The following is a 54,045-nucleotide window of genomic DNA, read 5'->3' as shown; positions in this document are numbered from 1 at the left end:
CTCCGGGAGGACGCTGTGGGCGTGGACCACGGCTTGTACGCTCGCGTGCTGCCCACGACGCCGACCCGAAACACCGTCTCACCTGCGGCCGCAGGATCCACGGATAGTGTGTAACTAACCTAAATGGTTATACTTGTCAATGAAGCCGCGTGTGAACGAGCGGCTTCAACTGCTCGCGTCCTTAACGGTCTCCATCGCCACAAAGGTCGACGTGCTGGAGACATGGGGGAGGCTGGAGATCTTTTCGCCCAGCACTTCGCGATAGCGCCGGATATCGGCGGTGCGGACCTTGAGCAGGTAGTCGAAGCTGCTGGCGATCATGTGGCATTCCTCCACCTCGGGAATGCGGCGCACCGCCCGGTTGAACTCGGTCAGCGCCACCTCGCGGGTGTCGGACAGCTTCACCTCGGCGAAGGCGACATGATCGAGGCCGAGGCTGGCGGGATCCACCACCGCGCGAAAGCCGCGGATCACCCCGGCTTCCGTCAGCCGTCGCAACCGCACCTGGCACGGAGTCTTGGACATCCCGACGGCTTTGGCGAGATCCGTCACGGTGATGCGGCCGTCGGTGCGCAGAATTGCAATGATCTTACGGTCCAGGTCATCCATTTCGACCGTCTGAGGGCGTTTTGCCATTCAATCTGCCTGATGCATCATGGAAAATAAGTCTAAGCGTATAGCTACATGCGCTTGAAAAGTCGGATCGCCAAGCGTGAATCGGTTACGGCTCGAAACATGACCGCTCCTTTCTCCCAGTTCGCCCCCGCCGTCCGTGCAATGACCCCGCTGCGCCTTGCCATTGCCGATGCGCGCCGCCGGGATGAAGCCGAGTGCCTTGCACCGCTGCTGGACAGGGCCACGCTTGACGAGCCGACCCGCGCGGCGGTGCGCCGGACCGCCACCGCGCTCGTCACGACGCTGCGCGCCAATCACAAGGGAACCGGCGTCGAAGGACTGGTGCAGGAATACGCGCTGTCCAGCCAGGAGGGCGTCGCCCTCATGTGCCTTGCCGAAGCGCTTCTGCGGATCCCCGACGACGCCACCCGTGACGCGCTGATCCGTGACAAGATCGCGGACGGGGACTGGAGCGGGCATCTGGGCGGCGGCAAGTCCCTGTTCGTCAACGCCGCGACCTGGGGCCTCGTGGTTACCGGCAAGCTGGTCGGTTCGGTGGACGACAAGGGCTTGGGCGCGGCGCTCACGCGGCTGATCGCGCGCGCCGGTGAGCCCGTCATCCGGCGCGGCGTCGATCTGGCCATGCGCATGATGGGTGAACAGTTCGTCACCGGCGAAACCATCGACGAAGCCGTGAAGCGCGCCCGCGAGCTGGAGGGCAAGGGCTTCCGCTACAGCTACGACATGCTGGGTGAAGCGGCGACGACGGCGGCGGACGCCCGGCGTTACTACGCGGATTACGAAAACGCCATCCACGCCATCGGCAAGGCTTCGGGCGGCAAAGGCATCTACGAGGGCCCGGGGATTTCCATCAAGCTGTCCGCGCTGCACCCCCGCTACGCCCGCGCTCAGGCCGATCGCGTCATGGGCGAACTGCTCCCCGCCGTGAAGGCGCTGGCGCTGATGGCCAAGGGCTACGACATCGGCTTCAACATCGATGCCGAGGAGGCGGACCGCCTCGAACTTTCGCTTGACCTGCTGGAGAACCTCGCGCTCGATCCGGAACTGGCAGGCTGGGATGGCCTCGGGTTCGTGATCCAGGCCTATGGGAAGCGCTGCCCCTTCGTGATCGACTGGATCGTCGATCTCGCGCGCCGGGCGGGCCGCCGGATCATGGTTCGCCTCGTCAAGGGCGCTTACTGGGACGCCGAGATCAAGCGGGCGCAGGTGGACGGGCTGGCCGACTTCCCGGTCTACACCCGCAAGGTCCACACCGATGTTTCCTACGTGGCCTGCGCCCGCCAGTTGCTGGCCGCGCCGGACGCGGTGTTCCCCCAGTTCGCGACGCACAACGCGCAGACCCTCGCCACGATCTACCACCTTGCCGGTCCGGACTTCGCCGTGGGCAAGTACGAGTTCCAGTGCCTGCATGGCATGGGCGAGGCGCTCTATTCGCAGGTCGTGGGCAAGGACAAGCTGGACCGCCCCTGCCGCATCTACGCGCCGGTCGGCACGCACGAGACGCTGCTGGCGTACCTGGTGCGCCGCCTGCTGGAAAACGGCGCCAACTCGTCGTTCGTGAACCGCATCGCCGATCCGGCGGTGCCGGTGGAATCCATGGTGGCCGACCCGGTCGAGGTGGTGCGCGCGATGCCTCAGCCCGGCGCCCGGCATGACCTCATCGCCCGGCCTGCCGACCTGTACCCCGATCGCCGCAATTCGGACGGCATCGACCTGACGGACGAGATCGCCCTCGCCAGGCTGGCCGACGCGCTCGTCGCGTCCGCCGGTACGGAGTGGCGCGCGGCCCCGGAAAGCGGCGAAGGCCAGCCGCGTCCTGTTCGCAACCCCGCCGATCATGCGGATATCGTCGGCACCGTCATCGAGGCTGCGCCCGAAGCGGCCGCCGCGGCCGTTGCTCGCGCCGCCGTCTCGGACTGGAGCGGGGTGCCGGTGGCGGACCGCGCCGCGTTCCTGGACCGGGCGGCCGATCTCATGCAGGACCGCATGGGGGTGCTGATGGGGCTGGCGATCCGCGAAGCCGGAAAGTCCGCGGCCAACGCCGTTGCCGAAGTGCGCGAGGCGATCGACTTCCTGCGCTACTACGCGCAGCAGGCGCGCGCGACGGTCGGACCTGAGCAGGCGGCGCTGGGGCCGGTGGTCTGCATCAGTCCGTGGAACTTCCCGCTGGCGATCTTCACCGGGCAGGTGGCGGCCGCGCTGGTCGCGGGCAATCCGGTGCTGGCGAAGCCTGCCGAGGAAACCCCGCTGATCGCAGCCGAGGCCGTGCGTATCCTCCACGCCGCCGGCGTCTCCGCCGATGCGCTGCAGTTCATGCCGGGACCCGGCGAGCTTGGCGCTGCGCTCGTCGCCGCGCCGGAGACAGCGGCGGTGATGTTCACCGGCTCCACCGAAGTCGCCCGCCTTATCCAGCGCCAGCTGGCGGCCCGCACGTCGGCGGATGGGCGCCCGATCCCGCTGATCGCCGAGACGGGCGGCCAGAACGCCATGATCGTGGACAGTTCCGCGCTGGCGGAGCAGGTGGTGGCGGACGTCATCGGATCCGCCTTCGACAGCGCGGGCCAGCGCTGCTCGGCTCTGCGCGTGCTGTGCCTGCAGGAGGACGTGGCGGATCGCACGCTTACCATGCTGCGCGGCGCTCTGGCCGAATTGCGCGTGGGCAAGCCCGACCGTCTCAGCGTCGATATCGGTCCCGTCATCACCCAGGAAGCTCGCGACGGCATCATGCGCCACATCGATGCGGTGCGCGCGAAGGGTTGCCGCGTCGAGCAGACCGCGCTTGGAACCGAGACGCAGCACGGCACCTTCGTGGCACCCACGATCATCGAGATCGACGCCATCGACCAGCTGGAGCGTGAGGTCTTCGGCCCCGTGCTTCACGTCGTGCGGTTCCGCCGCAAGGACCTGGACGCGCTGATCGACAGCATCAACGCCACGGGATACGGCCTGACCTTCGGCCTGCACACCCGCCTCGACGAGACGGTCGCGCGCGTGACGGCGGCGGTCAGGGCGGGCAACCTCTACGTCAACCGCAACACCATCGGCGCCATCGTCGGGGTGCAGCCGTTCGGAGGGCGTGGCCTTTCCGGCACCGGGCCCAAGGCGGGCGGCCCGCTCTACCTCGGCCGGCTGATGAAGCAGGCGCCAGTGGTGCTTGCGCCTGCGGAGCATGCGCCTGCGGAATTGACTGCCTACGCGGCGTGGCTTGACGCGCAGGGCGAAACCTCGGCCGCCACCTTCGCGCGCCGATTGGGCCAGGACACCGCGCTGGGCCGCGAAGTGCTGCTGCCGGGGCCGGTGGGTGAGCGCAACGTCTACGCGCTTCATCCCCGTGGGCGCGTTCTGCTCCGCCCCGCTACGCGCGAGGGTCTTCTGGGCCAGATCGCGGCGGTGCTGGCGACAGGCAACACCGCGACCGTCGAGACGGCGGACCTTCCGGCCGGATTGCCACAAGCGGTGGAGGCCCGCCTCCGCCACGCGGACGACGCGCCTTATGCCGCCTGCGTGGTCGAGGGCGACGCACAGGCTGTGCGCCAGGCCTGCGAGGCGGTGGCGCGGCTGCCGGGACCGATCGTGCCGGTTCACCTGTGGGACCGGAATGGTATCGGCCCCAATTGCGCATCCCTGCTCGAAGAGGTTTCCGTCTCCGTCAACACCACGGCGGCGGGTGGTAACGCCAGCCTCATGATGATCGGCTGACGCCGGCTTCCCCCTGCGGCAAGAGTGCCCGCACGCCCCCGCGTCTCCAAACGGCGCGGAGGGCGGCTGTCGCGCTGCGGCAACTGTTTGCCGGAGTTGGGAAACCGCTCCGCAATTCAGGTGTTGGGTCCACTGCAGCCAGATCGAACGCGATTCCAACGGTCGTCGGAGCGAAATCTATGGGCAGACTCATCGTCGACGCAGCATCGAGCCTGGATGGCTTTTGGGCTGATGCGGGTGGCCGGAATGTGCTCTCCACCGCGGACCTCGACGGCAGCGGCCTGTCCGGTCGGCTCGAAATGGCCTGCGGGGCGATCGTGATGAGCCGCCGCTCCTACGAACTTCCGGGCGACGTCGGGTGGATGGCCGAGGCCTATCCGCCCGGGACACCGGTCTTCGTCGTGAGCGAGACGGCCCCTGCTGCCCCGTCGGGGGACAATTTCCGCTTCATGCCGGACTATGCCGCTGCCTTCGCCGCCGCGCAGGACGCGGCGGGCGACAGGCCGGTGCTGGTCGTTGGGGAGGCTGGAGCCATGGGTGCGGCGCTGGGCTCTGGTCAGGCCGATGCCATCTGGCTGCGTGTGCTGTCCCGCACGCTGGGGCGGGGCGCCCCCCTTTTCGAGGAAGGCGCGCCCGTTCAGAACTACTTCGTCGCCGAACTCGAGACGACGCCCGAAGCCGTTCACATGCTGCTGGAACGGCGGCTGCAGGCCTGAACGGTCAGGCCGCGCAGGCGTGCAGCGTCTCGCGCCTGTGAAGCGATAGAGTCACCAGGAAGATCGCCAACCCGCCGAGCGCCAGGCCCGAGCCGATCCAGCCGGTCGAGGTGAGGCCAAACCCCGCCGAGATCGCCATGCCGCCGAGCCAGGGGCCGAGGGCATTGGCAAAGTTGAAGGCGCTGTGGTGGGCAGCGGCGGCAAGCGCCTGCGCATCACCGGCCACGTCCATCAGCCGGGTCTGCAGGATCGTGCCGAGGCCGCCGCCGAAGCCGATCAGCAGAACAACGAGAGAGAGCGTCCAGACGTTGCCCGCCATCACGGAGAAGAGGGCAAGGGAGACGGCGCTGAACAGCAGAGCGCTGATGGCGGCGCGGCTTTGCGCGCGGTCGGCCATCCAGGCCCAGAACAGGTTGCCTGCGGTCATGCCGACGCCGAAGACGGCGAGCACGGCGGGGACAAACTTTTCCGATACGTGCGTGACTTCGATCATGGTCGAGGCGACGTATGTGTAGACGCAGAACAGGCCGCCGAAGCCGATGGCGCCGGTGAGCAGCGTGAGCAGCACCTGCGGACGGCGCAGCGCGCTCAGTTCGCGCAGCGGGCTGGCGTCGGCGTCGGCCGGCTGGTGCGGGGCGAAGAGGGCGACCAGCGCCATCGTGAGGATGGCAAGGCCGGAGACGACGGCGAAACCACTCCGCCAGCCGAGCGCCTGTCCCAGCCAATTGGCGGCGGGAACGCCGATGATGGTCGCCACCGTCAGGCCCGACATGACCATCGCCACCGACTGCGTGCGCTTGTTGCCGGGCACCAGGGAGGCGGCGACCAGCGCGGCGATGCCGAAGTAGGCCCCGTGCGGCAGCCCGCTGATGAAGCGGCACAGCAGCAGCAGCGGGTAACTTGACGCCAGCGCCGAGATGCCGTTGCCCACCGCGAACACCGCCATCAGTCCGATGAGCAGCAGGCGCCGCTCCAGCTTGGCGGCAAGGACCGCGATCACCGGCGCGCCGACAACGACGCCAAGAGCATAGGCGCTGATCGCATGGCCGGCCTCGGGCTCGGTCAGGCCGAGATCACGTGCGAAGAAGGGGACAAGGCTCATCGCCGCGAACTCTGTCGTGCCGATGGCGAAGGCGCCCATGGCGAGCGCAAGGATGACGAGCGCGGGATGCGTCGCGCGGGTGGGGGAGGATTGATTCATGTTGCGGTGCAAAATAGAAACGTTTCGTGACACGCACTACCCGGGCAGCGATGCGTTTCCTGCAACGCCACTGTGAGGAATGTGCACGGATGCGGATCGCGCGCGCCTGCTGGTCGGTCAGAAAACCGGGTCGAAGTCCGGCGGCAACTCGCTTGCGGGACCATTGTCCTTGCCGGGAACGTGAATGCCGCACTCCGTCTTGTCCCAGCCCTTCCAGCGGCCGGACCGGGGATCCTCGCCGGGTGCGACCTTGCTGGTGCAGGGCATGCAGCCGATCGAGGGATAACCTTCCGCCACGAGTGGGTGCGGCGGCAGGTCGTGCTCGGCGATGTAGGCAGCCAGACGCTCGGCCGACCAGTCGATCAGCGGGTTGATCTTGAGCCGTCCCTGCGCGTCGGCCGTGTCGACCTCGAAGCGGGGCAGGCTGGATCGGGTCGCCGCCTGGAACGCCTTGCGGCCGGTGAACGAGGCGTCATAGCCCGCCAGCGCCGTGGCGAGCGGCTTGACCTTGCGGATCTCGCAGCAGCCGTCCGGGTCCCAGGACCAGCGCAGGCCGTTCTCGTCTTTCTTCGTGATCTCAGTCGCGTCCGGCGTGAGGTTCACGAGGTTCGTGAGGCCGAGGCGCTCCACCAGCCGGTCGCGGTAGGCGAGTGTTTCCGGGAAGTGCTTCCCGGTATCGAGGAACAGCACCGGCACGCCCTTGTCGACCCGGCTGACCAGGTGGAGCAGGACGGCGCTTTCCGCACCGAAGCTGGACACGATCGCCACATCCCCCGCCATGCGTTCCTTAAGCAGCGTCTCGAGCATCTCGCTCGTGTCGGTGCCGCGGAAGAGGCGGTTGAGACGCACCGCGTCGGCCTCGGTGAAACGAGGGGACGTGTCGATGCGCTGGATCACCCGAGCAGGGGTGCGGGCTTCATTGTCAGCTTCGGTACGGAACATGGGGCAGGTTCCTTCGCTCCGGGCTCAGGCGGCTGGGTGCCGCTTCGCCCAGATGGCTTGGCGACCGTCTATCGCGGTGGCCTGGTAGACATTTTCCCAGCGCTCGAACGCGGCCTTGGCGTCGGCCTCGTTGAGCGCCTTTTCAGGCGCGAAGGCGTCAAAGCCGCAGCGCTGGAGATGGCGGAGCATGTCGATCACGACATCGCCCACGGCACGCAGTTCGCCGGTGTAGCCGGCTTCGCGCAGGATGCGCGCGGAGGAGTAGCCGCGTCCGTCCGTCCAGGAAGGGAAGTTCACTTCCACCAGCGCCAGGCGATCGAGGTAAGGCAGCAGCTCGCGCGCGTCGTCGCCCGGTTCGATGCGGACGGCCGTGGCGTTCGACTGTTCGCCGATCGAATCCACCGTCACGGCCGGATCGTTCACGGCGTCATCGCTGCGGAAACGGAACTGGACGTCAACCATAGATGGCCTCCTTGAACGGCTCCATGCCGATGCGGCGATAGGTGTCGAGGAAACGCTCCTCGCCCTGCTTGTTGGCGAGGTAGACCTGCGTGGCCTTTTCGATGGCATCGACGACGCCGTCTTCGGTGAAGCCGGGGCCGATGATCCGGGCGAGGGAAGTATCCGCACCTTCGCTGCCGCCGAAGAGAAGCTGGTAGTTTTCCAGACCCTTCTTGTCGACGCCGAGGATGCCGATGTGGCCGGCGTGATGGTGACCGCAGGCGTTGATGCAGCCCGAGATCTTGAGCTTCAGCTCGCCGATTTCCGCCTGCTTCCGCGCCGAGCCGAAGCGTTCGGAGATCTTCTGGGCGACAGGGATCGAGCGGGCATTGGCGAGGCTGCAGTAATCGAGGCCGGGGCAGGCGATGATGTCGCCCACGGTGTCGAGGTTCGCCGTGCCGAGACCCGCCTCGTCCAGCGCCTTCCAGACGGTGTAGAGATCGGACTTCCTGACGTGCGGGAACACGATGTTCTGCGCATGGGTGACGCGCAGTTCGTCGAACGAGTGATCCTTTGCCAGCTTGGCCATCAGCCGGATCTGGTCGGCCGTCGCGTCGCCGGGGATGCCGCCCACGGGCTTCAGCGACACCGTGGCGATGATGTAGCCCGGCTGCTTGTGCGGCGTGGTGTTGCGTTCCACCCAGAGGCGGAAGTCCGGATCGGTGAGGTCCAGCTCGTCCGGCGCGGCGGCGTCGAACGCGGGGTCGACAAAGTGCGCCTTGATCCGCTCCAGCTCGGCGAGCGGGGGCTCGATCGGCTGGGTGAGCAGGTGCGCGAACTCTTCCTCGACCTGGCGCACATACTCGTCGCGGCCCAGTTCGTGGACAAGGATCTTGATGCGCGCCTTGTACTTGTTGTCGCGGCGGCCGTAGCGGTTGTAGACGCGCAGGCACGCCTCGGCATAAGTGATCAGCTGATGGATCGGCACGAATTCGCGGATCAGCGGCGCGATCATCGGGGTGCGGCCCATGCCGCCGCCGGCGTAGAACTGGGCGCCGATCTCTCCGGCGTCATTCTTCACCATCTTGATGCCGATGTCGTGCAGGCGCATCGCGGCGCGGTCCGTTTCGGACGCGATGACGGCGATCTTGAACTTGCGCGGCAGCACCAGGAATTCCGGGTGGAAGCTCGACCACTGGCGCAGCAGTTCCGCGTAAGGGCGCGGGTCCAGCATCTCGTCGGCGGCGGCGCCGGCGAACTGGTCCGAGCTGATGTTGCGGATGCAGTTGCCGCTCGTCTGGATGGCGTGCATCTCCACCTTCGCCAGTTCGGCGAGGATGTCGGGCGTGTCTTCCAGCTTGATCCAGTTGTACTGGATGTTCTGGCGCGTGGTGAAGTGGCCGTAGCCGCGGTCGTACTTGTCCGCGATGTCGCCCAGCAGCGCCATCTGCGTGGAATTGAGCGTGCCGTAGGGCACCGCCACGCGCAGCATGTAGGCGTGCAGCTGGAGGTAGAGGCCGTTCTGCAGGCGCAGCGGCTTGAACTGGTCCTCGGTCAGGTCGCCGGCGATGCGGCGGCGGACCTGGTCGCGAAATTCCGCGACGCGGGTGTCGACCATCTGCTGGTCGTATTCGTCGTACTTGTACATCAGATTACCCAGTTCACGGCTTCGGGGTCGGAGGGCTTGAGCGTCAGGTCAGGCCGCACGGTCGGGCCGAGAGCGCGGATGCGCTCCTTGATGTGCGATGGCCGCACGCCCTCGTCGGTCTTCACGCCATCGACCACGTAAGCGGCGAAGACGTTCTGCGCGCCTTCTTCGCGCGCGATGATGGCGGCGCCATGCTCGCCGACATCGGTGGAATCATTCACGTTGAGCGACCAGCCCACGCCGGTCCACCAGATGACCGCGCCGGTCTTCAGGTCGTTGCCCGTCAGGATCTTCACTGTACTGCCTCCCGCGCCAGGGCGCGTATGGTGTTGTCCGCTGCAGCGGCGACGGAGCCGATAACGATAATCGCGGGGCTTTGCACTCTTTCGCTCTCCACAAGGTGAGCAAGCCCGGCGAGCGGCGCGCGCAGCACGCGCATGTCGGCGCGGGTGGCGTTCTCGATCACGGCGACTGCGGCATCGGGGGCAAGGCCATCCGCGATCAGCTTTTCGGAGATCTGCGCCGCCGTTGCCACGCCCATGAAGATCACCAGCGTTCGGCCGGGACCGGCCAGTCCCGACCAGTCCTGGTCCGACAGGCCCTTGCACTGGCCTGCCACGAAGCTGACGATGGACGCGTGCTCGCGGTGAGTCAGTGGAATCTGCGCGGATGCCGAGGCACCGAGCGCGGACGAGATGCCCGGCACGACCTCCACCGCGATGCCCGCTTCCTTGCAGGCCTGCGCCTCTTCGCCGCCGCGGCCGAAGATGAAGGGGTCACCGCCCTTGAGCCGGACCACGTCATGCCCCGCCAGCGCTTCGCGGACGAGCAGGGCGTTGATGTCCTCCTGCCTCATCGTGTGCCGCGAACGGCTCTTGGCGACGGAGACGAGGCGTGCCGTGGGCCGCACCATGGCAAGGATGGACGGATCGACGAGGCCGTCATGCACGATCAGCGCTGCATTCATGATGATGCGGGCGGCGCGCAGGGTCAGAAGATCGGGGTCGCCAGGGCCGGCACCCACGAGATGGACCTTGCCCTTACGGGCGGTGTCTGCGCGATTCTGTGTCATGGTCTGCCGCAGATGGGCCTGACCATGCGGCGATGCCAGCCATATTGGCTTTGCGGGGGCTAAGGGCAGCTTTAACCCGCAGGACCGTCAAGAAAATGGCGGAAAGCTATACTCCCTTCGAGGGAGAGGGAGGGGATCACTAACTAAATCTTAACCCAACTCGTGGACTTTTGCCGGGCAACGGGAGGCCACAGAATGCCGATAGCGGCACACTTCGAGACGATGGAAGCAGCAGGAAAGCCGCGTGCGGAACGCCGCAGGTTGCTGTTGGAGACGAAGGGCGCGCTGGAGAACGGCGAGGCGGTGCAGGTCATCCTTCATAACTTCTCCGAAACCGGCGTGCTGCTGGAAAGCAAGGTTTCGCTTGAGATCGGGGAAGCGCTCGAGCTGGATCTTCCCGAAGCCCCGCAGACCCGTGCCCGCGTGATCTGGGCGAGCGGCGCGCTCTATGGCTGTGCCTTCGAAGGCCGCATCCCCAGTGCGACGCTGCGCGCCGCGCAGTTGCGCAGCGCCGTCCAGACTGAGCTTGGCCTTGGCGCTGCCCCCACGCCTGCGGGCCCCAGCGCGATCGGCGGAGAGAGCCTCGGCGAGCGGCTCCATCGCCTGCGCAAGCTGCGCGGCCTCACCCAGGGCGAACTGGCCGCGCGGCTCGGCGTCAGCAAGCCGACCGTCTGGGCGTGGGAGCAGGGACGCGCTCGGCCGATCGAGGACCGTCTCGACGCGATCGCGGAAGCTCTCGGCGTGGAGGCGGCGGACCTGCGCTCCAGTCGTGCGGTGCCCGGACTTACGGACCTCATCACCCGTTGCCGCGAACAGATCGCCGCCGCTGTGGAGACGACGCCGGACAAAGTCCGTATCATGATCGAGCTCTGAAGTTCGTTGCGCTCGAACGGCAGCAATCCAGAAACCAATCCCTCCGGTCAAAGTTCTATCATTATGAACTTGCGGTAACGGTTGGTAAAAAATGGACAATTTTACGACTAAGTAAAGTTCGTTAGCTAACGCACTTGGTCTTCAGTCCGATTTCATCCTATTCATGGTTAAGATTGTTAACTTTGTCTGGGAAGTGCTTTACTGCTGGCGCCGAGAGCAGAATCGATTGGTGGGAGGCCGTTGTGGCCGATCGGTATGATCGAAGAACCGAGGCACGGCCGGCATGGGCATGAACTTCACATTCCAGGAAAGCTCCGTACTTTATGGGATGCTGGCCGAGAGTTCGACAGACATCATCTTCAAGACCGATCCGGACGGCGCGATCGTTCATGCGAGCCCCGGCATGGAGCGCCTCGGCCACAAAGCGAGTGACGCTGCGGGCGGAGAAGGCCTTGCGCCGCAGCGCCTGCTCCTCGACCTCGTGGCGCCCGAGGCGCGGCAGCAGGTCGCCAAGGCACACGCCCGCGCCCTCGCCGGTGACGATGTGGACTGGTTCGAATTCCCCGCTCTTGCAGAGGACAGCCGCAAACGCTGGTTCGAATTGCGCCTGCGCGCCCTGCTGCGGGCGGACGGGGCGCCCTATGGCGTGCTGGGGGTCATGCGTAGCGTGGATGAACTGCGCTCCCTGAGCGAACGCCTGTTCACCGCGACGTACACCGATGCACTCACCGGCCTGACGAACCGCGCGGCCTTCGTCTCGATGCTCAGGCACATGCTTGACGCGGGCATGGACGGCTGCCTGGCGCTGTTCAGTATCGATTTCTTCCGTACGATCAACATGCAGTACGGGCAGAGTGCGGGCGATGAGGTCCTCACGGTCTTCGGGGATCTCCTGCGCGAACTGCTGCGCACCGATGATCTCATTTCGCGCATTGGCTCCGAACGATTTGCCGTGATCCTACCGCGCGTGACACCCGTTGAGGCGGAGGGCATCTGCCGCCGCGTGGTGACGACGCTGGCGGACCTCAAGCAGACCGTGGGCGAGGGCACCTTCGCGGTGACGGCCAGCGCCAGCGTGGCGCGAATCGCCACCAGCCTCGATTCGACGATGGGCCGGGCCGAAATGGCGCTGTTCGTCGCGCGCGCCAAAGGGCGCAACCGGCTTGAAATGGAGAAGCCGGTCCGGCTTGCCGCCGGCTGACGGCCGAGGCATCGGCAGCGGCCGGGTGCGCTAGAAGCGAGTGCCGGTTTCCTTGACTTTCACGGCCTGCCGCTCTACTTGGCGCCTTTTCCGATCCCACAGATTCTAATCCGGGAGTGCCCATGGCGCGCGTTACTGTCGAAGATTGCGTCGACAAGATCCCCAACCGCTTCGACCTCGTCCTCCTCGCGGCGCAGCGCGCACGTGAGATTTCGGGCGGCGCGGAACTGACCGTCGATCGCGACCGTGACAAGAACCCGGTCGTCGCCCTGCGCGAAATCGCGGAACAGACCGTCGTTCCCGCGAACCTCAAGGAAACGCTCGTCACGTCGATGCAGCGCGTCCTGCCGGACGACGACGACGAGATGGACGAGATCGGTTCGCTCAGCCAGTCGGCCGAAGCGCTGCGCATCACTGCGTCCGCTCCGACCCGCAACACCTCGCTGGGTGGCGACTACGACGGTTGATGCCGGGCGCCGGTCCGCCGGCGCTTCGTTTCTCGTGATAACGGATGGGGGCCGTCCTTTGGGATGAGCCCCTTTTCTGCGTCCCGGCACCGTAGCGGTTCAGCCTTCCGACGGGGCCGGTGACGACACGATGCCTTTTCATTGCGCCAGCAACAATGTCGCCCTAGTTTCACGCCCCATTCGAGGGGGACGAAATGAGTGGGATCGGCGAGGGTGTAGCGGATCTGGGGCAGGGGGTGCTGACCGCTTCCGCGCTGGAGAAGGAGCAGAGGCTCGTGCAGGACGGGCACACGCACGAAAGCGCGTGCCTGAATTGCGGCACTGCCCTCGTCGGTACGCATTGCCATGCCTGCGGGCAGGCCGCGCATGTCCACCGCACACTGGGCGCGTTCTTCCACGACCTGCTGCACGGCGTCTTTCATTTCGAAGGCAAGACCTGGCGGACTCTTCCGCTTCTTGCCTGGAAGCCCGGCGAACTGACGCGCCAGTACGTCGAGGGGCGGCGTGCGAGCTTCGTGTCGCCGATCGCGCTCTTCCTGTTCAGCGTCTTTCTCATGTTCGCCGTCTTCCACAGCACGCAGGGTGGGGAGAGGCCGGCTGATGTGCGCAGTGACGACCGGGCGCTTTCCCGGCAGGTCGATGAGCTGGAAGGGGAACTTGCGCGGCTACAGGACCGCCGCAAGCTGGCCGCGAGCAAGGGCCAGACGACGCAGGAGCTGGATGAGGAGATAGGGGAGCACCGCGATGCGCTTGCGGCGATCCGCGCAGCGCAGGGCGAGAACGTCGACGTTCAGATCAACGGTACGCGGTTCCCCCGACTGACGAAGGCGGTTCAGAAATTCCGCGCCAACCCCGATCTCGCGATCTACAAGATCCAGACTTATGCCTACAAGTACAGCTGGGCGCTGATACCGATCTCCGTCCCTTTCCTCTGGCTGCTGTTTCCTTTCAGCGGCCGCTTCCACTTGTACGATCACACAGTCTTCGTAACTTATTCGCTTTGCTTCATGACGATGATCGTCATCCTTGCGATGGTCCTTGGTGCGGTGGGAGCAGGGAGCGTGGCGCCGTTTTTGTTCTTCGTGCCTCCCGTCCATATGTATCGTCAGTTGCGGGGGGCTTACGCGTTGAGCCGCAGGGGCGCAGTCTGGCGCACGTTCCTCTTGATCGGCTTTGCCGCAACCGCGCTGGCCTTGTTCTTCGTCCTCATCATGGCCCAGACCAGCTTCTGAGGTGGAGTGCCCGCTCTGCGGCGGGCGGTGCTCTCGAGTGGGCATGCAAAAGGGGCGTCAGACTTGCGTCCAACGCCCCCTCCTGCATTCTCCCAGGGGAGAACTCTAAGGTCGTGGCTTCAGGCGCCCTGCGGTGCGGCGCCGCCGGAGAGGCGCTTTCCGGCTTTGGGGATCGCCGAACCGGATAGCGGACGGGGCGTCGCCGAACCGCGCGGTTCAGACGGACGGTCGATGCGGCCGCTTTCGAGCAGCTGCTTGATCTCGTCGCCCGAAAGCGTCTCGTACTCCAGCATGGCCTGAGCCAGGGTGTGCAGGGCTTCGTTCTGGTCCTGCAGGATCTGCGTGGCGCGGGCATGCGCATTGTCCACCAGCAGGCGGATTTCGCTGTCGATCAGGCGGTTGGTCTCGTCCGACGCCATCGTGCGCTGGGTGCCGCCCATGCCGAGATACCCTTCCTGGGTGTCCTCGTACTGCAGCGGGCCGAGCTTGTCGGACATGCCCCACTTGGTGACCATCGAACGGGCCAGGCTGGTGGCGTACTGGATGTCCGAGGATGCGCCGCTGGACACCTTGTCGTAGCCGAAGATGATCTCTTCCGCCACGCGGCCGCCCATCGCGACCGAGAGGTTCGCAAGCATCTTGTCGCGGTGGTACGAATAGCTGTCACGCTCCGGCAGGCGCATGACCATGCCCAGCGCGCGGCCGCGCGGGATGATGGTGGCCTTGTGGATCGGGTCCGAAGCCGATTCGTTCAGCGAGACGATCGCGTGACCGGCCTCGTGATAGGCGGTCATCTTCTTCTCATCCTCGGTCATGACCATGGAGCGGCGTTCCGCGCCCATCATGACCTTGTCCTTGGCGTCCTCGAACTCCTGCATGGCGACGAGGCGCTTGTTGCGCCGTGCGGCAAGCAGGGCCGCCTCGTTCACAAGGTTGGCAAGGTCCGCGCCCGAGAAGCCCGGGGTGCCGCGTGCGATGACACGCGGGTTCACGTCAGGCGCCAGCGGCACCTTCTTCATGTGGACAGCAAGGATCTTCTCGCGGCCCTCGATGTCGGGCACGGGGACCACGACTTGACGGTCGAAGCGGCCGGGGCGCAGCAATGCGGGGTCGAGCACGTCGGGGCGGTTCGTCGCCGCAATGATGATGATGCCTTCGTTCGCCTCGAAGCCGTCCATCTCCACCAGGAGCTGGTTCAGCGTCTGCTCGCGCTCATCGTTTGAATTGCCAAGACCGTGGCCGCGGTGACGACCCACCGCGTCGATTTCGTCGATGAAGACGATGCATGGCGCGTTCTTCTTGGCCTGTTCGAACATGTCGCGCACGCGGCTGGCGCCGACGCCGACGAACATTTCGACGAAGTCGGAACCCGAGATCGTGAAGAACGGCACGCCCGCCTCACCCGCGATCGCGCGGGCGAGCAGCGTCTTGCCGGTGCCCGGCGAACCGACCAGCAGCGCACCCTTGGGAATCTGGCCGCCCAGCTTGGAGAAGCGGCTGGGATCGCGCAGGAACTCGACGATTTCCTCCAGCTCTTCACGCGCCTCGTCGATGCCGGCGACGTCATCGAATGTGACGCGGCCGGAACGCTCGGTCAGCATCTTGGCTTTGGACTTGCCGAAGCCCATCGCGCCCGAGCCGCCGCCCTTCTGGACCTGGCGCAGCGCGAAGAAGGCGATGCCGACGATCAGCAGGAATGGCAGGGTCTGTGCCAGGATGTAAAGCAGCAGGCTGCCCTGTTCGGCCTCCTTGCCGGAATACTTGACGTCGTTGCGCTGAAGCAGGTCGGTCAGCGTGGTGTCGCCGGGAACGGGCACGGTGCTGAAGCTCTCGCCGTTCTTGAGCTTGCCGTCGATCCGGTCCTCGGAAATCTCGACGGCGGCAACGCTGCCTTCGGCGACCTTGCTGCGGAAGTCGGAATAGGGAATCGCCGGGCCGGTCGTGGCGCGCGATCCGAACATCGACACCACGATCAGGAGCGCGAAGAAGATTCCGCCCCATACGAGCAGGCTCTTTACCCAGGGATTGCCGTTGGGCTGGTCGTCGTTCATTGTGCGGGAAACCGTCCTTTCGCACCCCAATGTAGGCGCATGGAGGGGAATCTCAAGCTGGCGTGACCATCACGGACGATCCTTTTACCGCGTGACGGTGGGTCGCCGTCGCAAGCGGTTGATTGATTGGCTCAACTGCGCACGAGCTGGTAGTCTCCCGCCCTATCGATCTGGGCTTTCCATCCGGGGTAGACGACGATGGTGGTGAACGTTTCCTCGATGATGGCCGGGCTCGTCACCTCCATCCCCGGAGCAAGGTCGCGGCCGATATGGACCGGCACCTGACCGAATCCCCTCCCGAGGTTGGCGCGCCGTTCCTTGGCCGGAACAGGCGCAACGCCGCTCGACACGAAGCCGCCGGATGCCTTGGGTGAGGGGGTGACCACATGGGCGGCGAGGCGGACCCCGGAAATTTCCGGCACCTCGTGTTCGCGCACATGGGCATACTCCGCCATGTGGCGCGCGTTGAACAACGCCACCGCGCGCTCGGCGAAATCCTTCTGGATGAACGACAGATCACCGAGCGGCGCGTCCGCGGCGAAATCGAACGAAAGCGAGAAGTTCTGCCCCGGGTAGCGCATGTTGAGCTGATAGTTCGCCCGCACGTCCCCCGGCACGAAGCCGGCACCCTCGAAATACCGGCGGGCCCGGTCCGACAGTTCCGTCCAAAGCGTTCTGATGCGTTCCACATCGAGGGCGCCCGCCGAGGCGATGTACGATCGCTCCTCATCGATGGTGGGATTGGCGACGAGAGTGCCGAGGGCCGAGAACGTGGGCGAGGCTCGGGGCACCAGAACCCGGGTAATGCCGAGGTCTTCCGCCTGTATGGCGGCGAAAGCGGGGCCGTTGCCGCCATAGGCCAGCATTACCAGGTTCCTGGGATCGATTCCCTTGCCCGCCGTGGTGCGCCGCACGCCCTGGCTCATGTTGGCGTTCACCACGCGCCAGCAGTCGAAGGCGGCCTGCTCCGGGTCGCCGTGGCCCATCTCCTCGGCGATGGCCTGGAAGGCTTCCGCCACGCCATCGCGGGAGAGGGTGAAACTTCCGCCTGCAAAACCTTCATCCGTCGAGAGAAGACCCAGCATGACGAGGGCATCGGTCACGGTCGGCTCGGTCCCGCCGCGACCGTAGCAGATGGGTCCCGGATCCGACCCTGCCGAGCGCGGCCCGACTTGCAAGGCGCCGCCATGGACGTGGCAGATCGAGCCGCCGCCCGCACCCAGCGTCTCCACCTTTACCATCGGAACACCGACCAGATAGCGGTGATGCATGTTCCAGCCCGCTTCCGCTGGCGCCTGCCCGTCTATCACCAGCGACATGTCGTAGCTGGTCCCGCCCATATCGACGCAGAGCAGGTCCGGACACCCCTTGGCTGTGCCGCAATGGGCCGAGCCGATAACGCCGCCGGCCGGCCCTGAGGCGAGAACCCGGACCGGTGCGCCGTCGATGTATGCCTTGGTCATCACACCGCCTGACGCCTGCATGACCATGAGCTGCCGTTCGTACCCACCTTCGACGAGGCGCTGCACCAGCTTCTCGAGATAGCCGGTGACGCGCGGCCCTACATAGGCGTTGACCACCGTGGTCGAAGTGCGGTCGTATTCCGGGGCGCGGGGCAGCACTTCATGGCTGGCGCAGACGTAGGCGTTCTGGATTTCCTGCTGCACGATCTCGCGCGCGCGGCGTTCGTGCGCGGGGTTCACGAAGGAGAACAGGAAGCTGATCGCCACCGCCTCGACGTTCTGCAGACGCAGCTTGCGGCAGGCTTCGCGCAGGGCGTCTTCGTCGAGAGACTTGTGAACGGTGCCGTCATGCAGGACGCGCTCAGGCACGGTAAGGCGGCGGCGGCGCGGCGCGATCGGCCTGGGCGGTTCAAGGCGAACGTCCCAGATGTCCTCCTTGAACCCGCGCCGGTACTCGATCTCGTCGCGGAAGCCTTCGGTCGTGACAAGGCCGGTGACCGCTCCGTTCATCTCGATCAGGGTGTTGTCGGCCACCGTCGTCCCATGGACGATCGCCTCGCAGCGCGAGAGGAATTCCTGCAGGGAAAGGCCTTCCTTGGCGGCGAGGGCGCCAAGCCCCTGCATCACGCCCAGCGAGCGATCCTCGGGGGTGGAGAGATTCTTGTGAAGGATGACCTCGTCATCTTTCAGGAGCGCGAAGTCGGTGAAGGTGCCGCCGATGTCGATGCCGACGCGATAATTCATGTCCCGCCTTTTCTCCCGCGGCGGCTGGCGCGCGCGGGCTCCCCCTGTGGCCCCGCTTCTCGCGAGCGGCCGTCCTGTTCCAATGCCTTATTCGGCGGCTTCCAGAGTTGCGCTCATCCGCGCCCGCAGCGCCTGGGTCGCCGCGTGGTCCACCTCCAGCGAATAGTCTTGGAGGCTGCCCGTGAGCACGACCCCGTACTTCCCGCGAGCGGCGGTGAGGCTGACGTACTCGTCGAGCACGTCCTCCTTCACCGCTTCGGGATCGCGTTGCAGGGGCGGTCCGAAGCCCGCGCCACCGCCGTGCTGGTAGGCGATCACCGCACCTTCCGGCAGCAGATCCTGCGCGGTGTGCGCAATCTGTCGCTCGTTTGGTGAACCCACTTCGAAGCGGTTGCTGTAGGGAATGGCGTTATCCCCGCCGCACATGCCGCTGAGGGGGTGATCCGCCGAAACCATCCAGGCCATCGCCGAAGTGGGCTTCAGTACCTGCTTCACGTTGAGCGATCCCGGCGCGCCGCGCCATTGCCCCGCGCCGCCGCCGTCCGTTGTCATCTCACGGCTGATGTTGAGGATGGGGAAGCGGCTTTCCGCGTCCTCGGCTTCGGACAGGATCAGGCTGCCGAGCGCGTTGGGGCACGAACCCCACCCGTCGAGGCCCTGGACGGCGGAAACGTCCATCGACCGGCAATCGACACCCTGATCCATCCACATCATGCCGTTGTCGTCGAAGCCCACGACCATGTTGGGCATACCGATCTTGTAGAGCTGCGGCTGCGCGCGTTCCGGCGCGACGTTGGAGAGCGCGATGCAGACCGCTTCCGTGATCTCGCAGGCCGGATGAAACGAGCCGAGGGCGGCGGGCTTGTTCGGCGGGGGCTGGGCGATGCAGCCCTCCGGCACGACAATGTCGACCGCGTTAAAGTAGCCCTCGTTCTTGACGATCGTCGGGTCCATGGCGGCCACCACCTGGCACATGACATAGCTGCGTGTGTTGGCGAAGGTGTTCCAGACGCCCACCAGTTCCGGCCGGTCGTCCGTGCCGGTGAGGTCCACCGTCAACTGATCCCCGGCGATGGTGCAGGTGACGTGGACCTTGATGTCCTTGGTTCCGGCCGTGTCATGGTCGATGAAGACCGTGGCCGCGTGCGTGCCGTCCGGCCAGCGTGCTACTTCCTCGCGCACGCGCCGCTCGGTGTGTTCGATGGACTGGTTGATGGCCGCCTTGATCACGTCCGCGCCCCACCCGGCGATGAGGGTCTCCAGCATCCGGACCGCGTGCTGCACACCGCCGATCATTGCCGCGATGTCGCCCGCGAATGTGGCGAAGCGATTGTTGCGCACCACCGTGTCGAACACGTCCCGCCGCAGTTCGCCCCGGTGGACCAGCTTCAGGCAGGGGTAGATCACGCCTTCGGTGAACACGTCCGTCGCGTCGAGCGAGAAGCCGCCGGGATCCTTGCCGCCGGTATCGCCCTGATGCGCCTGCAGAGTCTGGATGCAGATGAGTTCGCCCTTGTCGTCGTAGACCGGGCCATAGACGCAGTAGTCCGGAAGGTGGCCGCCGCCATGGTCCGGGTCGTTGGCCAGGAAGACGTCGCCCGGGCCCCAATCGTACCGTTCCTGATTTATCAAGCCCCAGCGCGTCTCCATCTGGTTGACGAAGGTGAGGTGCGGCGTGCCCACTGCGCCCATCGCGAGCCGGCCGTGGGCATCGACGATGGCGGCGTTGCGCTCGTTCGACTGGTTGATGATGGGCGAGGAGGCCGCGCGTCCAAGATACGTGGCGCTCTCGAAGCAGACCGTCTCGAACGCGCCGCGGATGATGTCGGCCGTGACCGGATCGACCGTCGCGGACGTCGGGAGGGGATCGCGGCGAGCGGCCAGCCTGCGGTTCAATTCGTAGGACATGCGTGCATTTCCTCTTCCCGGCAAAGCATCGGGCAGAGGTCCGGGATAGGACCGGGCGCCGCCGCGTTCTCGACAGACGGCGCCGAGGGCCGTGCAAATCGCGAAACCGCGCGTTAAGCGCGCAAGGAAGCGCCCGCGTGCCTGCGCCAAGGGAGTACACTGCCGCAATGAAGAGCCGAAGCCGGATCCATCCCCTATACGCCGAGATGGGCACGACCGTGTTTGAGCGGATGTCCGCGCTGGCACGGGAGCTCGGGGCCGTGAACCTCGGGCAGGGATTTCCGGACGGCCCTGCGCCGCCTCCTCTGCTGAAGGCGGCGCAGGATGCGCTTGTGGAACGCTCCAACCAATACCCGCCCAGCGGCGGGTTGCCGGAACTGCGCGCTGCCATCGCCGACTTCTACACGGCGCAGCAGGGGCTCGACCTTGAGCCGGCCGACGTGGTGGTGACATCCGGTGCGACGGAGGCGCTGGCGTGCGCGATCTTCGGCCTCGTCCAGCCGGGAGACGAGGTGATCCTCTTCCAGCCGGCCTACGACGCTTACGCCCCGCTGGTGCGGCGTGCCGGGGGAACCCCTGTCTCCGTGCCGCTGAAGGCTCCCGGGTTCCAATACGAAGCCACTGCGATCGAGGCGGCGGTGACACCCCGGACGCGGCTTCTGGTGCTGAACGATCCGCTCAATCCCTCCGGAACCGTGGCGAGTGCCGAGGAGCTGGGGACCATCGCGCGGATCTGCATGGCCCACGATCTCGTGGCGATCTGCGACGAGGTCTGGGAGCAGGTGCGCTTCGACGGCCAGCGGCACCGCTCGCTCATGGACATGCAGGGCATGGCCGAGCGCTGCGTGAAGATCGGCTCCGCAGGCAAGATCTTCGGCCTCACCGGCTGGAAGATCGGCTGGATGGTGGCCCGGGGGGACCTCGCCGTGGCGCTTGGCCGGGTTCACCAGTTCCTGACTTTCACGACGCCGGTGCCGCTGCAATGGGCCGTGGCCGCCGGGCTGGGCATGACCGACGTGCTGGACGAACTCCACGCCGCGTGGGCGGCCTCGCGACAACGGCTAGGGAAGGGACTGGAGGGCGCAGGGTTTGCCGTTCTCCCGAATGCGGCCACCTGGTTCCTGTGCATCGATCTCGCTGCATCCGGCATCGAGCTGGATGACCGGACCTTCAGCGAACGGGCGGTGCGCGAAGGAGGCGTGGCGACCGTGCCCGTCAGCGCCCTCTTCGAAGGCGAAGGGGCGCCGACTCACCTCGTGCGGGTCTGCTTCACCAAGCCGGATGCCGTCGTGGACGAGGCGGTCGCGCGACTGGCGAACTGGCGGGCGAGCCTGTGACATGAGCGGTCTTGCATGGAGAGCGATGGAGCCTGCCGACATTCCCGGCGTGGTGGCAACGGCGGCGGCCTGCTTCCCGGATCACTTCGAGGCGCAGGGCTGCTTCGAGGAACGGCTGGCGCTGTTCCCGCAAGGCTGCTTCGTGCTCGCCTCGGGTGAGGAGGTGCGCGGTTATCTCATCGTCTATCCCTGGCCTGCTGGCGCCGTGCCGCCGCTCAATTCCGCCCTGGGCGGGCTGCCGGACCAGCGCGAGGCGTTTTATCTCCACGATCTCGCACTGCAGGATCCCCTGCGCGGCAAGGGGCACACCCGGCCCATCGTGGAGCAGGCAGCCGCGATGCTGCGGGCGATGGGTGGGCGCAGCCTTGCTCTCGTCTCGGTTAACGACTCGGTGCCGTTCTGGCGCGCGATGGGCTTTGAGCCGGTCGTCCCCGATGCCAGCCTCACGGCGAAGCTGGCAAGCTACGGGGAGGATGCCCGGTATATGGTGCGTGCGCTTTAGGAAGCCAGCTCGCCGCTGGCCACGCCGCCCGATCAGTCGCTTTCGAATGCGGCCCGCATGTCATCGGGCGCAAGGTCCGAGAACTTGGTGATGCGCGCTTCGAAGCGCAGGCGCACCTTGCCGGTGGCACCGTGACGCTGCTTGGCGATGATGAGTTCGGAAAGGCCGGTGACCTCCTCCATCCGCGCGCGCCAGGTTTCCCACTTGTCCTTGACGTCCGGACCGTCGGTGTCGCTCGGGAACTTCGGCTCCGTCGCCTTGACGTAGTAGTCCTCGCGGAAAACGAACCAGACCATGTCGGCGTCCTGCTCGATCGAGCCCGATTCGCGAAGGTCGGAGAGCATCGGCCGCTTGTCGTCGCGCTGTTCCACCGCACGGGAAAGCTGGGACAGCGCGATTACCGGAACGTGCAGTTCCTTTGCCAGCGTCTTCAGGCCGCGCGAGATCTCCGAGATTTCGTTGACGCGGTTGTCGGTGGCACGGCCCGAACCCGTCAGCAGTTGCAAGTAGTCGATGATGACCAGGCCGATGTTGTGGCGGCGCTTGAGCCGGCGTGCGCGGGTGCGCAGCGCCGCGATGGTCAGGCCCGGCGTGTCGTCGATATAGAGCGGCAGTTCGGCAAGACGCTGGCTCGCGAAGGATAAGGACTGGAAGTCCTCGCGGCTGATCTTGCCCATACGCAGCGCTTCCGAACTGATGTTCGACTGCTCGGCAAGGATACGGGTGGCCAGCTGGTCGGCGCTCATTTCGAGGCTGAAGAAGGCGACGGGCGCGCCCACCGATTTTTCCGGCGGAATGCCGTCGCGCACGGTGTCGTCGACATAGCGCTGGGCGGTGTTGAAGGCGATGTTGGTGACGAGCGAGGTCTTGCCCATGCCGGGGCGACCGGCAAGGATGATGAGATCGGAATCGTGGAGGCCGCCGATCTTCTGGTTCACCGAGGTCAGGCCTGTGGTCTTGCCGGAGATGTGGCCGCCCGAATTGAACGCCTTCTCGATAGCCTGGATGGCAGTGCGCGTGGCGGCGCCGAAGCTCTGTGCCTCGTTCTGCGTCGCGGCGCCTTCGGCCACCTTGTAGAGCGCCGCCTCGGCCTGCTCGATCTGCTGCAGCGGTTCCACCGACTCCGAGGTGTCCATGGCGCTTTCAACGAGGTTGCGGCCGACCGAGATCAGTTCGCGCAGGAGAGCGAGATCGTAGATCTGCTCAGCCAGTTCACGCGGGGCAAGCAGGCCCTGTCCGTCCGCCGTGAGGCGGGCGAGATAGGAGACGCCGCCCAGCGCCTTGAGCGATTCGTCCGCCTCGAAATAGGGGCGCAGCGTAACCGGCGTCACCACCGCCTTGCGGTCCAGCAGCTGCAGGATGCGCTCATAGACGCGGGCGTGGACGGGTTCGAAGAAGTGCTGTGGGGTCAGCGGGGTCTGCAGTTCCTCGATCACGCGGTTGTCGATCAGGACGGCGCCCAGGAACGCCGCCTCGGCTTCGACGTTGGCGGGCAGGGCGCGGACTTCCGCGGTTTCGGGGCGGGCGAGGAGAGCAGACTGTGCCATAAGCGCGGGACAATGCTCCGGGCTCGCGCGCGGAGCAAGCGGTGCCAGGGGCGATATTATTCCACAGCTTGTGGATGCCGCCCGCGCTGCCGGGTTTGGCGTCGTCGTCAGCCACTTGCCCAGCCATGCCGCTACCGCGTAAAGGCCGAGCGACCATGTCCGACCCGCGCCTCTCCCATATCGAGCTCGACGACGCGACCATCCTGTGGCGCAACGCCGACATCGAACAGGAGCGTCGCATTGCCGTCTTCGACCTCATAGAAGACAACGTCTTCAAACCTTTGCGCTCGTTCAACGGCGGGCACAAGGGGCCGTACCGGCTGCGGCTGTCGGTGCGCGACGGGCGGCTTTCGCTGGAAATCGCATCCGAGGAGGGTGCTCCGCTGGAGACACTGGTGCTCGGCCTGGGGCGCTTTCGCAGGCCGATCCGGGAATATTTCGCAATCTGCGAGAGTTACTATCAGGCGATTCGCAAGGCGACCGCCCAGGAGATCGAAACCATCGACATGGCCCGTCGCGCGATTCACAACGAAGCGTCCGAACTGCTGATCGAGCGCCTCAAGGGCAAGGTCGAGACGGACCATGCCACGGCGCGCCGCCTGTTCACGCTTATCTGCGTCCTGCACATCCGCGGCTGACGAACCGATGGCGCGCAAGGGAAAAGCCGCGAGCGGCGGCGGTCGAATGATGTGGCGCGTGCTCGGGGCGGCGCTGCTTCTCGCCATCGTGGCGGGGGCCTGGGGCTGGTGGCACTTGCGGCACTGGACGCCGGAACGCGCCATCTATCCGCTTCAGGGCGTGGAGATCGGCGCCGTGGACGGCGACGTGAGCTGGCCCGCGCTGAAGGCGATCGGGGCGGACTTCGCTTACATCGACGCCAGCGCGAGCGCCTTTGCGCGCGATCCCGGCTTCGTGCGGAACTTCGAGGCGGCGAAGGCAGCCGGGATGCAGGTGGGTGCCTTGCACCGGTACGATCCCTGCCAGCCCGCCGGAACGCAGGCCGCCAACTTCGTCACCACGGTCCCACGCGATGCCAGGTTGCTCCCCCCCGCCGTCGAACTGGACATGCTGGCGGATGCCTGCCCGGTAAAAGTGTCGGAAGCGCGGGTAGAGAGCGAGTTGATGACTTTCCTCAACCAGGTCGAGACGCATACCGGCAAGCCCGTCATCCTCAAGGTGACGCCGGCGTTTCAATCGCGCTATTCCATCGCTCACAAGCTCGATCGCAATCTGTGGCTGGTTCAGGACCGTCTCGAACCCGGCTACGCCGGGCGGCCATGGACGATGTGGACGGCCAACCACGCGCTCGCCAACGAGGTTGCGCAAGGGGGGCTGCGCTGGGTAGTCGTGCTGCCATGACTGACACCCGGGACACCCTCATCGCCGCCGCCCGCAACGCCGCGGCTTCCGCTTACGCGCCCTATTCCAACTTCCACGTGGGCGCGGCGCTGCTGCTCGCCGATGGGACCATCGTGACCGGCGCCAACGTCGAGAACGCGAGCTATGGCCTTTCGCTCTGCGCCGAAACCGTTGCCGTTGCATCGATCCTTGCGAAGGGCGATCGCCCGGCGCTTGAGGCGGTGGCGGTGACCGGCGGGGCTCCGGGCGCGCCGGGCGAGGGCGCGCAGGTGACGCCCTGCGGCCGCTGCCGCCAGGTGCTGAACGAGATCGCGCAGCTTGGCGGAACGGACCCGGTGATCTGGTGCGATGGAGGCGGCGTCGTGCTCGAGACGCGCCTTTCGCATCTTCTTCCCCATGCCTTCGGACCGGCGAACCTCACCTGAGCGGGCCGGCGCCTGCCGGGAACGAAACGTCGCAGGGTGAATTGTCTATCTCAGAGGTTGAGATATAGCTCGCCTCGTCCCGGTGCAGATCACGTGCCGGCAAACGATGGACGGAGATTGCCATGGCTACCCTTCGCGCTTCCCGCGACGACACGACGCCGCTGATCCTGCTCGTACCTGGAACTCCGCTGTCGTCAGGGCACTGGATGAACCGCTGGGCACAGCTGAGCGAGCATTGCCAGCTGGTGGAGCTCGGTCTCTGGGATGAGCCGCATCGCAACACATGGGTGAACAAGCTCAATCTTGCGATCCACCGCGCGGGTCGACCCGTGGTCGTCGTGACGGACGACATTGCGGCTCTCGCTCTCGCCTGGTGGGTCGAGTACGAAGAGCAGGCGGACGACGGCACCGTGCTGGGCGCGCTGATCGTCGATGCTCCCAACGTGGATCTGCCCGGCGCCGATCCGCGCCTCGCCGCCTTCGGTGCCTGCCCACGTCAGCCGCTGCCGTTCACCTCGTTTCTTGTCGGCGATCTCGACGGCGGAGCGCAGCGCTCCATGCTGCGGCTAGCCCGCGACTGGGGCACCTGCCCCATCGCGGATGAGCCGCGCGGCGAATGGTCGGAGGGCTGGATCCTGCTGCAGTCCATCGTGGGTGCGTCGCACGGCGAACTCGCGGAGCCGCAGTGGGCGCACCGCCCGTCGAACGATGATCATCGTCGCCGCGCCGCCTTCTGACCCTGAATCAAAACGAGAGCCGGCAGATCCGCCGGCCCTCGTTTCAGTGTTTTGTCGAAGACCGGCTCAGGCCGTCTCGCGTTCGATCAGCCATTCGAGCAGGGCGCCCATGCAATCGCGGCCCAGCTGCGCGGACCGTTCCGGGCTCCAGCCCTGGCGCGGGTCGGCGGCCTCGAGGTGGTCCTTGAAGGGCATCTCCAGCGTCATCGTTACCGCGCCGAAGCGCTCGGCCAGCTGGTTCGTCGACATGGTCAGATTGCCCGTGCCGGGCCGGGTGAGCGGATAGCCGAGCTTCGTCTGAAAATCCGGCGTGCGTCGCTCAAGCAGCGCGGCGTAGCGGGCATAACCGGCCTGCTGCGTGTCCTTGAGCGAGGGGATGCCCTCGAACCCCGCAAGGAACACGGCGGGAATGGCTTCGTCGCCGTGAACGTCCATGGCGAAATCCAAGCCGGTCTGGTCCATGGCGTCGCGGATCGCCAGCACCTCGGGCGACCTTTCGGCCGAAGGCTCGGCCCACTCGCGGTTGAGGTTCACGCCTGCGGCGTTGGTGCGCAGGTGCCCCCGGCGGGAGCCGTCCGGATTGGCGTTCGGCACGACGTGGAAGCGGCAGCGCTTGCGCAGTTCGCGCCCGATCGAACTGGCGGGGTCGGCCAGAAGCTCCAGGGCGCCTTCCATCCACCATTCGGCCATGGTTTCGCCCGGGTGCTGGCGTCCATAGAGCCATACCTGCGTGGAACCGGTGCCCATCTCAAGGCAGTCGATCGGCTGGCCATCAAGAGTCACGCCGAGGGCGCGGTGCGTGACGCCTTCGGCGAGTGCGACGTTCGCCACCAGATCGTGATGCCGCTCCATCGAATAGGGGGCGAAATAGGCGAACCACGCCAGATCGCCTTCCGGCCTGTAGCGGATGGTGAGGGTGCCAGCGTCCGTCTTTTCCTCGAAGCTGCTGGCGGCGCGGGACCAGAACTCCCGGTCTTCCGAAACGACGGCGTCGTAACCTGGCCAGCCCATCGGATAGGCCGAGGCGTCGAGACCGCTGATACGCAGCGTCAGTTCGCGCCCAGCCGCGCCCGACACGCGGAAGTGGAACCACTGGAAGAAGTCGGACTGATGATCCCTGCGGATGGTGAGATGGGCTTCGGCACCATCGACGGAAACGACTTCGATGTTGCCGGAATCGAAGGCGGCGCTGATCTGTATGTTGGTCATTTCACCTGAATAGTTTCGCCCGACTGCCCCGGGAACCCCTTGAACAACGCTTCGGCAACTTTCGCCGCGCCAAGCGGCGCCTGCGCGAGCGGCGAATCGCTCCTCACCACGAATGCGGCGCGCCCTTCCCACAAGGCTGTCGCGGTGGATGGTGCGTTGCGATCCCGGATGGAAACGAAAACGCGCGTTTCGACCTGCTCCTTGGGGGCACCGGAAAGATCGAAACCGATGCCCAGCCCTGCGCCCGACCCGTACCCGCCGGTGGCGCCGCCGACGCCCACCGACACGGGACCGCGCGACCGCTGCGGCTGATACCGGTTGCGTTCGAGCGTCAGCAGGGCGACCTGACCGGCCGCGGCTTGCCCCGGAAGCGGCTCCGTATAGCCCACCCGTGTCAGCTCCTGCGCCACGGCGCTGGCATAGGTGCGAAATTCGAGGCCGTCAGCCTGCCCCGGCGCGGGTTCCACCCGGATGGTGCCCCGGCCGAGGCGGGTCGTGTCAGGCGCATGGAACCGCGTGACTTCCACCGGGCCCACGGGTGCGACGCACGCCGACAGGGCAAGCGCGGCGAAGGAGGGTGCCAGCGCGGCAAGCCGCTTCAGGGGGAAAGGGACGGGAAGGGTGCGCTGGCTCATCTATCCTCTCCAAGCATGACAGTTCCCCGTCGGTGCATCCGCTCAATGCCATAAACAAGCCAGGACCGGGCACGGTTTCGCCCGCCCGGCAAAAAGGGCCTGCGGTTTCGCCTCAGCTGGCACGGCCCTTGCCCGAGGGGGCGAGGACATCCGCCTTGGGGAACTCGTTGAAAAGGGCGTTGGCCAGCTTGGTGGCGATCATGCCGTCGGGCCATTTGCCGTCACCTTCGCGCGTGGCGATCGTCGCGTAAGCCTCCCACAGGACCTTGCCGGTCTCACGGTCGATGATCTGCGTATCGAGGCGGGTGGAGACGAGGGCGGAGCGCGGCTTGGACAGATCGACGTTTATTCCGAGGCCGTAGGACTGGCCATGAGTGCCCACTTCCATGGCGGCCACGCCGCTGACGGGGCGATGTTCTTCCTCAGCGGGGGTCAGGACCTGCCGGGATATGCGCAGCTTGGCGATCTGCGGCTGGGCAACGTCCGGGTGAAGCGTGTCGTAGCCCGCGCCGACAAGCGCGTCGATGACGGCGGCTTCGTATGTCCGGCGCAGACTCGCCTCGACAAGGCCGCCGTCACCCGATTCGGATTGGACTGACACAGGCCCCTTGCCGAGGCCGGCGGCTGCCGGGTCCGGACTGACGAAGCGGGTGACCTCGACCTTGCCTTCGCGGCTGTCCCCGTTGCGGCTGGCTGCGGGCCCGGACATGCGCTGCGAATCGCGCAGCGGGTCGTTCCAGCCGGACCGTCCCCAGGTGCCGCCGCGCGTGGAGCCCCAGCCGGGACCCCACTGCGCCTGAGCCGGGATGGCGGGAAGCATGGCGGCGAGACCGGCGGCGATTGCTGCGCCTTTAAGCGTTTTCATGAAGATAAAGGTCCGAATTCCGGTGGCGTGGCGCGACCAAGCCGCTTTATGTAGGCGTCAGCTTGCCCGGAGATGAATGAGAGATAAGGCAGCGGGGCGGACCCTGCAACGCCGGCTGCCGCTTGACTTTATCCGGCGCTCCCACTAACGGCCCGACTTCGAATTTCCGGCGGTCGGTAACCGCCAAGACGACACGGACGAGATAGACCATGAAGATTCGCAACAGCCTGAAGTCGCTCAAGGACCGTCACCGGGACAACCGCGTGATCCGTCGTCGCGGCCGTACCTACGTCATCAACAAGACCAATCGCCGGTTCAAGGCCCGCCAGGGCTGATCCTGAAGCCCGCCTTCCAGGGCGGGCGACTACAGGGCGGACGGTTTCGTCACGTGTATGAGGCCCCCGCCATCCGCGGGGGCCTTGTCATGTCTGCGATCCACCCAGTTCATCCGCCCGTCGAGGCTGTCGTCTTCGATGTCGGCAAGGTCCTGATCGAGTGGGACATGCGCCTGCTCTTCGCAAAGCTCATCGACGATGAGGAGCGGCTCGACTGGTTCCTGGCAAACGTGGTGACCCAGGACTGGCATTTCGAGCATGACGCCGGGCGCGAGCTTGCGGAGATGGTGGCCGCCCGCAAGGCCGAGTTCCCCGGCCACGACGCCTTGCTCGACGCTTACGCAACGCGCTTTGCAGAGACGATTCCCGGCAACATCCCGGGCAGTCACGAAATCGTGCGCGAGCTGGCCGGCAACGGCGTGCCGCTTTTCGCCATCACCAACTTCGCAAGCCCGTTCTGGCATGGCTATCGTGCCGGGGAATCGCTGTTCGACCTTTTCCGGGACATCGTCGTCTCGGGCGACGAGAAGATCGCCAAGCCGGACCCTCGCATTTTCGATCTTGCGTGCCGCCGCTTCGGCCATGCGCCCGCAGCCATGCTCTTCATCGATGACAACGCGGCCAACATCGCGAGTGCCCGCGCTCTTGGGTGGCAGGTGCACCACTTCCACGACGCCGAGGCGTTGCGTGCCGATCTTGCTGCGCGGGGCCTGCTCCGTCCGGAAACGGCGGATCATGCCGCTGCCGCTGTCGCGGAATAATCTTCGCGGGTGCAGCAGAAGTTCTTGGCAAGCTGTCATCACTGTTGCACAACCCGTGCAACAGCGGAGACACGATGGCGGCCGAAAGCGGAACGAAGTTCGATGAGATGCTTGCTGCGGACGGCTCTGTTCGGCCGGCTTACGCGAACTTTCGCCAGTGGTTCGACGGGCAGGATACGGAGTGGCTGCGTCGCCAGGACGCCGAGGCCGAACGCTTCTTCCGCCGCATCGGCATCACCTTCAACGTCTATGGCGAGGATGCGGGTGAAGAACGGCTGATCCCGTTCGACATGATTCCCCGCATCATCACCGCTCCGGAATGGCGCAAGCTGACACGGGGGATCGAGCAGCGCGTGAGTGCGCTCAACGCGTTTCTCCATGATCTGTACCATCGGCAGGAGATCATCCGGTCGGGCCGCCTGCCAGTGGAAGCGCTGCGCAACAACGAAGCGTTCCTGTCGCAGATGATCGGCTTCACCCCGCCCGGCGGTGTTTACACGCACATCGTGGGTATTGACCTTGTCCGCACCGGGGCAGACGACTTCATGGTGCTGGAAGACAACGCCCGCACGCCGTCCGGCGTCTCGTACATGCTCGAGAACCGGGAGACGATGATGGCGATGTTCCCGGAACTGTTCACGCGCATCCCGGTGCGGCCGGTGTCCGACTACCCCCGCCGGCTGGTGCGGTCCTTGCGGGCCTGCGCACCGCCCGGGTGGAAGGGGGACAAAGGGCCCGTCGTTGCGGTTCTGACGCCTGGCATCTACAACTCCGCCTACTTCGAGCACGCGTTTCTGGCCGACCAGATGGGCGCGGAGCTGGTGGAAGGCAGCGACCTGCGGGTCATGGATGGCCGTGTCTGCATGCGCACGACCACCGGATACAAGGCGATCGACGTCCTGTATCGCAGGGTGGACGACGATTACCTCGACCCCCTGACGTTCAATCCGAATTCGGTGCTGGGCGTGGCCGGCATCTTCGATGTGTACCGCGCCGGCGGGGTGACCATCGCCAATGCGCCCGGAACCGGCATTGCCGACGACAAGGCGATCTACAGTTACATGCCGGAGATCGTGGAGTTCTACACCGGCGAAAAACCGATCCTCCAGAACGTGCCGACGTGGCGGTGTTCGGAAGCGGATTCGTTGGGCTACGTGCTCGACAATCTTTCCGATCTCGTCGTCAAGGAGGTGCACGGCTCGGGCGGCTACGGGATGCTCATTGGGCCCACGTCTTCGAAGAAGGAACTTTCCGACTTCGAGGCGAAGCTGCGCACCAAGCCCGGGAACTATATCGCCCAGCCAACGCTCTCCCTCTCCACGGTGCCGATCTTCGCCCGGGAAGGGCTGGCGCCGCGACACGTCGATCTTCGCCCCTTCGTCCTCGTCTCTCCCGAGGGTGTCGATATCACACCCGGCGGGCTTACCCGTGTGGCGCTCAAGAAAGGATCGCTGGTGGTCAATTCGTCGCAGGGAGGCGGGACGAAGGACACCTGGGTGCTGGACGAGTGACCGGAGGCGATTTCTGATGCTGGGGCGTGCCGCGAACGGCGTTTACTGGATGAGCCGCTACCTGGAGCGGGCGGAGAATACCGCGCGTCTGATCGATGTGGGCTTTCACCTCGCCCTCACACGCGGAAGCCGGCAGTCGCAGGACGAGGAGTGGAAGTCGGTTCTCATCACGACCGGCCAGCTCGAGAGCTATTGCGCCCTTCACAACACCTTCACCGGCCCGCAGGTATTCAATTTCCTGCTGCGGGAAAAGAGCAATCCGGCGTCCGTCCTGTCGATGGTGGAGAATGCCCGCACCAACGCGCGCCTCGTCCGCACCAGCCTGACCAACGCCGTGTGGGAAACCACGAACGAGGGCTGGATGTGCTTGCGCGACCTGCTTTCGCGTCCGGTGCGCGAAACCAGCCTGGGTGAAGTCCTGATGCAGATCCGCCGCACCGGAACGCTGGTGCGCGGCGCGCTTGAGGGAACGATGCTGCGCAACGAGGTCTTCAACTTCTCGCGCATTGGTACCTTCATAGAGCGTGCAGACAGCACCGCGCGCATCCTTGACGTGAAGTACTACGTGCTGCTGCCGTCCGCAGCCTGGGTGGGGTCAAGCCTCGACAATGTGCAGTGGGACACGCTGCTGCGCTCGGTCGCGGGCAATCGCGCCTACTCCTGGCTGAACGCGGGCGCCATGGACCCGCGCGGCATCGCCCGGTTCCTGATCCTGGACGAGCAGTTCCCGCGCAGCCTGGTGTTCTGCTATGAAAAGATCGGCAGCAACATGGCCGGGCTGGCCAAGGAATACGGCCGCGAAGGGCCAGCACATGCCCTGCTGCGCGATTCGCGCGCGAAGCTGCACCAGACTACCATCGACACGATCTTCGACGCTGGCCTGCACGAATTCCTGCAGGAGTTCATTGGCAAGACCGTCGAACTCAGCAGCGCCATCGCCGCTGATTACCGGTTCATCGAATAGGAGGGGTCGACGTGCTCCTGACCATCAAACACACCACGCGCTACGTCTTCGCTGACAAGGTGACCCACGGCCTGCAGCGGCTGCGGCTGAAGCCGAAGTCCACTCATGGCCAGGACGTGATCGAGTGGCGGATGGATATCACCGGCGCCACACCGCAGGCATCATACGAAGACCAGCACCACAACCACGTCGATCTTGTCTCCATTGATCCCGGCAGTCCCGAAGTGGTGGTCACCTGTGAAGGGACGGTGCGCACCGTTGACAACCACGGGGTGATCGGAGCCAACACGGGTCTGATGCCGCTCTGGTGCTTCCTGCGGCCGACGCCCCTTACGAAGCCCGGGCCGAAGGTGCGGCAGCTGCTGGCAGGCATAGAGGCGGATCGGACCAATGTGCTCAGTTACCTGCACACCCTGTCGCGCGTCATCGGGGAGCAGGTGGAATACGTCCCCGGCACGACGGACGCGCAGACCACGGCGGAGCAGGCGCTGTCGGCGGGGAAGGGCGTGTGCCAGGATCACGCGCATATATTTCTGGCGGCAGGGCGCCTGATCGATATCCCGATGCGCTACGTCGGCGGATACCTGCGTATGGACGACAGGGTGGAGCAGGAGGCCGGACACGGCTGGGCCGAAGCCCATGTCCCGGGTCTGGGCTGGGTGGGTTTCGATATATCGAACGCCATCTGTCCCGATGAGCGCTACGTGCGCGTCGCCAGCGGCTGCGACTATTCCGAAGCCGCCCCGATCACCGGCATAACGCGGGGAGCGGGGGAAACCCGCCTGCACGTTCATTTAACGGTAGGTGAGAATCAGGTAGGACAGCAGCAGCAGCAATCCACCTCGGATGGGCAGCAGCAGGTGCAAGGCGGCTGAAAAGGGCCGCCCCGCGTCGTGGGGGCGTGGGAACGGGTCGCGTAGGGTTCAGAAGGTAGAAATGACTTATTGCGTCGGCATGATGCTTGATCGGGGGCTTGTCCTCATGAGCGACACTCGAACGAACTCGGGCGTCGACAACATCTCAACCTTTCGCAAGATGTATCACTGGGAGGTCCCCGGCGAGCGGATCATCACCGTGATGAGCGCTGGCAATCTCGCCACCACGCAGTCTGTCATCAGCCAGTTGGAAGACCGGAACAAGGCGCCGTCGGAGCGACATAACTCCCTTCTGGAGGCGCCTACGATGTTTCGGGTGGCCTCCATCGTCGGCAACCTGCTGCAGGACATCATTTCGGAACGCGCCTCGGACAATGGCCAACGCGCGGCGGGAACCTTCAGCGCGTCCATGATCGTGGCCGGGCAGATCAAGGGCATGGAACCGCGGCTCTTCCTGATCTACCCGGAAGGTAACTTCATCGAAGCCAGCTTCGATACGCCGTTCTTTCAGATCGGGGAGACCAAGTACGGCCGGCCGATCCTCATCCGCGGCTATGACCGCACCATGAGCTTCGAAAGCGCGATCAAGCTGCTGACCGTTTCGTTCGATTCGACGCTGAAGGCAAACCTGTCCGTGGGACTGCCGCTCGATCTTCTGGTGATCGAGCGGGACAAGTTCGCCCCTCTTCACGAACGCCGGATCGACGAGGCGGACCCGTACTTCCGCTCCGTCTCGACCAGCTGGAGCGAGGCGCTGCGTCACGCCCTTGACGGCCTGCCGAACTACCACCTGGACTGATGCTCCCGAGGCCGACGCGGCGCGGGAGGCCTGATTAGGGCGTGGAGACGGGGACGTCCCAGACGAGCGGCAGGTTGCGGATCGAGAGCAGCCCCGGGAACACCGTGGTGTCAGCTCCCGGCTTGACGCGGAATTCCGGGATGCGCTGGAACCACTCCTCCAGAAGCACCCGCAGTTCCCGCCGCGCCAGATGCGCACCAAGGCAGATGTGTACGCCGCCCACGAAGGTGAAGTGGCGGTTGGCCTTGCGCTCGGGGTTGAAGGTCCGTGGATCGTCGAACCGCGTGGGATCGAAGTTGCCCGCCGGGTTGAGGCACTGGAAGGAATCGCCCTTTCGCACGTGAATCCCGTGCCATTCGAAATCGCGAGTCGCCGACCGCGCGGACGAGAGGATCGGCTGGGTCCGCAGGAATTCCTCGACCGCGCCGTTGATCAGTTCAGGCCGCTCCCGGATCTGCTGCTGGATTTCAGGCTGCAGCGCCATGCGTCGGTACATCTGGGCGATCGTGGCGGCGACCGTGTCCAACCCGCCAAGCCAGAGGAACCAGACCATGCCGATCTTCTCGTCCTCGGTTGGGGCGCGGCCCTCGATCCTGCCGTGGACGATGGCGGAGACGAGATGTTCGTCCGGCTCACGCTCCTTTTCGGCGATGAAGCCGCGCAGGAAATCGAGAACGCCGCGCAGCGCCGCCTGCATCTTTGGCAGTTCGCCGGAGTGCAGGATGTCCCACTCCCAGTCCAGGAACTGCTCGAACATCTTTTCCGGAAAGCCCATCAGGCCCATGAAGATGCGCACCGGATAGACGCGGGCGAAGTCCCACGCCATGTCCACTTCGCCCTTGTCGGCCACGGCGTCGATCATCTCGACGACAATGCGGCGGATGCGCGGCTCAAGGTCACGGGTGATCCGTGCCGGGGAGAAGTGCGGCATCAGGTAGAGGCGGTATTTCTGGTGATCGGGCGGGTCGATGGCGAGCGGGATGGACTTGAACGTCTCCCCGATCAGGCGCTGGAACTCGGCGGTGCCGGCGTTCGAGAAATGATCGTTGTCGGTGTAGACGCGCTCAATGTCGTCATAGTGCGAGACGACCCAGTTGCCGCGCTGGTTGCCCGATATCGCCCCCAGCCCATATTGCACCGGCGGGTTGAAGAGCAGGCGCGGAATCTCAGGTCCGTTCAGCCAGGCGAACGGCTCGTAAGGATCGACCAGATCGTTCGGCACACTGCCGTTGGCGAAGGACAGATCGACGATGCGGTCTTTGGGCACGTTGTCAGGTGCATCGTAATCGACGCGGATGTCGTCAAGCGTTCGCGGTTGTGGCATGCTTCTCTCCCCAGACGAAAAGGATGCCCGGACGTCCGATGCCTGGCAAGGCGGCTGCAGTGGCGAAACCCGCAGAATACCGCCGTTCTTGAGGCTTCGGCTGCAACCATCGTCCCGGCGTTGCCCTGCGCGATTGTGCGAACCGGACGTGGTTGCGAAATGAGAGGCATTGATTTTTGGGAGATTGAGCGATGGCCGAGTCTGACAACCAGGAAATGGCGCAGAACGCGCGCAAGTACTGGTCGGCTGAAGGGTACACTGAAGGCGGCGTGATCCGCGAAGTCGATTACGCTTCGCAGTCGGGCGGCCTCGACCCGATGTTCGAAGGCATCAAGATCGTCGACACCGACACGCACATCACTGAGGCGCCGGACCTCTTCACCAGCCGCGCCACCGGAGAGTGGAAGGCCAAGATGCCGAGGGTCGAGCGGGTCAACGGCACCGATCGCTGGCTGGTGGGCGATCGTGACTTCGGCACGCTCGGCGGCAACGTCATCCGTGCCGACAACAACAAGCTGCTTGGCCGCCTGGCCTTCCCCAAGCTGGAGCAGGCGCACCCCGGCGGCCACGAGCTCAAGGCCCGCCTGCAGGCGATGGACGATATGGGCGTTTACGCGCAGATCTGCTTCCAGAACTCGGGCGTCACTCAGGCTGGCTCACTCATGAGCCTCGGCGATCCAGAGCTCGCCCTGCGCATCGTGCAGATCTACAACGACGCCTCGGCTGAGTTCCAGGAGGCGTCAGGCCAGCGCATCTTCAACATGGCGCACCTGCCGTTCTGGGACCAAAAGGCCCTGGAAGCCGAGGCGAAGCGCTGCCATGACATCGGCCTTAAGGGCTTCGTGCTGCCCGATACGCCCGAGCGGGTGGGCGTGCCCAGCTTCAATCACGAGTACTGGACGCCGTTCCTCGAGATGTGCGAGGCGACCGGCATGCCGCTCAACTTCCACCTGAATGCGGCGATCGACCCGAACACGCTAACCTGGGAAGGCTTCAAATTCGAGCAGACGCTGTCCGTCGTCGCGACGATGTTCTCGATCGGCAATGCCGCCACCCTTGGTAACTGGATGGTCTCCGGCCGTCTGGACCGTCACCCCCGCCTCAAGATCGGCCTCATCGAGAGCGGTGCAGGCTGGGTTCCCTTCGCGGTGGAAGCGCTGGAGCATCAGTTCCGCGAAATGCTGCCGATCATGCGCGACGTGCTCAAGAAACAGCCCTGGGACTACTTCCGCGATCATTTCTTCTGCACCTTCTGGTTCGAGAAGGTCGCCCCCAAGCACCTGCTGGAGATCATCGGCGTCGACAACGTCATGTTCGAAACCGACTTCCCTCACCCGACTTCACTCTATCCGGGGGTGCAGGAGCATCTTAAGGACGTGCTTGGCGGCCACAGTCCCGAAGTGCGCAGGAAGGTCCTGCAGGACAACGCGGTTCGGCTTTACAACCTGCCGTTCTGAATGGCCGCGCCTTCCCGCTGGAGGAGCGGGAGGGCGCGACCTCGGCCAACCGCCGTCTCAGTGGCGATAAGACAACGAGACGGAGGCCACGTGGTTCATTCGGGTGCGCCCTCCGGTTTGGTTGATCGTCTGGTTCAGGTATCCGATTTCCATCGTCGACGAGCCCGACAGCCCGACTTCCGCGCCGATGAAGCTGCGAAGCTGATCGAAGCCACCGCGGGCTCCCCAATCCGTATCGTTCAGCGCCGCGAAGCCCTCCGCGTAAACGAGGGCGCTCAGGCGGTCCTCGGTGTTCGCCAGCGGGTGTTCGTAGCGGATCATCTCGCGCAGCCGCCAGCCCACGTCGCGGCCGTCCGAGCGCCAGCGCTGTTCGAGGCGCGTGCGGGAGGAAAGCTCGCCACCGAGCGGCTTGCCGAGCGCCAGGTTCAACTGCTGGAAGCTGCGCTCCTCATTGACGTCGCGGCCGCCCTCGACAGGGGTAATCACGTGCGCGTAGCCCTGATAGAGCGTCACCTCAGGCGAAAGCTTGACTCCCACGCCGCCGCGAAGGAGCAGCGTATCGACGCGCGAAAGGCCGTCTCCGATGCGTGGCTGGAACTCGGCGAAATAGACGATGTCGCCGGAGATCGGGCCCGTCGCCGTAAGGTTGATCCAGGCCTGTTCGTCCTCGCTCGTGGCGGCGCGGGCGTCGGCTGCAAAGCCGGTGAGGGCCAGGGCAGCGGCGGTGATGGCTAGGCGGAAGCTCATGCGTTCTTTCATGGTCAGGCACCGGTGCTCTATGGCTCGGTCGTGTCCGGAGCGTTGCCGAAACGTCAGGTCTTGTGGCGCGCTCCAGGGGCGCCGGGCGAGCCTTACCCCCTATCGCACCGCGCGATCTCGTCATACTCTTTGTGTGACAAGAAGGAGAGGTGATCCATGTTCGTGAAGTTCACTGGAGCAGACCGCACGGCCACAGCCGTCAACGCCGCGCAGGTCACGTTCGTGTCACAGGTGTCCGAAGGAACCCGCATCCGGTTCGGAGAGGGGCGCTCGGTCACCGTGGTCGAGCCGCTCGACGAAGTCATGGAGCGGCTGAACCGCACGCTCTCCTTTCCTGACGGCTGACGTCAGCCGCGCTTCCAGGTTTTCAGGCGCGCGCGGACTGCACTGACGAGGCTCTCCATCGTGGCGACCTGCTCGATACCGTAGCGCCTGGCGGTGATGTCCACGTTGCCTTTGCGCCAGAAGCCCTCCGGGCACAGGAGGACGATCTTGCCGCTCTGGGCGTGCAGGCCGAGCTCCAGAAGGCTGATCGGGCTCTGCGTGCCGGGGGCAAGATACATCACGATGATGTCCGCGCCTTCGAGGGCGGCGAGCTCCCACTGAACCTGCTGGCGGAAGTTCGGCTCGGATGCCACCGGCTTCCAATTCGGATCCCAATCCGGGCGACGGGGGTTGAGCACGGTAACCTGCTCGTCCGACAAGGCGGCGATCAGGTCTGCCTGCCAGTCGCGTGCCGCGCCCATTTCGATGCTGCCGCCCAGAAACACACGCGGTGTATCGTGCTTCGCGGGCAGGGCCGCAGGGGATGTCACTACCGTGGCGGCCTGGGCTGCCACGGTGCCCGAAGCGAGCGTGGCAAGGGCGATCAGCCCTGCCGCGACTGCCGAAAGGCGCATCAGAACGTGTCCTTTGCGAGGCGCAAGGCGGCGAACGTGGCGACGGGATCACCGGGATAGCCCCAGCGCCGCTGCATGTCGGCGTCGTCAGCGCGTAGGAAGGGATTTGTCTTCAACTCGCGCTCCAGCTTGGCGGGGACGGTCGGAAGGCCGTTATTTCGCCTGCGCGTGATCTCCTCGGCGTAAAGCTGAAGTTCGCGGTTGTCCGGATCAGCATGGAGGGCAAACCGCGCGTTCGACGCCGTGTATTCGTGCGCGCAGTAGAGCATCGTCTCTGCCGGAAGGGCTTTCAACCGCTTCAGCGAAGTCCAGAACTGGTCCGGATCGCCTTCGAACATCCTGCCGCAGCCGAGGGCGAAAACCGCATCCCCCACGAACGCCATGCCAGAGTCAGGCAGGTAGTAGGCGATGTGGCCGCTGGTGTGCCCTCCCACGTCCAGCACCGTCGCGCGCCAATCGCCAAGATACACGACGTCGCCCTGACCGACGAGGCAGTCCGCCCCCTCGATCCGGCCCGCGTCAGCGGCGGGGGCGGTGATCCGGCAGCCGGTTACCGCCTTAATGGCCAGGTTGCCGCCGGCGTGGTCCGGATGCCAGTGCGTGTTCCAGATCTGCGTGATCTGCCAGCCCCGCTCTGCCGCCTGGCGCAGGTATTCGTCGGCGTCGGGCGTATCGATGCAGACGGTTTCCTGGCTATCCGCATCGTGAAGCAGATAGCCATAGTTGTCCGAAAGGCAGGGGAACTGATGAACTTCGAGCATATGGCACCTCTCCTCGCGGGACGCATGTAGTCGCTCAGGCGGCGGCGGGGAAGGGCAGTCTGAGCTGCCAGCTGACCCCGTGGATGTCGCAGATCCAGGTGAACAGCTGGCCCGACTCGCTAGCGCTGAGCGGCATGATGACCTTACCCCCTTGGCCCAGAACGGAGGCGGCATGGCGCAGCTGGCCCTCCTCGTCGCAGTCCACGAGGATCGACGTGGCCGGGGTGAAGGTGAAGGCGTGCGGGACGGCACTGTCGAACACGCGCCACTGCGTCCCTCCCAGCGTGAAGCTCGCGAGAGACACCCGGCCTTCGAATTCGCCGCTGCCGTGCCGTTCGAGTTCCGTCACTTCGAGAGCGCTGGCGAAGGCGCGCTTCCACAGCATCAGCGCGTCTTGCGCATCGCCCTGGAACATGAGGAAGGGGCTCGCGTGCATGGCTCGGCGTCCTTGGGTGAGGCTCCCCAAGAACAAAGCCGGGGCTGCAGGCGAGTTCCCCCAAAGCGAAAGCCCGCCCGGATCGCTCCGGACGGGCCTTTCACTGTCTCACCGATCGGTGAGGCCGGAACCGGTCTTACGAGCGGTTCTTCAGAGCCTCGCCGAGGATGTCGCCGAGCGACGCGCCCGAGTCGGACGAACCGTACTGTTCCACGGCTTCCTTCTCTTCGGCCAGCTGGCGGGCCTTGACCGAGAAGTTCGGCTTCTTGGAACGATCGAAACCGGTGACCATGGCGTCGAGCTTCTGGCCGACCTGGAAGCGGTCCGGACGCTGCTCGTCACGGTCGCGACCGAGGTCCGAACGCTTGATGAAGCCGGTGGCGCCATCGTCGCCAGCCTGAACTTCGAGGCCGCCGTCACGGACTTCGAGAACGGTGACGGTGACGACCTGGCCACGGCGCAGGTTGCCTTCAGCAGCCGACGCACCGCCAGCGGCCGGAGCGCCACGCTCAAGCTGCTTCATGCCGAGCGAGATGCGCTCCTTCTCCACGTCGACGTCGAGAACCACGGCAGAAACCTGCTCGCCCTTGCGGTGCAGGGCCAGGGCGTCCTCGCCCGAGATGCCCCACGCGATGTCCGACATATGGACCATGCCGTCCACGTCGCCGTCGAGGCCGATGAACAGACCGAATTCGGTCGCGTTCTTGACTTCGCCTTCGACCTGCGAACCAACCGGGTGACGCTCTGCGAACGCTTCCCAGGGGTTCTGCTGGGCCTGCTTGAGGCCCAGCGAGATGCGGCGCTTGTCCGAATCGACCTCGAGAACGACAACTTCGACTTCCTGCGAGGTCGAGACGATCTTGCCGGGGTGAACGTTCTTCTTGGTCCAGGACATTTCCGAAACGTGCACGAGGCCTTCGATGCCCGGCTCGAGTTCGACGAACGCACCGTATTCGGTGATGTTCGTGACCGTGCCCGACAGCTTCGCGCCGACCGGGTACTTGACCGAAGCGCCTTCCCACGGATCGCTCTCGAGCTGCTTCATGCCGAGCGAGATGCGCTGGGTTTCGCTGTTGATGCGGATGATCTGGACCTTCACGGTGTCGCCGATGGCGATCACTTCGCTCGGGTGGTTGACGCGCTTGTAGCTCATGTCGGTGACATGGAGCAGGCCGTCGATGCCGCCGAGGTCAACGAACGCACCGTAGTCGGTGATGTTCTTGACGACGCCGTCGATGACCTGGCCTTCGCTCAGCTTGTCGATCAGCTCGCTGCGCTGTTCGGCGCGGGTTTCTTCGAGGACCGCGCGGCGCGAGACGACGATGTTGCCACGGCGACGGTCCATCTTGAGGATCTGGAAGGGCTGCGGCACGTCCATGAGCGGGGTGACGTCGCGCACGGGGCGGATGTCGACCTGCGAGCCGGGGAGGAACGCAACGGCGCCGTCGAGGTCGACGGTGAAGCCGCCCTTGACGCGGCCGAAGATCACGCCTTCGACGCGCTTGCCTTCGCCGAACTCGTTTTCGAGCTTGTCCCATGCGGCTTCGCGGCGGGCGCGGTCGCGCGACAGCATGGCTTCGCCGTCGGCGTTCTCGACACGGTCGACATAAACTTCAACTTCGTCACCGACCTTGAGGCCGTGATCGTCTTCGCCACGGGCGAATTCGCGCAGCGACACGCGGCCTTCGCTCTTCAGGCCGACGTCGATGACGGCCTTGTCGTTTTCGATGGCGGTGACGGTACCCTTGACGACGCGGCCTTCGAAACCGTCATCGGCGACACCGCCGAGCTGTTCGTCGAGCATTTTCGCGAAATCGTCGCGGGTCGGATTGGCAACAGATGCCATTAAGACATTCCTTCGTTCGATTTTCCGGCCAGGCGGTTGGGTCCGCCGGTCTTTTCTCCGCCATCCGCACCATGCGAAAAGGCGGGCCAAAAGGGCCGAACTGCCGCGGCGGCCGGATGCCGGTCGCGGCGCCCGTCCAGGCCAAGGCCTGTCCAGACCCGCGGCCATTACGCCTGAAGGGGGCAAAACGCAAGGAAATTGGGCGGGGGTGGCGGTCGCCCGAACGGCCCGGGAAGCGGGTTCAGCCGGCCGTCTGAGTCAGCGCGTCCACGGCCGCGATGGCGGCGGCGATGGCCTCCTCCCGCTTCAGCGTGGACGTGTCGATGACGACGGCGTCCTTGGCGGCCGCGAGCGGGGCGTCCTTGCGCGAACAGTCGCGCTCGTCGCGCGCAGCGAGGTCGGCGGCGATCTCCTCCAGCGAGACGTCACGCCCGTGGGCATGCATCTCCAGGAAGCGCCGATGCGCGCGCGCGTCGACAGAGGCGACGACGAAGAGCTTCGCGATGGCTTCGGGCGCGATGACCGTACCGATGTCGCGCCCGTCGAGCACAGCGCCGCCGGGCTGCAGCGCGAAGCGGCGTTGGCGGTCGTAAAGCGCCTCGCGCACCGCCGGGTGGACGGAGGCACGGCTGGCGAGACCGCCCGTGGCCTCCGAACGCAGCTCAGGGTCGAGCAGGAGGCTTTCGGGGAAGGCGCAGGCGGCAAGAGCGTCGGAAGGGTGGTCCGGGTTGCCGCCGTTCAACACGCATTGACGGCCGACAGCGCGGTAAAGCAGCCCGGTATCGAGATGCGGAAGGCCGAAGTGCGCCGCAAGGGCCTTGGCAATGGTGCCCTTGCCCGAGGCTGTTGGTCCATCGACGGCGATGATCATGCGCCAAGACCTTCAAGCATGGACTGGAAGGTTGGGAAGCTCGTTGCGATTGGGCGGACGTCGTCCACTTCGACGCCGGTGCGGCTGACGAGGCCGGCGACGGCCATCGACATAGCGATGCGGTGGTCGAGGTGCGTCGCGATCGCGCCGGCCGTCCCGGCAAGCGGCTCACCGCCGGTGCCGGTGATGACGAGACCGTCCTCCTGCTCGATCACGGTTGCACCCGCTGCACAGAGTGCTGCGGCCATGACCGAAATGCGGTCGGATTCCTTTACGCGCAGCTCCTCCAGTCCTGTCGTCGTGGTTACGCCGTCCGCGAGGGCCGCGGCGACGAAGAGGGCGGGGAACTCGTCCACCATGCTCGGCACGATGCTCGGATCGATGGCGATGCCCTTCAGGGCGGAGTGGCGCACCAGCAGGTCGGCCACCGGTTCACCGCCCACTTCGCGCGGGTTCAGTTCCTCGATTGATCCACCCATCTGGCGCAGCACCTCGACGATGCCGGCGCGGGTTGGGTTAAGGCCGACGTTTTCGATCAACACCTCGCTGCCGGGCACGACGAGGGCGGCGACAATGAAGAACGCGGCGGACGAGGGGTCGCCGGGAACCTCGATCGTTTGGGGCTTCAGCTCCGCTTCGCCACGGATGGAGATCACGCGGGCGCCGTCCGCATCGGTTTCCACCGACAGATCCGCGCCGAAGCCGCGCAGCATCCGTTCCGAGTGATCGCGGGTGGGTATCGGCTCGACCACCGTGGTGATGCCGGGTGTGTTGAGCCCGGCCAGCAGGATCGCGCTCTTCACCTGGGCGGAGGCCATCGGCAGGCGGTAGCGGATCGGCACCGCCGGGTACGCGCCCTTGAGGATGAGCGGCAGCGTCTGGCTGCCCTTCGGGCTGACCGTCGCCTCGAAGCTTGCGCCCATGGTGGAGAGCGGATCGATGACCCGGCCCATGGGTCGCTTGGACAGCGACGCGTCACCAACGAAGGTCGCGGTGATCGGATGGCTGGCGACGAGTCCCATCAGCAGCCGGGTCGATGTGCCTGAATTGCCCATATCGAGCGGCCCCTGCGGCTGCAGCAGCGCGCCGACGCCCACCCCGTGAACGGACCAGGCGCCGTCGCCCGTGCGCTCGACCTGCGCCCCCATGGCCCGCATCGCGGCGGCCGTGGCAAGCACGTCCTCCCCTTCGAGCAAGCCGGTCACGCGGGTTTCGCCCACGGCCAGCGCTCCCAGCATGATCGAGCGGTGGCTGATGGACTTGTCGCCGGGAACCCGGATGCGCCCTTTTAGCGCACCTGCAGGCCTGAAGCGGTGGGGGCGCATGGACGTGGTGTCGTGGCTCACGAGGTCGGCTCTTTCGGCTACGGGGCAGGAAAACGGGGCGGCTTTTGACAGCGCGGGCTGCCTATGGCAAGGCGCGCGCCCTGATGCGACCCGCGCGCTTGCTCTTGCCGGACTTGATTAAGTGCGCGTGTCTATCCATCAAGACGACGGATTATTCGCCTGCTCCATTGGGGACGGGCTAGACGAGGACTTTCCATGGCCAAGCCTGAATGGGGCGCCAAGCACGGCTGCCCGAAATGCGGCACCCGCTTCTACGACCTGGGCAAGGATGACCCGGTCCACTGCATCGAGTGCGGGAACGAATGGCACCCCGAGCCGGTGCTGAAGTCGAAGCAGCCGATTCCCTATGAGGAAATCCAGAAGAAGGAAACGACCGAGCAGGAAGACTCCGACCTCGCCGAAGATGATCTGGACATCGATGACGACGGCGATTCGCCGGACAATGATGTGGACCTCGGTGGCGACGACGATCTTGGCATCGGCGGCGGCGACGACGACGAGATCGAGAACTGATGGTGCAAGGGCGCCGAAAAAATTCGGCGCCCTGAAATTTTCCTCTTGCCAACATTTTCGAGCCCGACTAGAGGGCGGCCTCCCAAGCGGAGGCGGTTCTTCGAAACGCCGGAAAGCAAGGGAAAACGGGTCGAACCACCCAGGTCGATCCGCTGAAATGGACGGGGCCGTAGCTCAGCTGGGAGAGCGCTACAATGGCATTGTAGAGGTCAGGGGTTCGATCCCCCTCGGCTCCACCATTTCATCATTACTGTTTCGCATGATCTGCGACACGCTGGTTGACGAGGTTTCGTCCACCGGCGTTTTTCGCATAAGGTCATGCACGCCGGTCAGCGAGGTTTCGCCCACCGGCGTTTTTGGCGTTCCGGCGCCGGGTTTGATGGAGTGAGCGGCCTCATGTTCGACAGCCTTTCAGATCGTCTTGGCGGGGTCTTCGACAAGCTGCGTGGCCGTGGTGCCCTGAAGGAGCAGGACGTCCTCGACGCGATGCGCGAAGTGCGTATCGCGCTGCTCGAAGCGGACGTCGCTCTTCCGGTCGTGCGCCGTTTCATCGACAGCGTGACTGAAAAGGCGATCGGCCAGAACGTCCTGCGCTCGGTCACTCCGGGCCAGCAAGTCGTCAAGATCGTGAACGACGCGCTGATCGAGACGCTGGGCGGTGAAGAGACTCCCGGCCTCGACCTTGAGGCCGTGCCCCCGATCGTAATCATGATGGTCGGCCTTCAGGGCTCCGGCAAGACGACCAGCACCGCCAAGATCGCCAAGCTTCTCAAGGAGAAGCAGGGCAAGAAGGTGATGATGGCCTCGCTGGACGTGAACCGTCCGGCGGCGCAGGAACAGCTGAAGGTCCTGGGCGAGCAGGTTTCCGTCGCTACCCTGCCGATCATCGCGGGCCAGCAGCCCACCGAAATCGCAACGCGCGCCATGCAGGCCGCGCGCCTCCAGGCGGTTGACGTGCTGCTGCTCGATACGGCGGGCCGCCTCCACGTCGACCAGCAGCTTATGGACGAGATGAAGGCCGTCGCCGCCATCTCCAACCCGCGCGAGACGCTGCTGGTGGTCGACTCGCTGACGGGTCAGGACGCCGTCAACGTCGCGCAGTCGTTCTCCGGGCAGGTCGATCTCACCGGCGTCGTGCTGACCCGCATGGACGGCGACGCGCGCGGCGGTGCGGCTCTGTCAATGCGCGCCGTCACCGGCAAGCCGATCAAGTTCGCCGGCACCGGCGAGAAGATGGACGCCCTTGAGGTCTTCCACCCCAGCCGTGTCGCCAACCGCATCCTTGGCATGGGCGATATCGTCTCGATCGTCGAGAAGGCGGCCGAGGCGGTCAAGGTCGAGGAGGCCGAAGCCCTTGCCAAGCGCATGGAGCAGGGCAAGTTCGACATGAACGACCTGCGCACCCAGTTCAAGCAGATGCAGAGCATGGGCGGCCTGGGCGCACTGGCAGGCATGATGCCGGGCATGAAGAAGGCCAAGGCGGCGATGCAGCAGTCCGGCATGGACGACCGGGTGCTTCTGCGCATGGACGCGATCATCGGTTCGATGACCCCGAAGGAGCGCGCGAACCCCGCGCTGCTCAACGCCAAGCGCAAGATCCGCGTTGCCAACGGTTCGGGGACCCAGGTTCAGGACGTCAACAAGCTGCTCAAGATGCACCTCGAGATGTCGAAGGCCATGAAGCAGATCAAGAAGATGGGCGGCCTCAAGGGGCTGGCGGCTCTCTTCGGCAAGGGCGGCCTGGATGCCGCAATGCCGGGTCTGGGCGGTCAGGGCCTTGGCCCCGGAGCCGGCGGTCTGCCGGGTATCATGGGTGGCGGTGGGCCGGACCTCAGCAAGTTTCTCAAGAAGTAATCACATTCTTTTCGAAATCACAGAAAGGTAAGTCAGATGGCAGTTTCGATTCGTCTCTCGCGCGGTGGTGCCAAGAAGCGTCCGTACTACAAGATCGTCGTCGCCAACGCGACCGCGCCGCGTGACGGCAAGTATCTGGAGCAGGTCGGCACCTATAATCCGATCCTCGCCAAGGACGACGAAAACCGCGTGCGTCTGGTCGAAGATCGCGTTCGCTACTGGCTCGGCGTCGGCGCTCAGCCGACCGACCGCGTGGCTCGTATGCTCGACAAGGCCGGCATCAAGGAGCGCGCAGCTTCGGTGAACCCGAAGAAGGCGGAGCCCGGCAAGAAGGCCAAGGAGCGCGCTGAAGAAAAGGCCGAGAAGGCACGTGAGGCTGAAGAAGCCGCAGCGGCAGCAGCCGCGGCTCCGGCAGCTGAAGCCACTGAGGAAACGACCGAGGCGTAAGTCTTGGTTGACGGCCAGAAGGAACGCTCTGTCACGCTTGCGGCCGTTTCCGGCGCGCATGGCGTGGCAGGCGAAGTTCGCCTGAAGCTGTTCGGAGAAGGCGTGGCGGCGCTCAAGCGCTACCGCGCCTTCAACGATTCCAGCCTCACACTCGCCAAGCTGCGCGACGACGGAAAGGGCGGCGCGATCGCCCGCTTCGACGAGATCCGCGACCGGACGGCGGCGGAGAAGCTGCGCGGCACGGCTCTGACAGTACCCCGTTCGGCGATGCCTGCCCTGGAGGATGGCGAATACTACCACGCCGATCTCATCGGGCTTCCGGCCTTCACGGAGGCCGGCGAAGCGCTGGGACGCTGCATCGCGGTAGAGAATTTCGGCGCCGGTGACGTGCTCGAGATCGAGCGTCCTGTGTCCGAAAGTGACGGCGGCAAGCGGCCCCGCCGGTTCATGGTGCCGATGACGCCGGGCGCCGTTCCGGAGTGGAACGAGGAGCGTCTCGTCATCAACGCCGCTTACGCGGAAGACTGAAGGCAGGACGGGAGGGCGGCTGCGGCGGCCCTCCTGATGTCCGCCGAGGTCCGCCCGAGCGTCAGACAGGAAGACTGCCTCTTGCTGCCACGCCCGAATTGCGCTTTGCGGCAGGCATGACTTTCTCTGCCACTGTCCTCACGCTCTATCCCGAGATGTTTCCCGGTCCCCTGGGCGTCAGTCTTGCCGGCCGCGCCCTGTCGGAGGGCAAGTGGTCCATCGACCCCGTCCACTTGCGCAATTTCGCGAAGGACAAGCACCGGACCGTGGACGATACGCCCGCCGGGGGCGGCGCCGGAATGGTGCTGAAGGTCGATATCCTTGCCGCAGCCATCGACCATGCCCGGGCGACCAATCCCGGTGCGCCCGTTCTGGCCATGACGCCGCGCGGCAGGCCCATATCCCAGGCGCGCATCCGGCAGCTTGCCGAAGGGCCAGGCGTCATCCTCCTTTGCGGTCGATTCGAGGGCTTCGACGAGCGTATCTTCGAAGGTCGCGACGTGGAGGAGGTCTCCGTCGGTGACATCGTGCTTTCGGGCGGCGAATGCGCCGCTCTCATGGTACTCGATGCTTGCATTCGCCTGCTTCCGGGCGTAATGGGCGCGCCTTCCAGTGGTACCGAGGAATCGTTCGAGGACGGCCTTCTCGAGTACCCGCACTATACCCGACCCACGGAGTGGGAAGGGCGTGCGATCCCTGAAGTGCTGCGATCGGGGGATCACGCGAAGATCGCCGCCTGGCGGAAACACCAGGCGGAGGATGACACTCGGTCACGCAGGCCGGACCTCTGGGAGCGTCACAGGGACGCTCGGGTCCAACCTGCCTCTGGCGCGCGGCGTAAAAATGAGGATTTGGGTTCATGAACCTGATTCAGCAGATCGAAGCCGAGGAAATCGCCAAGGCTGCAAAGGATATCCCTGAATTCCGTCCGGGCGACACTGTCCGTGTCGGCGTGAAGGTTGTCGAAGGCACCCGCACCCGCGTCCAGGCCTACGAAGGCGTATGCATCGCACGCTCGAACCGTGGCATGGGCTCGAACTTCACCGTGCGCAAGATGAGCTTCGGCGAAGGCGTGGAGCGCGTTTTCCCGCTCTACTCGCCCAACATCGACTCCATCACCGTGGTGCGCCGCGGCGTGGTGCGTCGCGCCAAGCTGTACTACCTGCGTGGTCGTACCGGCAAGCGCGCTCGTATCGCCGAGCGTCGCGTCACTGACGCCAACGCATAAGCGAAGGCCTCGGCCCGCCCTCGTGGCAGGGCCGCACGAAGGGCGGTTCGGTTTCGGGCCGCCTTTTTTGTGCCTTTCCTCGATCTCGGCGGTGGTTTTCTTCCGCTGAAACGGTGGCCCGGAAACCTCCGGCCGCATCGTTTCAGCGCTGCGCCTCCTCCTGCGATGATGACCATGCTCCGCCGCTGAACGCGTGCCGTATCACTGGACTTGCGGGTCCGTGGGACAGGCGAAAAAACGCGATTAGCTGCGGGTTTAGGCTGTTTTTGGCCCTTGCCACTCGTAGGAAAACCCGCTCAATTCCGTCGCTATTGAGGCGATTCAGTTTCCAAAAAACGTCCGCTCCACTGAAATTTAAGGGGGTTCCCATAATGAACAAGAACGATCTCATCAGCGCTGTCGCGGATTCGAGCGCTCTTACTCGCAGCGATGCCGCCAAGGCTGTCGAATCGATGTTCGAGGCGATCTCGGGCGCGTTGAAGAAAGGTGATGAAGTTCGTCTCGTAGGCTTCGGCACGTTCTCGGTCGCCAAGCGCAAGGCATCCACCGGTCGCAACCCCCGCACCGGCGAACCGATGGAGATCAAGGCCTCCGCACAGCCCAAGTTCAAGGCTGGCAAGGGCCTGAAGGACGCGGTCAACTAAGACACGCCGGACCTGCAACGCTTCGCAGGCTTTTTGATGACGCCGCGCCGCCCGAAGAGGTTGGCGCGGCGTTTTTCGTTGCAGTCTTCCGGCCTGCGCCTGCCGAAGGCGGGGAGGTACGGACACAGGCTCCGAACCTCCCTCGCGCTTCATCGCGTCACGCGGCCTGGGCGGCTCCATCAGTCTCGCGCGTTGCCGTTGCATAAAGGGCGATGGCGGCGGCGTTGCTGACGTTGAGGCTCTCCATCGCCTCGCTGATCGGCAGCCGGGCGATCGCGTCGCAATGCTGCACGATGTTGTGGCGCATGCCGTCGCCCTCGGCTCCCATGACCAGCGCGACAGGCCCCGCCGGCAGGGCCTCGGCAAGAGTGGACTGGCCCTCGCCGTCCAGCCCGATGCGCCAGTAGCCTGCTTCCGCGATTTCCTCCAACGCGCGGGCAAGGTTCACCACCCGAACCCACGGCAAGATCTCCAGCGCGCCCGACGCCGACTTCGCCAACGTACCCGATTCCGGCGGCGCGTGGCGATCCTGCGTGACGATGCAGCACGCGTTGAAGGCCGCGGCGGAGCGCATGATGGCACCGACGTTGTGGGGGTCGGTGACCTGGTCCAGCACCACGACCGGGCGGAGCGGATCGCCATCCAGCACGTCATCGAGGAAGATGTCGTCCAAGGGCGCGCACTCCAGCACGAGTCCCTGGTGCGGAGCGTCCTTGGCGACCAGTCGTCCAAGGTCGGCCGGCTGAGCCCACTCGATCGGGAAGTCGGCAGGCAGCTCGCCGTCCAGGGACTCCACGCCTTCGCGTGTCGCCCACAGCTTGCGGTGGCTGCGATCCGGGTTCTTCAGCGCTGCCTCGACTGCATGCCGGCCCCATAGGCGAACCATGCCTGTGGAAGCCCGTCCGCTGCCGCGGCCGTTCTTCATGCGACCGGCGCGACCGCGAAGCGGTTTCGCCGCGCGGCCTTCGCCTTCGTTGCCGCGTTCGCCACGCTTGCTCATCAACTGTCCTTTCGAAAAAAAATTCGCGAATTGGTAAAAATCTTGCCCCCTGTGACAGGGAGGGCATTGACAGGCAAGGCTCGGTTCGGCAAAGGCGCGGTCCTCGGCAACGAGGTGCTGAAAAGCGCTTCGACCAACGCCGGATTTTCTCGTGTTTTCGGGGATTTCCAGCAGCCAGTGAACTGGTGTGGACAGGTGGCCGAGTGGTTAAAGGCAGCAGACTGTAAATCTGCCCGCGCAAGCGTACGCTAGTTCGAATCTAGCCCTGTCCACCACCAGGTCTCAGCCAGATGGCTCCCGTCGTTTCCAGCACAGGCTTTCCCCTCGCAAGGGAACAACGCCTGTTCGCGCGGCATTGCGGTAACGACACACACTGGCTAGACGAGAGCAATGCCTGGAGACATACTCGATAATCAAGGCCGCGGCGAAGCGTCGTGGCAGTGGCCTTCCATTCACCGGGAGGGCCGCAAGTTCGGCGCCATCGCCGGCGTCGTCGCGCTGGTGGCGTGGCTCTTCTTGGGGCCTTGGGTCGGGTGGCCGCTCGCGGTGCTGACCCTTTGCGTCCTGGCCTTCTTCCGCGACCCCATCCGTGTAACCCCACAGGACGACCGTTTCATCGTGGCGCCCGCTGACGGGCTCGTGACGCTGATCGGGAAAGTGCCGCCACCGCGTGAGTTGACGATGGATGACGGCAGCGGGGCAGCCCCGCTGTCGAGCGAGCCTGTGACGCGCATTTCCATCTTCATGTCGGTCTTCGACGTCCACATCAACCGCACGCCCATAGCGGGTACCGTGAAGCGGGTAATCTACATCCCCGGCAAGTTCGTGAACGCGGACCTCGACAAGGCCAGCGAAGAGAACGAGCGTCAACACATTCTCGTTGAGCGCAGTGACGGCCTGCGGATCTGCTTCACGCAGATCGCAGGACTTGTCGCGCGGCGCATCGTGCCGTTTGTCAAACCGGGGGACATCATCGCAGCGGGGCAGCGCGTCGGCCTCATCCGCTTCGGCAGCCGCGTGGACGTATATCTTCCCGCCGGAACGGAGCCGAAGGTGCTCATGGGCCAGAAGATCGTCGCCGGCGAAACTATCCTTGGCGAAGTGGCAAGCGCTCCGCTCATCGAGGGCGTGGCTCAGTGAGGCACCGTCCCGATCGCGAGCGGCCTGCGACCGAGGGCCAGCGGCGCCGGCTGGCGCCGGGCCTGTCGATGCGCGCCATCGTGCCGAACGCCATCACGGCGGCGGCCTTGTGCGCGGGCCTGACCGGTATCCGCTTCGCGATCGCGGACGATTTCGAAAAAGCGGTCCAAGCGGTTATTCTTGCAGGCCTGCTTGACGGCATCGACGGGCGCGCTGCGCGGCTGTTGAACGCTCAGACGCGGTTCGGCGCCGAACTGGACAGCCTCGCTGATTCCATTTCCTTCGGCGTAGCGCCCGCGTTGATCGTCTACCTCTGGACGCTCCATGAAGCGCCGAGCATGGGCTGGATCGCGGCCTTGGCGTTTGCCATCTGTTGCGTTCTGCGCCTCGCGCGCTTCAATGCCCGCCTGGACATGCTCGACCAGCCGCACAAGCAGGCCGGATTCCTGACCGGCGTTCCCGCTCCGCTCGGGGCCGGCCTCGCCTTCCTTCCGCTGTACCTCTGGATCGCCAGCGGCTTTGAGGAGTTCGCCAACCCGGTCCTTGTCAGCGTGTGGATGGTCCTTGTCGGCTTCCTGATGATTTCCAGCATTCCCACGCTGGCATGGTCGCGCTTGCGACCGCCGAGCCACTTGCGTCTGGGCGTCATCGCGCTCGTGGGGCTGACAATGGCGGCATTGCTGACCGAACCCTGGTTCACGCTGGTTGCGGTGACGATCGTATACCTCGTTCTCATCCCCGTGGGCGTGATCACGTACGCCAAGGTCAGGCGGCACACTCCAATCCAGGGTGCGGATCCAATCGTATCCCCGCCCATCGAACCTGGCGCTTTCTGAGGGGCGAGAGCGGGGGCAGTTGCGTCCGCTCGACCGCCTTCCAGCTAATTTCCGCCGGTTCGGAGAGGCCCGCCAGTTCGCTCCGCAGCGCCAGTGCCGTCGCCGCGAATTCCCGCAACGTTGCGATCATAGCGATACCGGATGTGAAGGCCGCCAGAAAAAAGACGGTAATCGCAAGAGCAGTCATGACCGATCCTTTCAGCCCCGCAGCCTCATCGGCCGGGCGGGTGCGTTGCGGAGACGTGCGTCCGTTCCCCGAATGTTCTGATCGGCCTTAGTTCCTATTTTGTTCCCGAGTTGTCAAGCGCCTTCTGGTGAGGGGGCGCCCAAAGCGCCCGCGGCTCAGGCTGCACGATGTGTCGGGGCGGAAGCGCGGCTCCGCGCCGAGGCGACGGGGCGGGCCACACGGTGGCGCGGGCGCAGCCGCTGTTCCACTTCTTCGGAAAGCTCGTCGCGTGTCGTCAGCGTCGTCCTGTAGACCGCTGGCTTCCCGCTCGATTCGGCAAGCGCCTCGCGCAGGAGACGGATGTGGGGAAGAGCATTCGATGCGCTTTTCCAGATGGCGGCGATCGCAGCGAAGGCCGCTACCAGGAACAGGGCAGGTGCAACGATAGCCATCGATAAACGCCTTTTTTGCCCGGTCCGCCTCTTATTCCAGTCTTCTGCCCAAGCTGGCGCGAACGCGGCGACTTCAACGACGCTGCGTGACCTGTTTGTCCGCAGCTATGCGGTGAAAAGATTTCTGGCAGCGGACGAGTTCCTCGCTCAAGGCCTTGATCACGCATGGAATCGGTACTTTGACGCTAAAGTGACAAGCGTTTGCGGTGAATTGGGGGTGGATTTGCGTCGCGAAGGGGTCTAAGGGCAACGCCGCTCGTGTAGTCATGCCGGATTGTCCGGCGTGAGTGCGTGCGAGTAGTCCACATGGAAGGCGCACATACCGGTGCCGAAGCGGGGTCTCCGCGCGGTTCCAGTCTTCCAGAGGTTCAACCGGAAAGGAATAGGATTATGGCGGCTCCGGTCGTTACCATGCAGCAGCTCATCGAAGCGGGCGCTCACTTCGGTCACCAGACTCATCGCTGGAACCCGCGCATGAAGCCGTATATCTTCGGCGCGCGCAACGGCATCCACATCATCGATCTCTCGCAGACCGTGCCGCTCTTCGCGCGCGCTCTCGAGTTCGTGCAGTCGACGGTCCAGGCCGGCGGCAAGGTGCTGTTCGTCGGTACCAAGCGTCAGGCGCAGGAGCCCATCGCTCAGGCAGCCCGCGCTTGCGGCCAGCACTTCGTCAACCACCGCTGGCTGGGCGGCATGCTCACCAACTGGAAGACCATCTCGGGCTCGATCAAGCGCTTCAAGGCGCTGGAAGAGCAGCTCGCCGGTGACACCACCGGTCTGACCAAGAAGGAAGTCCTTCAGCTGACCCGCGAGCGTGACAAGCTTGAGCTGTCGCTCGGCGGTATCCGCGACATGGGCGGCATTCCCGACGTGATGTTCGTCATCGACGCCAACAAGGAAGAGCTGGCCATCAAGGAAGCCAACGTGCTTGGCATCCCGGTCGTCGCCGTCCTCGACACCAACGTCAACCCGCAGGGCATTGCGTTCCCGATCCCGGGCAACGACGACGCAAGCCGCGCCGTTCGCCTGTACTGCGACGCCATTGCCCAGGCTGCGACCAAGGGCGGCCGCGCCGCCGTGGTTGACAGCGGTGCTGACATCGGTTCGTTCGACGAGCCGGTCGCCGAAGAGGCTGTCGAGGCGTAATAGCCCGGCACGACGACACTTTCGTCACGGAATTGTCGCGCGCCGGGTCCAGTGGGTCCGGCGCGCACCTGTTTTGGAAACTCGTAGCGAGTTTCGACCAACCAAGAGGATTTGAGCGATGGCTTACACCGCCGCTGACGTGAAGAACCTGCGCGAGCGCTCGGGCGCCGGCATGATGGACTGCAAGAAGGCTCTCGACGAGACCGGTGGCGACATCGAAGCCGCCATCGACGCGCT

At 65.4% G+C, this 54,045-nt stretch carries 55 protein-coding genes and 2 tRNA genes (1 of these 57 only partly in view); 33 read left to right on the top strand and 24 right to left on the bottom strand.

Annotated elements, in window-relative coordinates:
• Positions 1-165: 165 nt before the first annotated feature.
• Positions 166-636 carry an Lrp/AsnC family transcriptional regulator gene (locus QOL62_RS14600; RefSeq protein ID WP_103730054.1) on the bottom strand — a complete coding sequence of 157 codons (471 nt, stop codon included), beginning with the start codon at positions 634-636 and terminating at the stop codon, positions 166-168.
• Between the two features lie 99 nt (positions 637-735).
• Here QOL62_RS14600 and putA point away from each other — a divergent pair, with 99 nt between their 5' ends.
• Positions 736-4,335 (top strand): trifunctional transcriptional regulator/proline dehydrogenase/L-glutamate gamma-semialdehyde dehydrogenase, encoded by a 3,600-nt coding sequence (putA, locus tag QOL62_RS14595; RefSeq protein WP_379511643.1) that lies wholly within the window; start codon positions 736-738, stop codon positions 4,333-4,335.
• A 179-nt stretch (positions 4,336-4,514) separates the two neighbouring features.
• Entirely contained in the window at positions 4,515-5,051 is a 537-nt protein-coding gene (locus tag QOL62_RS14590; protein WP_283406791.1) for a dihydrofolate reductase family protein, read from the top strand.
• A gap of 4 nt (positions 5,052-5,055) precedes the next feature.
• Here the strand turns inward: QOL62_RS14590 and QOL62_RS14585 are convergent, their stop codons facing one another.
• The 6 genes from QOL62_RS14585 to cobA all read right to left on the bottom strand — a co-directional run bounded on the left by QOL62_RS14585 (position 5,056) and on the right by cobA (position 10,355).
• Positions 5,056-6,252, bottom strand: a complete 1,197-nt coding sequence (locus QOL62_RS14585; RefSeq protein ID WP_283406790.1) for an MFS transporter — start codon at positions 6,250-6,252, stop codon at positions 5,056-5,058.
• 117 nt (positions 6,253-6,369) lie between these two features.
• On the bottom strand, positions 6,370-7,194 hold the full coding sequence (locus tag QOL62_RS14580) for a phosphoadenylyl-sulfate reductase (protein WP_283406789.1): 825 nt from the start codon (positions 7,192-7,194) through the stop codon (positions 6,370-6,372).
• 24 nt (positions 7,195-7,218) lie between these two features.
• Positions 7,219-7,656, bottom strand: a complete 438-nt coding sequence (locus QOL62_RS14575; RefSeq protein WP_103730059.1) for a DUF934 domain-containing protein — start codon at positions 7,654-7,656, stop codon at positions 7,219-7,221.
• Positions 7,649-9,283, bottom strand: a complete 1,635-nt coding sequence (locus tag QOL62_RS14570) for a nitrite/sulfite reductase (protein ID WP_283406788.1) — start codon at positions 9,281-9,283, stop codon at positions 7,649-7,651. Before QOL62_RS14570 ends, QOL62_RS14575 begins: the two co-directional genes overlap by 8 nt.
• Entirely contained in the window at positions 9,283-9,579 is a 297-nt protein-coding gene (locus QOL62_RS14565; protein ID WP_103730061.1) for a DUF2849 domain-containing protein, read from the bottom strand. The genes QOL62_RS14570 and QOL62_RS14565 overlap by 1 nt, the downstream gene beginning before the upstream one ends.
• Positions 9,576-10,355 carry a uroporphyrinogen-III C-methyltransferase gene (gene cobA / locus QOL62_RS14560; RefSeq protein ID WP_283406787.1) on the bottom strand — a complete coding sequence of 260 codons (780 nt, stop codon included), beginning with the start codon at positions 10,353-10,355 and terminating at the stop codon, positions 9,576-9,578. Before cobA ends, QOL62_RS14565 begins: the two co-directional genes overlap by 4 nt.
• A 195-nt stretch (positions 10,356-10,550) precedes the next feature.
• Between cobA and QOL62_RS14555 the strand changes: the two genes are divergently transcribed.
• The 4 genes from QOL62_RS14555 (at position 10,551) to QOL62_RS14540 (ending at position 14,128) form a co-directional block, all read left to right on the top strand.
• The gene (locus QOL62_RS14555; protein WP_103730063.1) at positions 10,551-11,228 is read left to right on the top strand and encodes a helix-turn-helix domain-containing protein; all 678 of its coding nucleotides are present in this window, start codon (positions 10,551-10,553) and stop codon (positions 11,226-11,228) included.
• A 289-nt stretch (positions 11,229-11,517) separates the two neighbouring features.
• Positions 11,518-12,429 carry a sensor domain-containing diguanylate cyclase gene (locus tag QOL62_RS14550; protein ID WP_233204060.1) on the top strand — a complete coding sequence of 304 codons (912 nt, stop codon included), beginning with the start codon at positions 11,518-11,520 and terminating at the stop codon, positions 12,427-12,429.
• A gap of 122 nt (positions 12,430-12,551) precedes the next feature.
• Positions 12,552-12,896: a DNA-directed RNA polymerase subunit omega gene (rpoZ, locus tag QOL62_RS14545; RefSeq protein WP_103730065.1), complete on the top strand. Its 345-nt coding sequence runs from the start codon at positions 12,552-12,554 to the stop codon at positions 12,894-12,896.
• A 194-nt stretch (positions 12,897-13,090) separates the two neighbouring features.
• On the top strand, positions 13,091-14,128 hold the full coding sequence (locus QOL62_RS14540; RefSeq protein ID WP_283406786.1) for a DUF3667 domain-containing protein: 1,038 nt from the start codon (positions 13,091-13,093) through the stop codon (positions 14,126-14,128).
• 119 nt (positions 14,129-14,247) lie between these two features.
• Here the strand turns inward: QOL62_RS14540 and ftsH are convergent, their stop codons facing one another.
• The 3 genes from ftsH to QOL62_RS14525 all read right to left on the bottom strand — a co-directional run bounded on the left by ftsH (position 14,248) and on the right by QOL62_RS14525 (position 20,294).
• Positions 14,248-16,179 carry an ATP-dependent zinc metalloprotease FtsH gene (ftsH, locus tag QOL62_RS14535; RefSeq protein WP_103730067.1) on the bottom strand — a complete coding sequence of 644 codons (1,932 nt, stop codon included), beginning with the start codon at positions 16,177-16,179 and terminating at the stop codon, positions 14,248-14,250.
• A 131-nt stretch (positions 16,180-16,310) separates the two neighbouring features.
• The gene (locus QOL62_RS14530) at positions 16,311-18,386 is read right to left on the bottom strand and encodes a hydantoinase/oxoprolinase family protein (protein WP_283406785.1); all 2,076 of its coding nucleotides are present in this window, start codon (positions 18,384-18,386) and stop codon (positions 16,311-16,313) included.
• Positions 18,387-18,473: 87 nt separating this feature from the next.
• Complete coding sequence (locus tag QOL62_RS14525; protein WP_283406784.1) at positions 18,474-20,294, bottom strand: hydantoinase B/oxoprolinase family protein; 1,821 nt, start codon at positions 20,292-20,294, stop codon at positions 18,474-18,476.
• A gap of 167 nt (positions 20,295-20,461) precedes the next feature.
• On the opposite strand from QOL62_RS14525, the gene QOL62_RS14520 reads away from it, so the two are divergent.
• Together QOL62_RS14520 and QOL62_RS14515 are read left to right on the top strand one after the other, a co-directional pair.
• Positions 20,462-21,631 carry an aminotransferase gene (locus tag QOL62_RS14520; RefSeq protein ID WP_283406795.1) on the top strand — a complete coding sequence of 390 codons (1,170 nt, stop codon included), beginning with the start codon at positions 20,462-20,464 and terminating at the stop codon, positions 21,629-21,631.
• A 1-nt stretch (position 21,632) separates the two neighbouring features.
• The gene (locus QOL62_RS14515; protein ID WP_283406783.1) at positions 21,633-22,133 is read left to right on the top strand and encodes a GNAT family N-acetyltransferase; all 501 of its coding nucleotides are present in this window, start codon (positions 21,633-21,635) and stop codon (positions 22,131-22,133) included.
• 32 nt (positions 22,134-22,165) lie between these two features.
• On the opposite strand, the gene QOL62_RS14510 is transcribed toward QOL62_RS14515, so the two are convergent.
• Positions 22,166-23,680: a replicative DNA helicase gene (locus QOL62_RS14510; protein ID WP_103730071.1), complete on the bottom strand. Its 1,515-nt coding sequence runs from the start codon at positions 23,678-23,680 to the stop codon at positions 22,166-22,168.
• A gap of 155 nt (positions 23,681-23,835) precedes the next feature.
• Between QOL62_RS14510 and QOL62_RS14505 the strand changes: the two genes are divergently transcribed.
• The 4 genes from QOL62_RS14505 (at position 23,836) to QOL62_RS14490 (ending at position 26,201) form a co-directional block, all read left to right on the top strand.
• Positions 23,836-24,318, top strand: a complete 483-nt coding sequence (locus QOL62_RS14505) for a UPF0262 family protein (protein WP_103730072.1) — start codon at positions 23,836-23,838, stop codon at positions 24,316-24,318.
• 7 nt (positions 24,319-24,325) lie between these two features.
• The gene (locus tag QOL62_RS14500) at positions 24,326-25,039 is read left to right on the top strand and encodes a glycoside hydrolase family 25 protein (RefSeq protein WP_103730073.1); all 714 of its coding nucleotides are present in this window, start codon (positions 24,326-24,328) and stop codon (positions 25,037-25,039) included.
• The gene (locus QOL62_RS14495) at positions 25,036-25,464 is read left to right on the top strand and encodes a cytidine deaminase (RefSeq protein WP_283406782.1); all 429 of its coding nucleotides are present in this window, start codon (positions 25,036-25,038) and stop codon (positions 25,462-25,464) included. Before QOL62_RS14500 ends, QOL62_RS14495 begins: the two co-directional genes overlap by 4 nt.
• A 122-nt stretch (positions 25,465-25,586) precedes the next feature.
• The gene (locus QOL62_RS14490; protein ID WP_283406781.1) at positions 25,587-26,201 is read left to right on the top strand and encodes an RBBP9/YdeN family alpha/beta hydrolase; all 615 of its coding nucleotides are present in this window, start codon (positions 25,587-25,589) and stop codon (positions 26,199-26,201) included.
• Between the two features lie 66 nt (positions 26,202-26,267).
• Here QOL62_RS14490 and QOL62_RS14485 read toward each other — a convergent pair whose 3' ends face one another.
• The 3 genes from QOL62_RS14485 to QOL62_RS14475 all read right to left on the bottom strand — a co-directional run bounded on the left by QOL62_RS14485 (position 26,268) and on the right by QOL62_RS14475 (position 28,910).
• Positions 26,268-27,410, bottom strand: coding sequence for a M14 family metallopeptidase (locus QOL62_RS14485; protein WP_283406780.1), 1,143 nt, complete (start codon positions 27,408-27,410; stop codon positions 26,268-26,270).
• Positions 27,407-28,045, bottom strand: coding sequence for a DUF4136 domain-containing protein (locus tag QOL62_RS14480; RefSeq protein ID WP_283406779.1), 639 nt, complete (start codon positions 28,043-28,045; stop codon positions 27,407-27,409). The genes QOL62_RS14485 and QOL62_RS14480 overlap by 4 nt, the downstream gene beginning before the upstream one ends.
• Before the next feature lie 112 nt (positions 28,046-28,157).
• Positions 28,158-28,910: a DUF4136 domain-containing protein gene (locus QOL62_RS14475; protein WP_283406778.1), complete on the bottom strand. Its 753-nt coding sequence runs from the start codon at positions 28,908-28,910 to the stop codon at positions 28,158-28,160.
• 209 nt (positions 28,911-29,119) lie between these two features.
• Here QOL62_RS14475 and ykgO point away from each other — a divergent pair, with 209 nt between their 5' ends.
• The 6 genes from ykgO to QOL62_RS14445 all read left to right on the top strand — a co-directional run bounded on the left by ykgO (position 29,120) and on the right by QOL62_RS14445 (position 34,155).
• A complete protein-coding gene (gene ykgO, locus QOL62_RS14470; RefSeq protein ID WP_003046794.1) occupies positions 29,120-29,245 on the top strand; it encodes a type B 50S ribosomal protein L36 in 126 nt (41 codons plus the stop codon).
• Between the two features lie 89 nt (positions 29,246-29,334).
• The gene (locus QOL62_RS14465) at positions 29,335-30,006 is read left to right on the top strand and encodes an HAD family hydrolase (RefSeq protein WP_283406777.1); all 672 of its coding nucleotides are present in this window, start codon (positions 29,335-29,337) and stop codon (positions 30,004-30,006) included.
• A gap of 74 nt (positions 30,007-30,080) precedes the next feature.
• Positions 30,081-31,517 carry a circularly permuted type 2 ATP-grasp protein gene (locus QOL62_RS14460; protein WP_103730077.1) on the top strand — a complete coding sequence of 479 codons (1,437 nt, stop codon included), beginning with the start codon at positions 30,081-30,083 and terminating at the stop codon, positions 31,515-31,517.
• Positions 31,518-31,533: 16 nt separating this feature from the next.
• A complete protein-coding gene (locus tag QOL62_RS14455) occupies positions 31,534-32,481 on the top strand; it encodes an alpha-E domain-containing protein (protein WP_103730078.1) in 948 nt (315 codons plus the stop codon).
• Between the two features lie 11 nt (positions 32,482-32,492).
• On the top strand, positions 32,493-33,356 hold the full coding sequence (locus QOL62_RS14450; RefSeq protein ID WP_283406776.1) for a transglutaminase family protein: 864 nt from the start codon (positions 32,493-32,495) through the stop codon (positions 33,354-33,356).
• A gap of 61 nt (positions 33,357-33,417) precedes the next feature.
• Complete coding sequence (locus QOL62_RS14445; protein ID WP_103730080.1) at positions 33,418-34,155, top strand: proteasome-type protease; 738 nt, start codon at positions 33,418-33,420, stop codon at positions 34,153-34,155.
• Positions 34,156-34,189: 34 nt separating this feature from the next.
• Here the strand turns inward: QOL62_RS14445 and QOL62_RS14440 are convergent, their stop codons facing one another.
• Complete coding sequence (locus tag QOL62_RS14440) at positions 34,190-35,479, bottom strand: cytochrome P450 (RefSeq protein ID WP_283406775.1); 1,290 nt, start codon at positions 35,477-35,479, stop codon at positions 34,190-34,192.
• A gap of 191 nt (positions 35,480-35,670) precedes the next feature.
• On the opposite strand from QOL62_RS14440, the gene QOL62_RS14435 reads away from it, so the two are divergent.
• On the top strand, positions 35,671-36,936 hold the full coding sequence (locus QOL62_RS14435) for an amidohydrolase family protein (protein ID WP_103730082.1): 1,266 nt from the start codon (positions 35,671-35,673) through the stop codon (positions 36,934-36,936).
• Positions 36,937-36,993: 57 nt separating this feature from the next.
• Here QOL62_RS14435 and QOL62_RS14430 read toward each other — a convergent pair whose 3' ends face one another.
• Positions 36,994-37,683, bottom strand: coding sequence for a DUF2490 domain-containing protein (locus QOL62_RS14430; protein ID WP_283406774.1), 690 nt, complete (start codon positions 37,681-37,683; stop codon positions 36,994-36,996).
• A 168-nt stretch (positions 37,684-37,851) separates the two neighbouring features.
• On the opposite strand from QOL62_RS14430, the gene QOL62_RS14425 reads away from it, so the two are divergent.
• Positions 37,852-38,040, top strand: coding sequence for a hypothetical protein (locus QOL62_RS14425; RefSeq protein WP_103730084.1), 189 nt, complete (start codon positions 37,852-37,854; stop codon positions 38,038-38,040).
• Between the two features lie 2 nt (positions 38,041-38,042).
• On the opposite strand, the gene QOL62_RS14420 is transcribed toward QOL62_RS14425, so the two are convergent.
• The 6 genes from QOL62_RS14420 to aroA form a co-directional block, all read right to left on the bottom strand.
• Positions 38,043-38,594: a nucleoside 2-deoxyribosyltransferase domain-containing protein gene (locus QOL62_RS14420; RefSeq protein WP_283406773.1), complete on the bottom strand. Its 552-nt coding sequence runs from the start codon at positions 38,592-38,594 to the stop codon at positions 38,043-38,045.
• Entirely contained in the window at positions 38,594-39,355 is a 762-nt protein-coding gene (gene gloB, locus QOL62_RS14415; RefSeq protein ID WP_283406772.1) for a hydroxyacylglutathione hydrolase, read from the bottom strand. Before gloB ends, QOL62_RS14420 begins: the two co-directional genes overlap by 1 nt.
• Before the next feature lie 34 nt (positions 39,356-39,389).
• Entirely contained in the window at positions 39,390-39,791 is a 402-nt protein-coding gene (locus tag QOL62_RS14410; RefSeq protein ID WP_283406771.1) for a VOC family protein, read from the bottom strand.
• A gap of 136 nt (positions 39,792-39,927) precedes the next feature.
• Entirely contained in the window at positions 39,928-41,637 is a 1,710-nt protein-coding gene (rpsA, locus tag QOL62_RS14405) for a 30S ribosomal protein S1 (RefSeq protein WP_103730088.1), read from the bottom strand.
• A gap of 241 nt (positions 41,638-41,878) precedes the next feature.
• Complete coding sequence (locus QOL62_RS14400; RefSeq protein WP_283406770.1) at positions 41,879-42,508, bottom strand: (d)CMP kinase; 630 nt, start codon at positions 42,506-42,508, stop codon at positions 41,879-41,881.
• Positions 42,505-43,833 carry a 3-phosphoshikimate 1-carboxyvinyltransferase gene (gene aroA / locus QOL62_RS14395; RefSeq protein ID WP_283406794.1) on the bottom strand — a complete coding sequence of 443 codons (1,329 nt, stop codon included), beginning with the start codon at positions 43,831-43,833 and terminating at the stop codon, positions 42,505-42,507. Before aroA ends, QOL62_RS14400 begins: the two co-directional genes overlap by 4 nt.
• Before the next feature lie 216 nt (positions 43,834-44,049).
• Between aroA and QOL62_RS14390 the strand changes: the two genes are divergently transcribed.
• From QOL62_RS14390 to QOL62_RS14355, 8 genes are all read left to right on the top strand, one after another.
• A complete protein-coding gene (locus tag QOL62_RS14390; protein ID WP_103730091.1) occupies positions 44,050-44,367 on the top strand; it encodes a TIGR02300 family protein in 318 nt (105 codons plus the stop codon).
• Positions 44,368-44,530: 163 nt separating this feature from the next.
• Positions 44,531-44,606, top strand: a tRNA-Ala gene (locus QOL62_RS14385).
• Positions 44,607-44,763: 157 nt separating this feature from the next.
• Positions 44,764-46,221 (top strand): signal recognition particle protein, encoded by a 1,458-nt coding sequence (gene ffh, locus QOL62_RS14380; RefSeq protein ID WP_283406769.1) that lies wholly within the window; start codon positions 44,764-44,766, stop codon positions 46,219-46,221.
• A 36-nt stretch (positions 46,222-46,257) separates the two neighbouring features.
• Positions 46,258-46,668, top strand: a complete 411-nt coding sequence (rpsP, locus tag QOL62_RS14375; protein ID WP_103730093.1) for a 30S ribosomal protein S16 — start codon at positions 46,258-46,260, stop codon at positions 46,666-46,668.
• 3 nt (positions 46,669-46,671) lie between these two features.
• Positions 46,672-47,196, top strand: coding sequence for a ribosome maturation factor RimM (gene rimM, locus QOL62_RS14370; RefSeq protein WP_103730094.1), 525 nt, complete (start codon positions 46,672-46,674; stop codon positions 47,194-47,196).
• A 116-nt stretch (positions 47,197-47,312) separates the two neighbouring features.
• Positions 47,313-48,059: a tRNA (guanosine(37)-N1)-methyltransferase TrmD gene (trmD, locus tag QOL62_RS14365; protein ID WP_283406768.1), complete on the top strand. Its 747-nt coding sequence runs from the start codon at positions 47,313-47,315 to the stop codon at positions 48,057-48,059.
• Entirely contained in the window at positions 48,056-48,424 is a 369-nt protein-coding gene (gene rplS, locus QOL62_RS14360; RefSeq protein ID WP_103730095.1) for a 50S ribosomal protein L19, read from the top strand. The genes trmD and rplS overlap by 4 nt, the downstream gene beginning before the upstream one ends.
• Positions 48,425-48,795: 371 nt before the next feature.
• A complete protein-coding gene (locus QOL62_RS14355) occupies positions 48,796-49,068 on the top strand; it encodes an HU family DNA-binding protein (RefSeq protein ID WP_283406767.1) in 273 nt (90 codons plus the stop codon).
• 157 nt (positions 49,069-49,225) lie between these two features.
• On the opposite strand, the gene QOL62_RS14350 is transcribed toward QOL62_RS14355, so the two are convergent.
• Positions 49,226-50,068, bottom strand: a complete 843-nt coding sequence (locus tag QOL62_RS14350; protein WP_283406766.1) for a TrmH family RNA methyltransferase — start codon at positions 50,066-50,068, stop codon at positions 49,226-49,228.
• 189 nt (positions 50,069-50,257) lie between these two features.
• On the opposite strand from QOL62_RS14350, the gene QOL62_RS14345 reads away from it, so the two are divergent.
• The 3 genes from QOL62_RS14345 (at position 50,258) to pssA (ending at position 52,044) form a co-directional block, all read left to right on the top strand.
• Positions 50,258-50,343, top strand: a tRNA-Tyr gene (locus tag QOL62_RS14345).
• Between the two features lie 115 nt (positions 50,344-50,458).
• Positions 50,459-51,208: a phosphatidylserine decarboxylase gene (locus QOL62_RS14340; protein ID WP_103730098.1), complete on the top strand. Its 750-nt coding sequence runs from the start codon at positions 50,459-50,461 to the stop codon at positions 51,206-51,208.
• Positions 51,209-51,276: 68 nt separating this feature from the next.
• A complete protein-coding gene (pssA, locus tag QOL62_RS14335) occupies positions 51,277-52,044 on the top strand; it encodes a CDP-diacylglycerol--serine O-phosphatidyltransferase (protein WP_283406793.1) in 768 nt (255 codons plus the stop codon).
• 342 nt (positions 52,045-52,386) lie between these two features.
• On the opposite strand, the gene QOL62_RS14330 is transcribed toward pssA, so the two are convergent.
• Entirely contained in the window at positions 52,387-52,662 is a 276-nt protein-coding gene (locus tag QOL62_RS14330) for a hypothetical protein (RefSeq protein ID WP_283406765.1), read from the bottom strand.
• A gap of 390 nt (positions 52,663-53,052) precedes the next feature.
• Between QOL62_RS14330 and rpsB the strand changes: the two genes are divergently transcribed.
• Together rpsB and tsf are read left to right on the top strand one after the other, a co-directional pair.
• Entirely contained in the window at positions 53,053-53,808 is a 756-nt protein-coding gene (gene rpsB, locus QOL62_RS14325) for a 30S ribosomal protein S2 (RefSeq protein ID WP_103730100.1), read from the top strand.
• Between the two features lie 118 nt (positions 53,809-53,926).
• Positions 53,927-54,045, top strand: the 5' end (the start) of a protein-coding gene (gene tsf, locus QOL62_RS14320; protein ID WP_103730101.1) for a translation elongation factor Ts. It continues 805 nt past the right edge of the window; only the first 119 of its 924 coding nucleotides appear in the window; it begins with the start codon at positions 53,927-53,929; its stop codon lies beyond the right edge, outside the window.

Source organism: Novosphingobium panipatense (assembly GCF_900182875.1).
Taxonomy (GTDB): Bacteria; Pseudomonadota; Alphaproteobacteria; order Sphingomonadales; family Sphingomonadaceae; genus Novosphingobium; species Novosphingobium panipatense.
Note: the sequence above shows the minus strand (reverse complement) of the source record. Positions and strands in the feature narration are given on the sequence as shown.

Excerpts from the sequence above, each read along its gene's own strand:
- QOL62_RS14485 (WP_283406780.1), bottom strand. The coding sequence starts at position 27,410 with ATGACCAACATACAGATCAGCGCCGCCTTCGATTCCGGCAACATCGAA.
- cobA (WP_283406787.1), bottom strand. The coding sequence starts at position 10,355 with ATGACACAGAATCGCGCAGACACCGCCCGTAAGGGCAAGGTCCATCTC.
- ykgO (WP_003046794.1), top strand. The coding sequence starts at position 29,120 with ATGAAGATTCGCAACAGCCTGAAGTCGCTCAAGGACCGTCACCGGGAC.
- QOL62_RS14445 (WP_103730080.1), top strand. The coding sequence starts at position 33,418 with ATGACTTATTGCGTCGGCATGATGCTTGATCGGGGGCTTGTCCTCATG.
- QOL62_RS14550 (WP_233204060.1), top strand. The coding sequence starts at position 11,518 with ATGAACTTCACATTCCAGGAAAGCTCCGTACTTTATGGGATGCTGGCC.
- aroA (WP_283406794.1), bottom strand. The coding sequence starts at position 43,833 with ATGCGCCCCCACCGCTTCAGGCCTGCAGGTGCGCTAAAAGGGCGCATC.
- QOL62_RS14515 (WP_283406783.1), top strand. The coding sequence starts at position 21,633 with ATGAGCGGTCTTGCATGGAGAGCGATGGAGCCTGCCGACATTCCCGGC.
- QOL62_RS14430 (WP_283406774.1), bottom strand. The coding sequence starts at position 37,683 with ATGAGCTTCCGCCTAGCCATCACCGCCGCTGCCCTGGCCCTCACCGGC.
- QOL62_RS14340 (WP_103730098.1), top strand. The coding sequence starts at position 50,459 with ATGCCTGGAGACATACTCGATAATCAAGGCCGCGGCGAAGCGTCGTGG.
- rpsA (WP_103730088.1), bottom strand. The coding sequence starts at position 41,637 with ATGGCATCTGTTGCCAATCCGACCCGCGACGATTTCGCGAAAATGCTC.
- QOL62_RS14390 (WP_103730091.1), top strand. The coding sequence starts at position 44,050 with ATGGCCAAGCCTGAATGGGGCGCCAAGCACGGCTGCCCGAAATGCGGC.
- QOL62_RS14570 (WP_283406788.1), bottom strand. The coding sequence starts at position 9,283 with ATGTACAAGTACGACGAATACGACCAGCAGATGGTCGACACCCGCGTC.
- QOL62_RS14410 (WP_283406771.1), bottom strand. The coding sequence starts at position 39,791 with ATGCACGCGAGCCCCTTCCTCATGTTCCAGGGCGATGCGCAAGACGCG.
- QOL62_RS14600 (WP_103730054.1), bottom strand. The coding sequence starts at position 636 with ATGGCAAAACGCCCTCAGACGGTCGAAATGGATGACCTGGACCGTAAG.
- rpsP (WP_103730093.1), top strand. The coding sequence starts at position 46,258 with ATGGCAGTTTCGATTCGTCTCTCGCGCGGTGGTGCCAAGAAGCGTCCG.
- QOL62_RS14500 (WP_103730073.1), top strand. The coding sequence starts at position 24,326 with ATGGCGCGCAAGGGAAAAGCCGCGAGCGGCGGCGGTCGAATGATGTGG.
- QOL62_RS14460 (WP_103730077.1), top strand. The coding sequence starts at position 30,081 with ATGGCGGCCGAAAGCGGAACGAAGTTCGATGAGATGCTTGCTGCGGAC.
- QOL62_RS14455 (WP_103730078.1), top strand. The coding sequence starts at position 31,534 with ATGCTGGGGCGTGCCGCGAACGGCGTTTACTGGATGAGCCGCTACCTG.
- QOL62_RS14350 (WP_283406766.1), bottom strand. The coding sequence starts at position 50,068 with ATGAGCAAGCGTGGCGAACGCGGCAACGAAGGCGAAGGCCGCGCGGCG.
- QOL62_RS14440 (WP_283406775.1), bottom strand. The coding sequence starts at position 35,479 with ATGCCACAACCGCGAACGCTTGACGACATCCGCGTCGATTACGATGCA.
- QOL62_RS14495 (WP_283406782.1), top strand. The coding sequence starts at position 25,036 with ATGACTGACACCCGGGACACCCTCATCGCCGCCGCCCGCAACGCCGCG.
- rpsB (WP_103730100.1), top strand. The coding sequence starts at position 53,053 with ATGGCGGCTCCGGTCGTTACCATGCAGCAGCTCATCGAAGCGGGCGCT.
- rpoZ (WP_103730065.1), top strand. The coding sequence starts at position 12,552 with ATGGCGCGCGTTACTGTCGAAGATTGCGTCGACAAGATCCCCAACCGC.
- trmD (WP_283406768.1), top strand. The coding sequence starts at position 47,313 with ATGACTTTCTCTGCCACTGTCCTCACGCTCTATCCCGAGATGTTTCCC.
- QOL62_RS14475 (WP_283406778.1), bottom strand. The coding sequence starts at position 28,910 with ATGAAAACGCTTAAAGGCGCAGCAATCGCCGCCGGTCTCGCCGCCATG.
- pssA (WP_283406793.1), top strand. The coding sequence starts at position 51,277 with ATGCGCGCCATCGTGCCGAACGCCATCACGGCGGCGGCCTTGTGCGCG.
- QOL62_RS14425 (WP_103730084.1), top strand. The coding sequence starts at position 37,852 with ATGTTCGTGAAGTTCACTGGAGCAGACCGCACGGCCACAGCCGTCAAC.
- QOL62_RS14520 (WP_283406795.1), top strand. The coding sequence starts at position 20,462 with ATGAAGAGCCGAAGCCGGATCCATCCCCTATACGCCGAGATGGGCACG.
- QOL62_RS14490 (WP_283406781.1), top strand. The coding sequence starts at position 25,587 with ATGGCTACCCTTCGCGCTTCCCGCGACGACACGACGCCGCTGATCCTG.
- gloB (WP_283406772.1), bottom strand. The coding sequence starts at position 39,355 with ATGCTCGAAGTTCATCAGTTCCCCTGCCTTTCGGACAACTATGGCTAT.
- QOL62_RS14540 (WP_283406786.1), top strand. The coding sequence starts at position 13,091 with ATGAGTGGGATCGGCGAGGGTGTAGCGGATCTGGGGCAGGGGGTGCTG.
- QOL62_RS14480 (WP_283406779.1), bottom strand. The coding sequence starts at position 28,045 with ATGAGCCAGCGCACCCTTCCCGTCCCTTTCCCCCTGAAGCGGCTTGCC.
- QOL62_RS14420 (WP_283406773.1), bottom strand. The coding sequence starts at position 38,594 with ATGCGCCTTTCGGCAGTCGCGGCAGGGCTGATCGCCCTTGCCACGCTC.
- QOL62_RS14575 (WP_103730059.1), bottom strand. The coding sequence starts at position 7,656 with ATGGTTGACGTCCAGTTCCGTTTCCGCAGCGATGACGCCGTGAACGAT.
- QOL62_RS14590 (WP_283406791.1), top strand. The coding sequence starts at position 4,515 with ATGGGCAGACTCATCGTCGACGCAGCATCGAGCCTGGATGGCTTTTGG.
- rplS (WP_103730095.1), top strand. The coding sequence starts at position 48,056 with ATGAACCTGATTCAGCAGATCGAAGCCGAGGAAATCGCCAAGGCTGCA.
- QOL62_RS14580 (WP_283406789.1), bottom strand. The coding sequence starts at position 7,194 with ATGTTCCGTACCGAAGCTGACAATGAAGCCCGCACCCCTGCTCGGGTG.
- QOL62_RS14400 (WP_283406770.1), bottom strand. The coding sequence starts at position 42,508 with ATGATCATCGCCGTCGATGGACCAACAGCCTCGGGCAAGGGCACCATT.
- putA (WP_379511643.1), top strand. The coding sequence starts at position 736 with ATGACCGCTCCTTTCTCCCAGTTCGCCCCCGCCGTCCGTGCAATGACC.
- QOL62_RS14525 (WP_283406784.1), bottom strand. The coding sequence starts at position 20,294 with ATGTCCTACGAATTGAACCGCAGGCTGGCCGCTCGCCGCGATCCCCTC.
- ffh (WP_283406769.1), top strand. The coding sequence starts at position 44,764 with ATGTTCGACAGCCTTTCAGATCGTCTTGGCGGGGTCTTCGACAAGCTG.
- QOL62_RS14435 (WP_103730082.1), top strand. The coding sequence starts at position 35,671 with ATGGCCGAGTCTGACAACCAGGAAATGGCGCAGAACGCGCGCAAGTAC.
- QOL62_RS14465 (WP_283406777.1), top strand. The coding sequence starts at position 29,335 with ATGTCTGCGATCCACCCAGTTCATCCGCCCGTCGAGGCTGTCGTCTTC.
- QOL62_RS14505 (WP_103730072.1), top strand. The coding sequence starts at position 23,836 with ATGTCCGACCCGCGCCTCTCCCATATCGAGCTCGACGACGCGACCATC.
- QOL62_RS14330 (WP_283406765.1), bottom strand. The coding sequence starts at position 52,662 with ATGGCTATCGTTGCACCTGCCCTGTTCCTGGTAGCGGCCTTCGCTGCG.
- QOL62_RS14555 (WP_103730063.1), top strand. The coding sequence starts at position 10,551 with ATGCCGATAGCGGCACACTTCGAGACGATGGAAGCAGCAGGAAAGCCG.
- QOL62_RS14530 (WP_283406785.1), bottom strand. The coding sequence starts at position 18,386 with ATGAATTATCGCGTCGGCATCGACATCGGCGGCACCTTCACCGACTTC.
- QOL62_RS14585 (WP_283406790.1), bottom strand. The coding sequence starts at position 6,252 with ATGAATCAATCCTCCCCCACCCGCGCGACGCATCCCGCGCTCGTCATC.
- QOL62_RS14510 (WP_103730071.1), bottom strand. The coding sequence starts at position 23,680 with ATGGCACAGTCTGCTCTCCTCGCCCGCCCCGAAACCGCGGAAGTCCGC.
- ftsH (WP_103730067.1), bottom strand. The coding sequence starts at position 16,179 with ATGAACGACGACCAGCCCAACGGCAATCCCTGGGTAAAGAGCCTGCTC.
- QOL62_RS14355 (WP_283406767.1), top strand. The coding sequence starts at position 48,796 with ATGAACAAGAACGATCTCATCAGCGCTGTCGCGGATTCGAGCGCTCTT.